Below are 57,411 nucleotides of genomic sequence, written 5' to 3'. Positions count from 1 at the left end.
TCCCCAGGCGCTGCCTAAAACCGCGCCATTCCGGAAACTGCGCTACACGAGAACTGAGGACCCGAGATGATCAGCCAAACCGATCTGCCGGCACTGGAACTGCTTCCTGCAGTGGACGTCGTGAACGGCCAGGCTGTGCGCCTGGTCCAGGGCGAGGCCGGCAGCGAGACAAGCTACGGCACGCCGCTGGAAGCCGCCCTCAACTGGCAGCAGCAGGGCGCCGAATGGGTGCATCTCGTGGACTTGGACGCAGCGTTCGGCCGCGGGTCCAACGCCGAACTCCTGCGCGAAGTGGTGGGCCGGCTGGATATCAAGGTGGAACTCTCCGGCGGCCTGCGCGACGACGAGTCGCTGGAAAAGGCCCTGGACCTGGGAGTGGCCCGGGTTAACCTCGGTACCGCAGCGCTGGAGAATCCCGACTGGACCGCGCGGGCCATCGGGCGCTTCGGCGACCGGATCGCCGTCGGGCTCGACGTCCGGGGGACTACGCTTGCCGGCCGCGGCTGGACTAAGGAAGGCGGGGACCTCTGGGACGTGCTGGGCCGTCTAGAGGAAGCCGGCTGTGCCCGTTACGTCGTCACCGACGTGACCAAGGACGGCACCCTGCAGGGCCCCAACGTTGAGCTGCTGCGGCAGATGGTGGAGAAGACGGGCAAGCCCGTGGTGGCTTCCGGCGGTATCTCCAGCCTGGATGACCTGAAGGTCCTGCGCTCTCTGGTGCCGCTGGGCGTCGAGGGCGCAATCGTCGGCAAGGCCCTCTACGCAGGGGCCTTCACCCTGCCGGAGGCCCTCGACGTCGCCGGCCGGCGCTAGGCTGCCGCCATGGCCGGGCACGGGCTGACTTCCGGAGGTATGGGCGGATCGGGGGCGGACCAGCCGCAGCCCCGCCGGCTTCCGGGACACATCGAAGCTGCGCTTGCAGGCGCCGGCGGTGCCACCGATTCGGCCGGCCAGCCCTGGGCCGGGCGGAGCCTCGCCGGCGAAAACGCCGCCATCCACAACTTTGAGGACGACGACGGCTCGCCGGACAGTGGCTATCTCGCCGCAGTTGATCAGCTCCTCAGCGGTGAAGGCGACGAAGCAGCCGTTGTTGCATCGCTGGCGACCGCACGCGTTTTCGTTCCGGTCGTGGCCCAGCTGGCCGAAGAGGCCGAAGGCGCGGGCGGGCTGCACGCCGACAAACAGGCGGACATGGCACTCGTGACGCTGAAGGCGCCGGACGGGCGGCTGGCCATGCCGGTATTCAGCTCGTCGGCAGCGCTGGCCGCATGGCACCCCGAGGCGAGGCCCGTCGCGGTCTACGCAGCGAGGGCAGCGCTGTCGGCCGTGGCCGAGGGCGCGGAGCTGCTGGTCGTGGACCCGGGCTCGGAAGTGACGTTCGTGGTGAGGCGCCCCGCGGTCTGGTCCCTGGCCCGGCAACAGAAGTGGATTCCCGCGTACCGCGATGCTGAACTGGCGGACATGCTGGGTTCTGCGGCGGCAGACTTGCCGGCTGTCCGCCGCCTGGAGGTTCTTCCCGGGGGCGGCGTGGCAACGTCGACTGCCTCCGGCCGCCCCGTTTCGGGCGGCGGTCCGGGGCCCGAGCTGCGCGTGGTGCTTTACCTGGCGGGCGGACTGGATGCGGCCGGCGTCCAGTCGCTCGTTGCAGGGCTCCAGAATGAGTGGAGCCGGAATGTATTGTTTGGTGAGCGTGTTGACTCAATCGAAGTCAAGCTAAGGCGCGCCGCGGAGTAAACGGCGGTCCATCGGTGGTCCGTCCCTATGCTGCCCGGCGGCGGAACGAAGGACCCACCCGTGAATTTCACCCTGTACCGGGAGCTGCTGGCCATCAGGCCCATTCGCCGGCTCCTGGTGGTCGGCATGATTGCCCGCATACCCCATTCGGCCGCAGGCGTGCTGCTGACCCTGCACATCGTGCTGACCCTGGGACAGGGGTATGCAGCTGCGGGCACAGCAGCAGCCGTCATGACCATCGGCATTGCGGTGGGCGCCCCGTGGCGCGGCCGCCGGGTGGACACCGCGGGACTCCGGACAGCCCTCATCCCGTCGGTGGTTTCCGAGACCGTCATCTGGTCCGTCGTGCCGCACGTGTCCTATCAGTGGCTGCTGCCGCTGGTCTTTGTGGGAGGGCTGTTGACTCTGCCCATCTTCAGCGTGGTGCGCCAATCGCTGGGCGTGCTTGCCGACGGCGACCAGCGCAGGACCGCCTTCGCCCTCGACGCCATCACCACCGAGGTGGTCTTCATGATCGGGCCCGCTGCCGGAGCGATTGTGGCCACGAGCGGCCATTCGGTCCTCGGCCTGACGATCGTCGGTGTCTCCACCTCGCTGGCCGGGCTGTTTCTCATGTGGTTCAACCCGCCCACCCGCAGCGCAGCCCGCGATGAGGCATGCGAGGCGGAGCAGCAGGAGGCTGCCGAGGTGGCGGTGGTGGCCGCCGCCCCTGCCCACGTCCACGAGGCGGCCGCGGAGCTCGGCCCGGCAGCTGCAGGCAACAGACGGCGTGCCGGCCTCAGGCACAAGGTCGCCCACAATTTCAGGTGGTTCACCGTGGCTGTTGCGGCGGTGTTTACCGTCGCAGCCGGGGCGGGAATGGTGCTCAGCGGCACCGATGTGGGGATCGTGGCGGCTTTGGAGACCGGCGGGCACCAGGGCGAAATCGGGATCGTTTTCCTCTTCTGGTGCGCGGCGTCGGTCGTGGGCGGCGTCATCTATGGCGCCATGCACCGCCCGGTTTCGCCGTTCCTTCTGCTGCTGGGCATGGCGGCGCTGACCATTCCGATGGGGTTCGCCACCGACACGCTGACCCTGAGCCTGCTGTCGCTGCTGCCTGGTCTGTTGTGCGCCCCGGTACTGTCGGCGGCGTCGGAGAAGGTGGCGGACCTCGTGGACGAGGCCCGGCGGGGCGAGGCGATGGGCTGGTACGGCTCGGCGCTGACCGCCGGCGTGGCACTCGGTGCGCCCCTGGCCGGGGTGTTTATCGACGGCGTCGGCCCGTCCGGGGGTTTCGTCTCCGTGGGCGTGGCCGGCGTCGTGCTCTGCGCAGCCGGCATCGCCCTGCAGCAGCGCCGACGCCGGCGGGCTGCGAGGGCGTAGGACCTACGACTTAAGACAAAACGACGGCGGGCCGACCTTCAAAGGTCGGCCCGCCGTCGTCGTTACTTTCCTGTGGGCCGCGACATGTCCGCGCAGCCACGCGGCGGCTAAAGCTGGATGCCGGGCGTCAGTTCACCGCGCCGGTGTACTTTTCGCCAGGACCCTTGCCCGGGGGATCGGGAATGATCGACTCTTCCCGGAAGGCAAGCTGCAGTGAACGCAGTCCGTCGCGCAACGGCCCGGCGTGCTGGGAGCCGATCTCCGGTGCGGCCGCCGTCACGAGTCCGGCGAGGGCAGTGATGAGCTTCCGGGCCTCGTCCAGGTCCTTGAGCTCTTCGGCGTTTTCTTCGGCTGCCAGGCCGAGCTTCACGGCTGCGGCACTCATAAGGTGCACGGCGGCTGTGGTGATGACCTCGATGGCGGGAACCTCAGAGATGTCCCGGATCTGCTGTGAGACATCAGCCTGCTCGCCGGGGGCCTGGTAAACGTGTGAATTACTGTCTGGAGTGCTCATACTGGTAAGCTTGTCACAGACCGACTGGATGTCGTTATTTTGCTGTGGATGAGACCCACTTCCGCAATGTGCGGGGAGCGGGTAGTTTTCTGTAGAATTGATATTCAGTTTGCAAGCGGAGTTCTCTCCCACCCGCGTCGGCCGTTTTTCCTCGGATTCCAGAGGTAAGCAAGGTTGCCGGGTAATGGTCGGGCGCTTCCGGCGGGCACAGTCCTGTCGAAGCGTGCGCAGCCCACGGGCCTGCGCATCCGATCCTCGAGGCCTCTGATTGCTCCGGCAATTGGGGGCCTTCTCTATTTGCCGGTGGAATACTCACCACAAACACAGGAGCTTTAACATTAGCGAGCCAAGAATCAATGAGCGTATCCGCGTCCCTGAGGTGCGGCTGGTCGGCCCTGCCGGCGAACAGGTGGGAATCGTCCGTATTGAGGATGCTCTTCGCCTGGCTGCCGAGTCCGATCTTGATCTCGTTGAAGTTGCACCTCAGGCCAAGCCTCCGGTGTGCAAGCTGATGGACTTCGGCAAGTACAAGTACGAGGCCGCCGTCAAGGCCCGTGAGGCCCGCAAGAACCAGACCAATACGGTTCTTAAGGAAATCCGGTTCCGCCTGAAGATCGACACCCATGACTACGAGACCAAGCGCGGCCACGCCCTGCGCTTCCTCGGAGCCGGGGACAAGGTCAAGGCCATGATCCAGTTCCGCGGCCGCGAACAGCAGCGCCCTGAAATGGGCCTGCGCCTGCTCCAGCGTTTCGCCGAAGACGTCAACGAAGTTGGTGTGGTGGAGTCGAGCCCGCGCATCGATGGCCGCAACATGGTCATGGTGATCGGCCCGCTGAAGAACAAGGCTGAGGCCAAGGCCGAAGCCCGCCGCGCCACCCAGCGCGCCGAAGCCAAGGCCCAGAATGAAGCCAAGGCATCCGGCCGTATCGACGTCTCGGGCGATGACCAGGTACCACTGACGCAGTCACTCGCGGACCTGCTCCCGGAAGGCTTCCAGGTCAACACTGAAGCTGCACCGGAAGCCCCGGCAGCAGCCGCTGCTCCGGAAGCCGCCGTCGAAGCGCCGACCACACAGACTCCGGCTGCCGAAGCGCCTGCCGCGGAAGCTCCCAAGCAGGAAGCTCCGAAGCAGGAAGCGCCCAAGGCTGCCGAGCCGAAGCGCGAGGCACCCAAGGTCGAAGCTCCCAAGGCTGCCGAGCCGAAGCGCGAGGCACCCAAGGCCGAAGCGCCCAAGGCTGCACCGGCGAAGGCGCCGGCACCGAAGGCTGCGGCACCCGCCGCGGCGAAGGTTTCCGAGGCCGCGGCCCCGGCCGCGCCCAAGCCTGCGGCTGTTCCTGCTCCACCGAAGCCGGTGGCCAGGCCTGCTGCGCCGAAGCCCGCTGCGCGACCTGCAGCACCCCGGGCCACGCCGAAGCCGGCAGGCAAGAAGACCACCTAGTTCACAGCTGCGGAAGGTACCGCCTTCAGGCAGTCAGCAACCAGCATGCCGCCCGCAGGGGCGGCTGCACGAAAGACTGCAGACATCTAGTCTGCGGATACGTTAGGAGATCGGTTCCCATGCCGAAGATGAAGACCCACAGTGGTGCTAAGAAGCGCTTCAAGCTGACCGGCAGCGGCAAGCTGCGCCGCCAGCAGGCCAACCGCCGCCACTACCTCGAGCACAAGTCCTCCAGGCTGACCCGTCGCCTCGCCGGCGACAAGATCGTCTTCAAGGGCGACGCCAAGGTCATCCGGAAGATGCTCGGCATCTAATTTCCAAGCTCTCTGGCTGATTGCCACCTGGCACCAGTCAACTAAATAAGCCTTCTCAGGCCGGCCGGGTTACCGGCAGTAGACGCTTGGGATAAGAATTCTGAAGGAGTACGCACGTGGCACGTGTGAAGAGGGCGGTAAACGCCCACAAGAAGCGCCGGGTTATCCTCGAACGCGCAAAGGGCTACCGTGGACAGCGTTCACGCCTGTACCGCAAGGCCAAAGAGCAGCTGCTGCACTCGTTTGTGTACAGCTACGGCGACCGCAAGAAGAAGAAGGGCGACTTCCGCCGTCTTTGGATCCAGCGCATCAACGCTGCATCCCGCGCCAACGGCCTGACCTACAACCGTCTGATCCAGGGCCTGAAGGCCGCTGAGGTCGAGGTCGACCGCCGCATGCTGGCCGAGCTTGCCGTTTCCGACGCCAACGCCTTCGCTGCGCTGGTCCAGGTCGCCAAGGACTCGCTGCCTGCCGACACCTCCGCTCCCGCCGTCTCGGCTGAAGCCGCACCGGCTCCGAAGGCCAAGGCCACCAGGAAGCCCGCCGCCAAGAAGCCTGCTGCAGAGAAGCCGGCCGCCGAGTAGTTCCCCCGTTCTGGTAGTTCGAGAACCTGCTGCGACAGCAACTAAGGTTCTTATATGAACGAAACCGGGCGCCCGCAAGACTTTCCACTCTCCAACCCCCGAGCTGATCGGGTCAGGGATGTGGCAAAGCTTGCAGGGCGCCCGGCCCGTTTAAAGCGCCGGCAGTTCCTGGCAGAGGGACCCCAGGCTGTCCGTGAGGCGCTGGTCCTGCACCGCAAGAGGACGGACGCGGGGGAGCCGGGCATCGTGAGCGAAGTATTCGCCAGCGAGGCATGCCTGGACCGTTACCCGGAGTTCGAGGAACTGGCTGCCGGAACCAGCGCCCGGCTGGCAACGGACGACGTTCTTGCCGCCATGGCAGATACCGTGAGCCCGCAGGGAATCATCGCTGTCTGCGATTTCGTCGACGTTCCGCTCGCAGATGCGCTGGACGCCCGGCCGAGGCTGATAGCCGTGCTGTGCCAGGTGCGGGACCCCGGCAACGCCGGCACCGTTCTGCGCGCTGCCGATGCCGCGGGCGCGGATGCTGTGGTGCTGACAGGCTCCAGCGTGGACATTTACAACCCGAAGGCCGTGCGCTCGACGGCAGGATCGCTGTTCCACCTGCCGGTGGTCCTCGGCGCCGACGTCGAAGACCTGGCGGCCCAGTGCAGGGCCCGGGGCATCGGGGTGCTGGCGGCCGATGGCTACGGCAAGCTTAATCTGGACCGTCTCCAGGACGAGAGTGCGGCGCGGCGGCTCGGTGGATCTACCGCCGGGTCGGCTTATGCCCTTGAAAGTCCCACTGCCTGGCTGTTCGGAAACGAGGCGCAGGGACTGTCTGAGAAGGAGCTGGCCCTGGCGGACCACCGGGTGGCAGTTCCCGTGTACGGCGCCGCCGAGAGCCTGAACCTGGGCACGGCCGCCACCGTCTGTCTCTACGCCAGTGCGAGGGCGCAGCAACCGGCCTAGGAGCTCGTAAAAGTCGGCATGAAAAAAGCGGGGGCCCACCAGATGGTGGGTCCCCGCATTTAGTTTTTCAGCAGGTCCGCGTCGAGGCGGGCCTTTTAAGGGGCTCGCGTGGTCCGGTTGCTGCGTCCGGTGATTGCCCCGTAGACGCCGGCGACGACCAGGCCGCCGATAATGGCGAGGATCCAGGTGCCGAGGTCGAAGAAAGCCAGGTCACCCTTGCCGAACAGAAGGCTGCCGATCCAGCCGCCAACGATGGCGCCAACGACGCCCAGAACCAGGCTGGTGACCCAGCCACCGCCGACCCTACCGGGCATGACGGCTTTCACAATTGCGCCTACGATCAGGCCGAGAATAATCCAAGCAAGAAAACCCATTGTCTCCTCCTTCATATTCGTCGGGATCGATTCTTATCAGTCCCGATATGGCTTCAAGCTAACACAGCCCGCGTTTATTTGTCAGCACGCTTAGTTTCGGGGTTTCCGTGGCGTGAACCCGCCACGGCTGGTGCACCGCCGTGGACCGTGCAGGTACGGTATTTACTAGACGGCCGCGGTTCGCGGCTGTATCCAATTCGTTGTAATTCCCACTTGAAGAGGTGAAGCTCCCTTGGCTGCAAATGGCGGTACCAAGGCGATCGTCGCGGCTCTGGCCGCAAACCTGACCATCGCTGTAATGAAGTTCGTCGCCTTCCTGCTGACGATGTCTTCCTCGATGCTTGCCGAAGCCATCCACTCGGTGGCTGACTCCGGCAACCAGCTGCTCCTGCTGGTAGGCGGAAAGCGCGCACAGAAGGAGGCAAGCCCGGAGCACCCGTTCGGCTATGGCCGCGAACGCTACATTTACGCCTTTATCGTCTCAATTGTGCTGTTCAGCGTGGGCGGTTTGTTCGCGCTGTTTGAGGCCTGGGAAAAGATCCAGGACCCGCACGCCATTGAGGGTGACTTCTGGTGGGTACCGCTGGCCGTACTGGTAGGTGCCATTGTCGCGGAGTCCTTTAGCTTCAGGACCGCCATCATCGAGTCGAACCACGTTCGGGGCCAGCAGAGCTGGGCAAAGTTCATCCGGAACGCCAAGCAGCCGGAACTTCCGGTCATCCTCCTGGAGGACTTCGGGGCCCTGCTGGGGCTCGTGTTCGCACTGCTCGGTGTGGGACTCACCTTGCTGACAGGAGACGGCATCTGGGACGCGCTGGGAACAGGGATGATCGGCCTGCTGCTCGTGGCGATCGCCGTCGTCCTCGCCGTGGAGACCAAATCGCTGCTCCTGGGGGAATCGGCCACCAAGGCAGATGTTGCCAAGATCAGGGACGCCATTGAGTCGGACGGTACCGGAATCATCCATCTGAAGACCATGCACCTTGGGCCGGAAGAGCTCCTGGTGGCTGCCAAGATCACCATCGGCGCGGCCGATTCCGGACTGGAAATTGCCCGGCTTATCGACGCCGCGGAGGACAGGATCCGCACCGCAGTGCCGATTGCCCGGGTCATCTATCTCGAACCTGACGTGCACCGTGCTGACGTACCCAGCGGGCAGGCGTTCGCGGGGGAGCAGGGGGCCTGACCGGCCCCGGACAGCCGGGGCCGCTGGCGCTGTGACCTGAGGGTTCGCCGTGACTTGAGGGTTACGGTGCCAGCGGTCTCTTGCGTTCCAGCATGCCGCTGAGGACGGCGACGCCCAGGCCCAGAACCGCCAGTACCGCACCCACCAGGGCGGGGGCCACGTAGCCCCAGCCCCAGGCGATGACCAGTCCACCGAGGAAGGCGCCCAGGGCGTTGGCCACGTTCAGTGCCGCGTGGTTGAGCGAGGAGGCCAGCGACGGCGCATCCGGAGATGCGTCCAGCAAACGCGTCTGCAGCGCCGGAACCAGCATTGAACCGGCCGCCCCGACGACGAAGACCATGACGAACGCGGACCAGGACCAGTGAACGGCGATGGCGTACACCACCAGCGCAACGGCGATGGCGGGCAGGACGCGGTAAATGGTTCCCATTACGGACTTGTCCGCGATCCTGCCGCCCACGATGTTGCCGGCAACCATCCCAAGCCCATAAAGGGCCACCACCAGGGGAAGCCATGCAGATGGGATGCCGGCGACCGACGTCATGGTGTGAGCGATGTAGGTGTACGTTGCGAAGAAGCCGCCGAACCCAACGATTCCAATCATGATCGCAAGCCAGACCTGTGCGCGCTTTAGTGCGCCGAGTTCACGCCGGATGCTCGCGTCGGCGTGCGCCTTCTGGAACGGGACGAACCTCCAGATGAGGGCCAGGGTCACCAGACCGAGCGCGCCGACCAAGACAAAGAGCAGCCGCCAGCCGAAAGTCTGGCCGAGCCACGTGGCGAAGGGTACGCCGATGACATTGGAAACCGTCAGGCCGGCCATGACCATGGAAATGGCCCACCCCCGCTTCGTCGGCGCCACGAGGGAGGCTGCGATGACCGCTGCCACTCCGAAGAAAGCCCCGTGCGGCAGTCCGGCGGCGAACCGCGAAACCAGCATGCTCCCGTAGTCGGGTGCGACGTAAGAGGTCAGATTGGCGATGCTGAAGAACAGCATGAGGCCGAGGGCAAGGTACTTGCGTGGCAGCTTCGCTCCGACGGCGGCCAGCACCGGAGCGCCGATGACAACGCCAAGAGCATAGGCGGAGATCAGGTGGCCCGCCTCGGGGGTGCTGATGTTGAGTCCAAGCTCCACCTCTTTGAGGAGCCCCATCATGGCAAATTCGGTGACGCCGATACCGAAGCCGCCCATGGCCAGGGCCAGGATCGCGAGTCCGAGGTGGGTGCTGGCGGCTTTGGAAGTGCCGGGGGCTTGAACAGTAGAAGTCATGGGCCTGCTTTTCGGAGCGGAAGGGTGGAGACGGCCTCTGGGGCTGATGGACACCAGGGCCAGTTAAATCTGATTTATAGAACGCCGCGGGGCTGAAGGGTATTCCTTGCAGATACACGGGATCGGGTTTCCCGCGCTGGGGGGCCCTACCCATTCTGCCCCATAGACTGGGGCGGTGACTGAACTGATCAACACTGAACTGATCAACACTGAGCTGATCAACGTTGTGGGCGGCGCCGTGCTCGATTCGCTGGCTGAGCCCGCGCGGCTGCTCGTGGCCCGGCGCACGGCACCGCCGCAGTTCGCCGGCATGTGGGAATTCCCCGGCGGCAAGGTGGAGGCGGGCGAGGCCCCTGAAGACGCCCTGCACCGGGAGTTGCGGGAGGAACTCGGGATCGCAGTCATCCTCGGCGCCGAATTGGAAGCACCGGAGAGCTCAGGCTGGCCCCTCAATGAACGCGCGTCGATGCGCGTATGGTTCGCCGAGGTAGCCGACGGCGACCCCCGGCCCCTCGAGGACCACGATGAACTCCGGTGGGTCAGCATTCAGGACCGTGACGAAGCTCTCGACCTTCCCTGGATCCCCGCCGACCTTCCGATTGTCAGGGCACTGCTGACCGCGCTGGGCGCGCCGCTGCCTGCGGGGGCCGCCCCCCGCGCGTAAGAGTCACGCCGGGTAGGAAGGTGCCAAATCAGTCTGCTCTGTCAGAGGGCGTTCAGAAAAGTGTCGGCTGTGGTGCGGCCGCCGCTCCGCTGGGGTGGCCGGCACGCGCCGCGGGCAGGCTGCCCTCCGGGTACGCCGCTTCCTCCCCGCGGGGGTCATCGACGTCGCGGTGGCTGAACCCCTGTGAGCCCGAAAAACCGTGCCGCGCCTTGAAGAAGCGAATTCTGCCGGTGAGCCAGGTCCGGTATTCCTTGGAAGCGTACGAGCCCGTGCCGTAAAGCCTGCGGTACCGTCCGGCAAGTTCCGGGTGCCGGGCGGCGATCCATTGCATGAACCATTCGCGGGTGCCGGGCTTGAGGTAAAGCGCCCCGGCAGTGACTCCGGTGGCTCCGGCAGCGGCCAGCGAGCTGAAAAGTGAGTCCAGCGCTTCGTCGCTGTCCGACAGCCAGGGCAGGATGGGCATGGCCATGACTCCGCAGGGGAGCCCGGCTTCGCGCAGCCTTGAAATGAGCTTGAGCCGCGCCCGCGGACCGGGCGTTCCGGGCTCAACGGCCTCGGAAAGCTGTTCATCCGTCATGGCGAGCGAGATCCCGATCCCCACGGGGACCTGCGTGGCGGCATGTTTCAGCAGGGGGATGTCCCTGGCAAGTAGGGTCCCTTTGGTGAGGATGGACAGGGGTGTGCCCGAGTCCGCCAGCGCGCTGATGATTCCGGGCATCAGCCGGTAACGGCCTTCGGCACGCTGGTAGGGATCGGTATTGGTGCCGAGCGCAACCTGCTGGCGCCCCCAGGACGGCTTGGCCAACTCCTTGCGCAGGACGTCGGCGGCGTTAATTTTCACCACCACCTGGCTGTCGAAGTCGAGCCCGGCATCGAAGTCAAGATAGGTGTGGCTCTTGCGGGCGAAGCAGTAGACGCACGCGTGGCTGCAGCCGCGGTAGGGATTGACGGTCCACTCAAAGGGCATCCGTGAACCGGCAGCCACCTTGTTGAGCACCGATTTGGCGGTGACCTCGTGGAAGGTGACCCCGGCAAATTCAGGGGTGGAGACGGAACGCACAAGCCCGGCCAGGGGCAGCAGCGGCACTGCGGCTGGGGCGGCCGCGGTTACGCTGTTTGCGCCTTGCTCTCCAGGTGCCGGATTAAGTGCTTGTGCGTCCCATCTCATGATCTCCATTCGAAGGTATGTTCTAATCAATGTCAAGGCCCGGCGTCGGTGTTTCGCCCGGCCGCTAGGCTTGCTTCATGATCCTCCTCTCCGGATTTGAACCGTTTGGCGGCCAGTCTTCCAACCCGTCATGGGCAGCAGCCCTCCACGCGCGGGAACTGCTCCGCAGCGAAGGCCTGGCCGTCAGGGCGGTTGAACTGCCCTGCATCTTCGGTGCAGCCGGCGCCGTTCTCCGCGATGCCCTGAACGAACTGGAGCCGGAACTCGTGGTGTGCATCGGTCAGGCGGGAGGCCGTGACCGCGTGTCGCTGGAGCGAGTCGCCATCAACTGCGATGACGCCCCGATTCCCGACAATGCCGGGAACCAGCCGCTGGACAGCGAAGTGGTGCAGGGCGGGCCGGCCGCGTACTTCAGCTCACTGCCGGTGAAGGCAGCCCTCCGTGCCGTGACTCTGGCCGGCATCCCCGCAGAGATCTCGCAGACGGCAGGGACATATGTCTGCAACCACATCTTCTACACCCTGATGCACGAGCTCGCGTCCCGGGCGGATGTGCGGGGCGGGTTCGTCCATGTCCCGTTCGAGCCCGGGCAGCTGCCGGAGGGGAGCGCAGCCCCCTCTCTGCCCGTGACGTTGATGGCCGAGGCGATCGCCGCCGTCGTCCGCACTGCACTGGCGACCACGGCGCACCTCAAACTGTCCGCTGGTACCGTCCACTAGCCGGGACCGTCCACTAGCCGGTTGCGCGGAGTTCCCAGACGACGCCTACGGTCGCGGAGACGCTCGACTGGCCGGCTTCGATCCCCACGGCATCAGCGGATACGGCCCGCTGCATTTTCGCTACCGGAATGGGCACGGCGGCGCCGGGCTGCTGGGTAACCGAGGCCACCGGGCCCAGTTCGGTGCCGGCCAGTGCAGCGAACTGCGTGGCCGTGGCGAGGGCATCCTGCCAGGCGGCCTCCCGAGCCCGTGCCATCACGGCGGCGGGATCGGCAAAACCGAGATCCAGTCCGTTCAGCCTGACATCGTTTCCGCCTGCAGCCACCGCCCCGGCGATGACTTCCGAAGAGCCTGCGACGTCCCGCAGCCGGACGGCGAGGACGCTGGACGCCACATAGCCCGTGACTATCTGGCCCTGACCTTCCTTCCAGACAACATCGGCGCGGACGTTCAGGCCTGAAGTGCTCATGTCCTGTTCACCCACACCGTGTTCCCGCAGCACGGCGGAGATACCGGCGGCAGCCCGCACCGCCGCGGCATAGGCGGCCCCCACGTCCTCCCGGCGGCACTCCACGCCAAGGGAAACGGTCAGCAGGTCCGGCACGGCTTCCGCGGTTCCGGCCCCGGTCACCGAGATGGTCCTCGGAATTTCCGTCATGTCACGCCTCGATTCCGTTCGGGGGAAGCTTTGCCCGTTCCGCGTTTTCCGGTCTCCGCATATCCGCCTGCTTCCAGGCCCGCCAGGCGTTCAAAGACGTTGGCGGACCCCGGGTTGCCTGTCCGCAGCCGGGACCACCCCGCGGCGATGAAGTACAGCGGCAGGAACGGCAGGCCCAGGCAGGCGTATTGGCTGCTGTGCCGTTCCTCGTGTCCCAGCAGCACGGGATTGGCCAGGGCTTCCTCCGCTCCGGCCCGGAAGATGACCACGTTGCCGACCGTGAAGGCCTGCGCGAAGGGAAGACGCCAGCGGTAGCCGGTGGCAATCACCAGACCGCGGGGGCCGCCAACCGTTTCGGTGCCTGCCAGTCTGGCCAGCAGGAGTCCCAGGGTTGTGGAGGCGTTGAGCACGTTGGCAAGCTGGCGCAACCGCTCTGCGGGGGTCATCCTGCCATGGTAGCGGCAGCCATATCCGCTGCACACTGCGTCCACGTGCGCCCTGCCGTTCGGGCACCCGGGCCCCGTCAATTAGACTGGGAACAGTGCCTGCCGGCCAACCTCCGGCGAGCCTGCCCTTGTCTTTGGATGATGTCATTGGATGACTCCATCCAATGACATGCCAGTGACGGACGCGCTGCCGGGGAACCGGCACAGCAGCACCGGCCATTGGCATCACCCGACTCGTAGCTAAGAACAGTAGATGACTGAAACTTTGCCGGGCGCTGCCGCCCCGAACCCTCTGGATGAAGCCGCCATCACCGCCGCCGTCGACCAGGCAATCGCCGCGATTGCCGGTGCCTCCACGCTCGATGAACTCAAGGCTGTCCGTTTGGCCCACACCGGCGAGAAATCGCAGCTGAGCCTGGCCAACCGTGAGATCGGGCGCCTTCCCAAAGACCAGAAGGCTGTCGCCGGCAAGCTCATGGGCTCTTCCCGCGGACGCGTCAACAAGGCGCTCGCCGACCGCACCGTCGAGCTCGAAGCCGAGAACGACGCCCGCATCCTGGTTGAGGAAACCGTGGATGTCACCGCTGCTCCGCGACGCCGCCGTGCCGGGGCGCGCCACCCGCTCTCCACGCTGCAGGACCGCGTGGCAGACATCTTCGTGGGCATGGGCTGGGAAATCGCCGAAGGCCCGGAAGTCGAATCCGAATGGTTCAACTTCGACGCACTGAACTTCAAGCCGGACCACCCGGCCCGCGAAATGCAGGACACCTTCTTCGTGGAACCCCCGGAAGCCCACCTCCTCATGCGCACCCACACCTCCCCGGTGCAGGTCCGCTCCATGCTGGAACGCGAGGTTCCCATCTACGTGCTGTGCCCCGGCAAGGTGTTCCGCACCGACGAACTGGACGCCACGCACACGCCGGTGTTCCACCAGTTCGAAGGCCTGGCCATCGACAAGAAGCTCAGCATGGCGGACCTTCGCGGAACGCTGGAGCACTTCGCCCGGCAGATGTTCGGTGACGAGGCCCAAATCCGGCTGCGCCCCAACTACTTCCCGTTCACCGAGCCGTCCGCCGAGCTGGACATCTGGCACCCGGGCGCCAAGGGCGGTCCGCGCTGGATCGAATGGGGCGGCTGCGGCATGGTCAACCCCCATGTTCTCCGGGCTGCCGGCATCGACCCCGACACCTATTCAGGATTTGCCTTCGGCATGGGCATCGAGCGCACCCTCATGTTCCGCAACGAGGTCGGCGACATGCGCGACATGATCGAAGGCGATGTACGTTTCAGCGAGCACTTCGGGATGGAGATCTAACAGTGCGTATCCCACTTTCCTGGCTGCGTGAATTCGCGCAGGTACCGGCCGGAGCAACGGCCGAAGACGTCATGGCCGAGCTCGTCAAGGTCGGCTTTGAAGAAGAAGCGGTCTACCGTCCCACGGACGGCCTTAAGGGCCCCGTCGTGGTGGGCCAGGTCCTGAGCCTGGTCAAGGAACCGCAGACCAACGGCAAGACCATCAACTGGTGCCAGGTCCGCGTGGTCCCCGAAGGCCAGGAGCAGACCCTCACCGGCAAGGGCATCGATCCCTCCGGCGTCCAGGGCATCATCTGCGGAGCCCACAACTTCGTCGAAGGGGACAAGGTGGTAGTCACCCTCCCCGGTGCCGTGCTGCCCGGCGACTTCCACATCTCCGCACGGAAAACCTACGGCCACCTCTCCGCGGGCATGATCGCCTCCGTACGCGAACTGGGCATCGGCGAAGACCACGACGGCATCCTGGTGCTGTCGAGGATCGGCCTGGACCCGGAAATCGGTACCGACGCCATGGAGCTCCTGGGGCTCTACGACGAAGCCGCCGAGATCAACGTCACCCCTGACCGTGGCTACGCGTTCTCCATCCGCGGCGTGGCCCGCGAATACGCCCACGCCACCGGAACGTCCTTCACGGACCCCGCGTCCAAGGTGACGGCCCCGGCGGAACTGGCCGGCGGCCACGGCGTCAAGCTCAACGACGACGCGCCCATCTACGGCAAGCCCGGCTGTGACCGCTTCGTGGCCCGGACCGTCCGCGGAGTCGACGCCACAAAACCGACACCCCAGTGGATGGTTTCACGGCTGCGCCTTGCCGGCATCCGCTCCATCTCCCTTCCCGTGGACATCTCGAACTACGTCATGCTGGAGCTCGGCCAGCCCACGCACTGCTACGACCTGGACAAGCTGTCCGGCGACATCGTGGTCCGCCGTGCCGTGGCGGGGGAGAAGATCACCACCCTGGATGACAAGGAACGGACGCTCGACGTCGAGGATCTCCTCATCACGGACGGCTCCGGGGCGATCGGCATCGCCGGCGTCATGGGCGGCGCGGCCACTGAGGTGTCCGACTCCACCACCAACGTGCTGGTCGAGGCGGCCCACTTCGACGAGGTTTCCATCGCACGCTCCCGCCGCCGGCACAAGCTGCCGTCCGAAGCGTCAAAGCGATTTGAACGCGGCGTGGACTGGCAGGTAGCGAACATTGCCGCCCAGCGCGTTGTGGACCTTATGGTGGAACTCGCCGGGGGCGTCGCTGACGAGGCGGGCACCGACGTCGGGACGGCACCGGACGCCGTGACCATCGCCCTGCCGGCGGGCTTCGCCGCCGCACGGATCGGCATCGACTTCACCGAAGAGCAGATTGTCACCTCCCTCGAGGATCTCGGCGCCGTGGTGGAAAAGGCCGACGGCGGCTGGACAGTTTCGGCGCCCAGCTGGCGGAACGACCTCGAAACCAAGGAAGACCTGTCCGAGGAAATCGCCCGCCTGGTGGGATACGACCAGATCCCGGCCACCCTTCCGGTCGCTCCTCCCGGCCGCGGGCTGACCCGCGTGCAGCAGCAGCGGCGGCGCCTGATCCAGGCCCTCGCCGACGCCGGGCTCACCGAGGTCCTGGCCTACCCCTTCGTGTCGAAGGCTGCCAACGACACCTTCGGCGTGGCCGAAGCCGGCGCGGTCCGCACGGCCGTCAAGCTGGCCAACCCCATCAGCGAGGAACACAGCTACCTGCGGACCTCGGTCCTGCCCGGGCTCATCGACGTAGCCAAGCGCAACCACTCGCGCGGCTTCCGCGACCTGGCGCTCTTCGAGGCAGGCCTCGTCTTCCTGCCCGGCGACACCGTGGGAACGTCCTCCATCCCGCCGCTGGGCGTCAAGCCCTCCGATGAGGTGCTGGATGCCCTGTACGACGGCGTGCCGGACCAGCCGCTGCACCTCGCCGCGGTCCTGACCGGCCACGACTCACCCGCTGCTGCGGGTCACTCGCCCAGGGCCTGGGACTGGGCTGACGCGCTGGACATCGCCCGCTTGGCTGGCGACATTCTGGGTGTTGAGCTCGTTGTGGGCCAGGGCAATCACCAGGCGTTCCATCCGGGCCGGGCCGGCCAGCTTTCGCTGCGCACCGGCGAGGTTGTGGGCTACGCGGGGGAGCTGCACCCGAAGCTCCTTGCCGCCCACGACATGCCGGCCCGTTCCGCGGCACTTGAGATCAATGCCGACGCCCTGTTCGAGGCGGCTGCCGATGTCATCGTGGCACGCCACATCTCCACCTTCCCCGTGGCCACCCAGGACGTGGCACTTGTTGTGCCGCAGGAAATTCCTGCAGATGACGTCCTGGCCGCGCTGCGGGAAGGAGCGGGCGAACTCCTGGAGGACGTCGCGCTGTTCGACGTGTACGCCGGCAAGGGGATCGAGGAAGGCAAGAAGTCGCTGGCCTTCGGTCTCCGCTTCCGCGCCAATGACCGGACGCTGACCGCCGATGAAGCCTCAGCCGCACGCGAGAGTGCGGTCGCGGTTGCCGCCGCGCGGTTTGGCGCTGTGCAGCGCTAGCCGGGGGACGAGTCGTCTGGGCACCAGTTTGGGAACAACGCGAAAGACCACGCCCTCCGGCGTGGTCTTTCGCGCTTCCCCGGACGGTCCCGCCGACGAATCGCTGCTTGATCCTCCCGAGCTGGAACGCGCAGCCGCCATGCAGCCCGGCCTGCGCCGGGCTTTTGTGTCCGGTCGGCTGGCTCAGCGGGAGTTGGCCGCGCATTTGCTGGGGATCCCCGCCCGCGACCTGACCTGCGACTACAGCTGTCCGAGGTGCGGCAGCGGCCCGGGCCTATCGCACGGCCGGCCGGGATATTCGCGGGCGGGCGTTGGGCTTCCGTTGCTCCTCAGCCTGTCCAGGGCGGCGGGCTGGACGCTGGTGGGTGCCGTCCTGGAGCCGCAGCCCGGAACCAGGCTGGGCATCGACATTGAGGATCCCCGCGGCACCGATTTTTCGGGTTTCGAAGCGGTAGCGCTGACGGAGTCGGAGCGCGCGGCCGTAACGGGGCTGCGGGACACTGAACTGCTTCAGGCCCGCGCCCGGCTCTGGGCGCGGAAAGAGGCGTGGCTCAAGATGACCGGCGAGGGGCTGACCGTGCAGCCAGGAACGGTAGAAGCACTGAGGCATCCGGAGATCTCCGATGTCGACGCCGCGGCGGCCGGCCTGCCGGCCTGGCTCGTGGCCGCTGTCGCACTGGGCTGACCGGGCACCGGGCAGCCTGGCCCGTTAGGCGCCCGGCAACGCCGGAAGTGCCTCCTCGAACAGCCACGGGTGCAGCAGGGACTCCGAGTCCAGGCCCGTCACCCGGTCCGCAGCCAGTATGAACTCGGCTGTGGATACTGAGGCATGGACTCTGCTCCGGGTCCAGTCCTGCAGCAGCGCGAAGAATGCCAGATCACCGCACCGCCGGCGGAGAGCGTGCAGGGCCAGCGCGCCGCGCTTGTACACCCTGTCGTCGAACATCAGTTCGGGACCAGGGTCTCCTACGAGGATGTCCTGGATGCCGGAGTCGAGTTTTCGCCACGCTGCCGCGGCCCTCTCCTGCACGGGCATGATGCCCGCCTCCTCGGACCAGATCCATTCCGCGTAGCAGGCGAAGCCCTCATGCAGCCAGATATCGCTCCAGCTGCTGAGGGTCAGGGAATTGCCGAACCACTGGTGCGAAAGTTCGTGCGCAATGAGCCGCTGCGACTCCCAATCCGCGGCCAGGTGGTTGCGGCCCAGGATCGAAAGCGACTGGGCCTCAAGGGGAATCTCGAGGTCGTCGTCGGTCACCACCACGGTGTACTCCCGGAAGGGATACGGTCCAAAGCAGCCGATGAACGCGCGCATCATGTCCGGCTGGCGGGTCAGTGCGGCCCTCGCGGAACCGGCAAATGAGGCGGGCACGGCGATGTGCTGCGCCACTCCGCCTTCGTCGGGCAGCGTCAACAGTTCATACCGGCCGATCTGCACAGTGGCCAGGTAGGTCGCCATCGGCTCCGCCTGTTCATAGACCCAGGTCTGCCTGCTCGACCGGCTGGTATGTCCCACCAACAGGCCGTTGCACACGGCACGGTAACCGGCGTCGGTGGTGACGGAAATACGGTAGCTTGCCTTATTCCGCGGATGGTCGTTGCACGGAAACCAGGACGGTGCCCCGTTGGGCTGGCCCGCGACGAGCACTCCGTCCGTGAGCTCCTCCCACCCCACTTCGCCCCAGAGGCCCTTGCGCGGCTCCGGATTACCGGTATAGCGGATGTCCAGGGTGAATTCCGCTCCAGGGTCCAGGGGCTGCTCGCAGTGAACCACCAACTGCTCCGCCCGCTGGGTGAATCTCCTGACACGGGACCCGTCCAACTGGATCTTCAAGGCACGGAGGCCGGTCATGTCCAGCACCACTGCTGAGATGCGGCGTGCGGCAACCGCCCGCAGCACCGCCCGGCCGTTGAGCCTGTTGCTGGCCAGTTTGTAGTCCAGCTCCAGTTCATAGCGCAGGACCCCATAAGCATCGGTTCCGTGCCCGGGAACGTAGGGATCGGCGGTGCCGGCCGGACCCGGCACCGGCAGCACAGCAGCGGGGCCGGGGGAATCTGGAGAACTCATCAGGCGTGTGCCTCAATCAGGTTTGTCGGGCGGATCGGTTGGTCTTCTGCGGGCAGTTACTTCAGGCGGGGAGCCGGAACTCCCGGGCCCGTCCAGGGGCTGACCGGGTTGCCCATCCAGTAAGTTGCGGCCGGTACCGTCTCGCCGCGCATTACCAGGGATGCCGGGCCCACGGTCCCACCCTTGCCGATCCGCGCCTGCGGCAGGATGACGCCGTGCGGTCCCATGGTGGCCCCGTCTTCGAGCGTAACAGTGTCGATGCTCATGATGCGGTCGTGGAAGAGGTGCGTCTGGACCACACAGCCGCGGTTAACTGTTGAGCTGTCACCCAGGGTGACGAGGTCAGCTTCAGGCAGCCAATAGCTCTCGCACCAGGCGCCGCGGCCGATTTTTGCGCCCAGGCCGCGGAGCCACCACACCAGTGCAGGTGTTCCCGTGGCTGCCCGGGCGAACCACGGCGCGGTGACCATCTCGATGAAGGTGTCCACCACCTCGTTGCGCCAAATGAACGAGCTCCATAAGGGATGTTCGCCCGGTTTGATTCTTCCGACCAGGAGCCATTTGGCAGCCACGGCGCTGCCTGCGGCTATCCCACCGGCAGCCAAAAGCACCAGCCCGCCGAGCGCGGCGGCCGCCGCGTAACCCCAGAGGGCCGCGAGCCAATCGAACGTCACCATGACCCCCAGGGCCAGGGCGACGGTCAGCATCACGGGCACGAAGCGGCACAGCTCCCACAGCGTCCGGGCCACCTTCAGCCTTGCGGGCGGCTGGAACGTCCGGGTGCTGTCCGACGCCACCGCTGTCCGCCGAAGCCTGACCGGAGGGCTGCCGAGCCAGGACGTACCGGACTTCGCCTTGTTGGGCGTTGCCGACAGGACTGCCACCAGGGAGTTCTTCGGCACGTTGCGCCCGGCCGCCGTCATTCCCGAGTTGCCAAGGAAGGAGCGTTTGCCGATTTTGGCAGGGGCGATCCGGATCCAGCCACCGCCCAGCTCATAGGAGGCCACCATGGTGTCGTCCGCAAGGAAGGCGCCCTCGCCCACGGTCGTCATTTTGGGCAGCAGGAGGACAGTGGAAGCCTCAACGTTCTTGCCGACCTTGGCGCCCAGCAGTCTCAGCCAGACAGGCGTGAAGAGGCTCGCATAGATCGGGAAGAGGAGGTCACGGGCCATGTCCAGGACCCGCTCCGTGGCCCAGACCTGCCAGCCGATGCGGCTGCGAACGCGGTAGTAGCCTTCCGCAAGGCCCGTGCCCAGCAGCCTCGTGGCTGCCAGGATCAGGAGCAGGTTCGTCAGGAACCAGGTGAGGGCAGCCAGCGGTAGCGCGGCCAGAAGCTGGGGCCAGGCACCGATCAGGGTGTTGCTTCCCCTGATGAACAGGAACACCACCAGCGCTGCGCATGCAGCTGAAGCGTACGGAATCATGGCCAGGAGTGCCGAGGCCGCGGCGAAGGCGGCAAACCACAGCCTGCCGATCAGGGAGCTGGCAGGCTGTGCAGCGGGCCAGCCCTGTTTGGCCTTGCCGCGGCGCTCAGCGGGCGATCCCGCCACGACCTGGCCCGCTTTGACCTTTCCCAGAACGGCCGAGCCCGGTTCCACCTGGCCTCCGGCACCGATACTGGTCCCGGGCATGAGGGTGCTGCGGGCACCGACGGAAGCCTCTGCTCCCACGTGGACCCGGCCGATGTGCACGACGTCACCGTCGATCCACCACCCGGACAAGTCCACCTCGGGCTCGATGTTGCTGCCGTTGCCCAGTGAGAGGAAGCCGGTCACCGGGGGCAGGGAGTGCAGGTGGACGTTGGTCCCTATCTTCGCCCCCAGCGCCCGTGCGTAATAGGGCACCCACGGAGCGCTGGCCAGGCTGATGGCGCTGGAGAGATCCTGGATCTGCTCGGCCAGCCAAAGCCGCAGGTGAACCCGTCCGGAGCGCGGATAGGTTCCGGGTGTCACGTTCCGCAGCAGGAGACGCGCAGCGGCAACCGCGATGGCCATCCGCCCCGCAGGACTGACAAAGACCAGCCACGACGCCGCAACCCACCACCAGGAAAGGACCGGGGCGGCCGAGAAGCCGGCGAAGGCCGACAGCAGGTTGTTCGCGGCCATCAGGTATGTCAGCCAGCGCATGCCCACGAGAATGTGCAGCGGGATGCCCATGAGGGTCTGGAACACCTGTGACTTGAGGGCGGTGGGCCGCACCGGCCGCTCCGGGGCGGGCCCGGCGGCCATGCCGTCCGGCAGCGACTGGCGTGCGGTGTCAATCAGGGCGCCGACGCGCGGGGTGGCATAGATGTCCGCCACAGTGATAGTGGGGTAGCGGACACGGAGCGCCGAGACGAGCTGGGCTGCGGCCAACGATCCGCCGCCGTGGGCGAAGAAGTCCGCGTCAAGGCTCGCCACCCTGCTTCCCAGGACTGCCGCCCATTGCTCCACAATCCACTGTGCGTCGTCCGGGAGGTTCAGCGGGGCGGCAGCGTCGTCCGCGCCGCCGGCCCCCGGCAAGGGCCACGGAAGCGCATGCCGGTCCACCTTCCCGCTGGTTTTGGTCGGGAGGCTGCCGACGACGGTCAGCAGCGGGATCAGCGGCGCGGGGAGAACCGCAAGCAGCAGCTCCCGGGCCGCCGCGAGGTCAAGGACGGCATCTCCGGAGGGGGCGAGATAACCCACCAGGACTTGGTTGCCAGCCGCCGTCGTGCGTACCGCGGCAGCGGCGCCCGCCACGTCCGGAAGCGACTGGAGCGCAGCATCGATCTCGCCGAGCTCGATCCTGCGGCCGCCGAGCTTGACCTGCTCATCGGCCCGTCCGATAAAGATCAGGCCCGCACGTTCGTAGCGGACCAGGTCGCCTGAGCGGTAGGCGCGGTCCCACCCCAGTGCCGGCATGGGTGCGTATTTTTCCGCGTCCTTCAGAGGATCGAGGTAGCGGGCCAGGCCCACGCCCCCGATGATGAGTTCACCGATTTCCCCTTCGGCGACGGGAACGTCGTCGGAAGCGACCACGGCGAGGTCCCAGCCGTCGAGAGGCAACCCGATCCTGACCGGACCGGTGCCGCCAAGGGGAGCAGCGCAGGCAACCACCGTCGCTTCGGTCGGCCCGTAGGTGTTCCACACCTCGCGGCCTTCCACTGCCAGGCGTTCAGCCAGTTCAGGCGGGCACGCCTCCCCGCCGAAGATCAGCAGCCGGACATTCTCGAGTGCCTCCACAGGCCACAACGCCGCGAGCGTGGGAACGGTGGAGACAACAGTGATGCCGTGGCTGATCAGCCACGGCCCGAGGTCCATGCCCGTGCGGACAAGTGCCCGGGGAGCCGGCACCAGGCAGGCTCCGTGGCGCCAGGCCAGCCACATCTCTTCGCACGAGGCGTCGAAGGCCACCGACAGCCCCGCGAGGACACGGTCCTGCGGCCCCACAGGCTCATCGCGCAGGAATATCCTCGACTCCGCGTCGACGAAGGCCGCCGACGACCGGTGGCGGACGGCCACGCCCTTCGGCGTCCCCGTGGAACCTGACGTGAAGATGACCCAGGCGTCGTCGTCGGGAGTTGCTGTCCGGGGCTGGGGAAAAGGCCGGGGACGTTTCTGGTCGGTGACAATATCGCCGTTGGCCCGCACGATCCCGGCCACCCGGGCCTCGCCAAAGACCAGTTTGGCGCGCTCGTCCGGATCATCGGCGTCGACCGGAACGTAGGCCGCCCCGATGAGCATGACCGCAAGGATGGAAATGTAGAGCTCGTTCGTGCCGGACGGGATCCGGACGCCGATCCTGTCACCTGCGCCCAGGCCGGCCGAATGTAGCCGGCGGGCGGTTGCCCGGACGGATGTCATCAGCTGCGCGTAACTGAGTGACTGCCGGCCATCATCCAGGGCTGACGCGTCCGGGAACGTTGCCGCGGTGTCCTGCAGGATGTCCATCAGGGTCCGCTCCGGCGGCGCAGCGTGGGCACCGGGAAGCTGGGCTGCGTGCACCGTGGCAGGCGCAGCACCGCCCGCAGGGATGCCTAGGGTGCGGGTGGTCTGCGGAGGCTGCTCATTCACAGGTGGATTCTCTCCCGGCAAAGTGAACGGAAGGTGTCGCGGTTTACCGGGCGTTCACTTGCCAGTGGATCCGGGTGGCCGTTTAGGGAACAAGAAGTACTTTGCCTGTGGTGCGCCTGCCTTCGAGGTCCTCATGGGCCCGCCGGGCCTCGGCCAGGGGATAAGTGGCGCCGATCCGCACGCTAAGGCTGCCATCGGCCACGGCGCCAAAAATTTCGGTGGAGCGCCAGAGGCGTTCCTGCGGGTTGCCCAGGAAGTGGGCGAGCGAGGGCCGCGTGAGCGTCAGCGAGCCACCCGCGTTGAGCCGCTGCGGATCCACCGGCGGGACCGCACCTGAGGCTGCGCCGAACAAAACGAGCGAGCCGCGGGTGCGCAGGCTGGACAGTGAGCCGTCGAACGTGTCTTTCCCCACGCCGTCGTACACCACGTTCACCCCGTCGCCGTTGGTCAGCTCACGGACAGTGGCCGCGAACCCGTCATAGCGGAGCACCTCGTCGGCGCCGGCTTCCCGAGCCAGGACTTCCTTCTCATCGGTGGAGACCGTGGTGATGACGCGGGCGCCGCGGGCCTTCAGGAGCTGGATCAGGAGCAGGCCGACGCCGCCGGCGCCCGCGTGCACCAGCACGCTGTGGCCCGGTTCAACCCGGAACGATGAATTGATCAGGTAGTGGGCGGTCATGCCCTGCAGGGGGAGTGCCGCAGCCGTGAGGTCGTCCACACCGTCGGGCACGGGAAGGGCCTTGGCCGCGTCAAGCACCGTGTATCCCGCATAGCACTTTGAGCCCTCGGCCGTGGCTACCCGGCTGCCCACCGCGAAGTCCTCGACTCCCTCGCCGACTTCCTCGACCGTGCCGGCAGCCTCCGAGCCCGGAGTGAAGGGAAAGGGCACCTTGTACATGCCGCCGCGCTGGTAGGTGTCAATGAAGTTGACGCCGGCAGCCGCCACCTTGATAAGCAGCTGGCCCGGACCGGGAACGGGGCGGTCGATCTCCGCGAAGTCCAGGACCTCGGGTCCGCCCGGCTGCTGGGCGACGATGGCGTGCGTCATGGAAGCTCTCCTTCCCGGGCCGGGACTTCCGGCGGCCGGATCCTCAGTCCATCCTAGGGACGTCAGGCGCCGCAGGCGAAGTCGGGCTTCATCCGGGGGTCCGGGCCGCGCCAACCTGGCGCTGGGGGCGGTCAGCGTTGCTGTGCCGGACTCGGCGACATTTCGGCGGCCTGGCGCAGTGCCTCGATCATGCTGCCCACCTCAACGATGCCCTTGCCGGCGATGTCGAAGGCGGTCCCGTGGTCCACCGAGGTGCGGATGACGGGCAGCCCGACCGTGATGTTGACGCCGGCCTCGATGCCGAGGACCTTGACGGGACCGTGGCCCTGATCGTGGTACATCGCGACGATGAGGTCGTAGTCGCCGCGGCCGGCGAGGAAGAAGGCGGTGTCGGCCGGCAGGGGGCCGCGGGCGTCGATGCCGTCGGCCTGGAGCTTTTCGATGGCGGGGGTGATCTTCTCCGCTTCTTCGCCGTAGCCGAACAGCCCGTTCTCGCCGGCGTGCGGGTTGATGGCGCAGACGCCGATCTTCGGGTTGGCGATGCCGGCGCGCTGCATGGCACCGTGGCCCCGGCGCACCGTCCGTTCCACCAGCCCGGGCTCAATCCTGTTGATGGCGTCGAGGAGACCGATGTGTGTGGTGACGTGGATGACCTTCACCTTCGGGGTGGAAAGCATCATCGACACTTCCTCGATGCCCATGAAGTGCGCCAACAGTTCCGTGTGCCCGGGGTAGATGTGCCCGGCCTTGTGCAGGGCGGCCTTGTTCAGCGGCGCGGTGCAGATGCCCTGCACCTGGCCGCTCATGCCCAGCTCGCAGGCGATCCTGATGTAGTGGTAGGCGGCGTTGCCCGCCTCGGCGGACTCCTGGCCCCAGGGCAGGTCCCTGGACAGTAGCTTGGGGTCGATCACGTTGATGCGGCCGGCCTCAAAGACGGCTTCGCCCACGCTCGCGATCTCCACAATGTCGGCCTTGACGCCAAGCGCCTTGGCACCGAGCTGCAAACGGTAGGTGTCTCCGATGACCACCGGCCGGCAGTCGCGGTAGGCGTTCTCAGCAATGAGCGCGCCCACTGTCACTTCGGGGCCGACGCCGGCGCCGTCCCCCATGGTCACGGCGATGAACGGCCGGGTGTCCTGCTCAGTAATGTTCGCTACTGCGGATGTCATGTCTGCTCCAGATTGGTGGGAGGGATTGTGGGGGTGTTCTCCGGCCGGACCTGCGGGAAGGGACGCGGCGCGGAGGTCTTTCATGGACTGGTACAGCTCGACGAGCGCCTGGTCGTCCCCGAAGCTGCCCGGTTTGGTGCCGACGAGCCTCCCGTCATCGGACAGGCTGACCACGGCCCCGTGCTGCGCGGACGCCAGCGGCGTCAACTGGCGGATGCCAAGGTCATCGAGCACCTCGCGGGCGGTTTCGCCGCCGGTGAGGATGAGGTCGGCGGTGCCGGCGGCATCTGCCGCCAGGCGACCTAGGCTGCGGACGATCGCGCCGGATTCCTGCGGATTCACGACGTCGGCGCTGACAGTCAGGGCGGTCGGCGTGCCGGCAGCCAGGAGCTGCTTGGCCGAAAGGAGCCGCTGCGCCCAGGCTTCAGGATCCCGGAGTTCGGCGGGAGCTATCCGCAGTGCGCTGAACCCGGCGCTTTCCAGCCGCAGCAGCTGCGCAGCCGCCGCCGCGGAGGCGGAGCCGACGGCGGCAAGCACTTTTAGGGTGGAACGCGCCGTTGCCTGATCTTGTCGTCGGGAAAGCTGGATCTGCGTGTTCCGCGCAGATTCGTTGCCCAGTTTCGTGCCCAGTTTCGCACCCAGTTTCGCGGCCAGGAGGGCGGCGATGCCGCCTGTTCCGGCCAGCACGATCCGGCGGCCGGCGGCGGTGAACTCCAGGTCCAGCAGGGCGTCCGTGACGGCTTCCAGATCCGCCTCGGTCTCGCCGTCGGCAATCACCGTGGCCGGGCCCCCGGCTGGCAGGGCTTCAGCTATGAAGGCCGCCAGGCCGCCGGACCTCACAATGTCGAGGCCGGCCATGGTGAGGGAGGAGCCCTCAGGCCGGTTCAATACCTGTTCTACTGACGATGGCGGCGCGGCGTCCTCCGCCTTCCAGAGAGGCGTGAGGTCGAGGCGGATGTCGTCGGCAAACGGCTGGCCGCCCACCACGGTCCGGCGCAGCTGGGGGAGTGCACCCGCCACCACGACGTGGTAGCCCAGGCCCGTCAGTGCGGCCAGTTCCGGGCCCACGTTGCCGCGCCACAGCGAATCCATCTTCTTGAACAGGGCCTGTGCACCGGCTGCCGCGGCGCCGTCAAAGACTCCGGAAACGGCCGCTTCGGCTGCTTCCGGAGAAAGGGCCCGGGTATGCGTGTCAACCACGAGGACGTCCGGAGCGTCATTGTCGGCAACGCCTGAGTCCGCGGTGCCGGCCAGGAGGAGGCGCGTTCGAAGGCCCTGGGTGGCAAAGCACTGTCCCACCTCGGCTGCGCCGGAAAAGTCATCCGCCTGAATAAGGACTGCGGTCACGTCGTCCTCCTTTCTTCTGTAGATCCGCTCTTGTGAAGATCCACCGACTGCGAACCGGCCGGGATGGGTTCCAGGCCGCGTCGTCGGTAGCACCATCATGGCACGATTGCGCGAAATGCGCCATAGTGCTTGCGCATTTCGCGCATGAGTGGCAGAGTGATCCATGTAACACGGCGCAGGCCAACCGGCCGCCAGCCGTCCCGTTCAACCGGGAGGTCAACGATGACCGTTCTTCCTCAAGGAAGTGAGATCTCACGGCGCCGCCTCCTGCAGTTCGGCGCAGCCGCCGGATTTCTCCTGGGCACAGGCTCCATCGCCGGGTGTGCCGGCCCCACGGGCCTGCCGGGTCCCAGCACCCTGACCCTGGCGCTCAACAGGTCCCTTGTCAGCCTGGACAACAAACTTAACCAGTTCGATGCCGCCGTCACCGTCCAGCGGGCTGTCCGGCAGGGACTCACGGCCATCGGGCCGGAAACCAAGCCGGTCCTCGTTCTCGCGGAGAGCTTCAAGATGACCAAGCCCACGCAGTGGACCGTCAGGCTCCGCGAGGGGGTCCGCTACTCCGACGGCACGCCGGTGGTCATCGAGGACATCGCCACGGCCCTGAAGATGTACCAGCAGGTGCAGGGATCCTTCGTCGCCGGGTTCTTCCCGGAGTTTCCCACCGTGGTGCCCGTTGACGAGCGGACCTTCCTGATGGAGTCCAAGAACCCCATCCCCATCCTGGATTCGCTCATGAGCATGATCCTGATCAGCCCGGCTGCGAAGAACAAGCCCGAAGAGCTCCAGGAGGGCGTTGGTTCCGGCCCCTACATGGTCACCAAGTTCAACCGCGGCGCCGGCACCTACAGCCTCAAGCGCAATGAGAACTACTGGGGCCCGGCGCCCAAGGTGGACAACGTCGAGGTCCGGTTCCTCCCTGAGGAATCCAGCCGCGTGATCGCCCTGCGCAGCGGTGAGGTGGACGTCATCGACTCCATCACGCCGGACTCGCGCGAACAGCTGGCCGGGCTTCCCGGCGTCGTCCTTGCCGAAGCGTCGAGCCTTCGGCTGAACCAGATCTTCTACAACTTCCGCAAGCCCGCCGGCCACCCGCTGGCCGACGTCCGGGTCCGCGAGGCCCTCAGCTGGGCCGTCGACGGCGAGGCTCTGGTCAAGGACGTGCTGGTCGATTCGGTCAGCGCGGCCGAAGGCGTGGTGCCGTCGAGCCTCACCGGCTACTCGAAGACCGGCGCCTACGCCTACGATCCGGAGAAGGCCAAGGCAACGCTGAAGAGCCTGGGCGCCACCGACCTGAACCTGAAGATCATCTGGGAAACCGGCGAGTTCGCGTCAGATACCTCCGTGATGGAGGCCCTTGTGGAAATGTTCGGCGCCGTGGGCGTGAAAACGCAGCTCCAGCAGTTCGAGCCCGGCGGCAACATCCTGGCCTGGCGCCAGGGCAAGCAGGGCGACTGGGACCTGCTGGGCAACGGCTTCAGCAGCCCCACCGGCCTGGCCATCACCATGATGCAGGGCATGTACGCCGGCACTGCCGAGAAGGAAAAGACCCGCGACACCTACCAGGGCTACGTGGTCCCGGAGGTGCAGGCCAAGATCCAGGCGGCGTCGTCCGAAGTGGATCCGGTGCGCCGGCAGCAGCTGCTCGCCACGGCGCAGAAGGCCATCTGGGATACCTGGCCGTGCGCCTGGGCGTTCGTGCCCAAGTCCGTGCTGGCACACCAGAAGCGCGTGGACGGCCTTTCACTGGCGCCCACCAACTCCTACCCACTTGTTGACGTCCGGCTGGAGGCCTGAGTCATGACGAACTACATCCTCAAACGGCTGGGCCAAGGCCTGCTGACCGTGTTCCTCACGGTCTCCACCGTCTTCATCCTGATCCGTCTGGCCCCCGGCGACCCTGCGGTCTCCTACGCCGGACCGCTGGCCACCACCGAGCAGCTGGCCAAGGTCCGCGAGCAGTTCGGACTGGACCGCCCCGTGCTGGAGCAGTACTGGATCTTCCTGCAGCAGCTGTTCACCGGCAACCTCGGCACCTCGTACTCCTTCCAGGCCCCGGCCCTCCAGGTGGTGGCCGAGCGGATGCCCTACACGCTGACGCTCGCGACGGCGTCGATCCTCCTCACCGCCGTGGTGGCCATTCCGCTGGGCGTGTGGATGTCCCGGCGGCCGGACACCAAAAGCGAGTTCGGCGTGAACGTCCTGACCATCGCAGGGCAGTCCATGCCCGACTTCTGGACCGGCATCATGCTCCTCACCGGATTCGCCGTCCTCATTCCGATCTTCCCGGCCTCCGGGTTCGCCACCTGGGGCGGGCTGATCCTGCCCACCGTCACCATCGCCATCCTGCAGATCGCCCTGATCTCCCGGATGGTACGGCGGGAAATGACCACCAACTTCGCGGCCCCCTACCTCACCGTGGCCCGGTCCCGGGGAATCCGGAACTCGATCCTCACCTGGCGCTACGCCATGGGCAACTCAGCTATTCCGGTCTTCACCGCACTCGGTACCCGCTTCGCCGCCATGCTCAACGGCGTGGTGGTGGTGGAAGTGGTGTTCGCCTGGCCAGGCGTCGGTTCCTTGATCGTCCGTGCCCTCGAAACCCGCGACTACCCCCTGATCCAGGCAACAGTCCTCCTCACTGCCCTGCTGGCCGTAGGCGTCCAGCTGGTCATCGACCTCGCCTACCCGCTTCTTGATCCCCGCGTTCGTCTTGGAAAGGCGGCAGCAGCATGAGCCTCGACACCGCAGCACCGACCGCCGGCCTGCCTGACGGCACCCCGGAGCGCAAACCGTCCCCCAGCGCCGTCACCAAGGCGCTGATCGCGAAGGCCGGCGCCACCCGCCGTCGTAATTCCGCCAAATGGAAGATGCGGATCGGCGCCCTCTGCACGCTCCTGGTCATCATCCCCATCCTGCTGGCCCAGGTCCTGCCCCTGCCGGATGCCAACCACCAGGACCTCTCGGCCCGCCGGCTCCCGCCCCTGATGGACGGGCACCTGTTCGGCACCGACCAACTGGGGCGCGACCTGCTCTCCCGCGTCCTGCACGGCGGCCAGGTGTCACTGACCATCGGCGTCCTGGCCGTGGTGGTGTCCGGCGCGATCGGCATCATCCTTGGCGCGGCCGCCGGCTACTTCGGCGGCTGGGTGGACACCGTGGTGTCCCGCGTCCTCGAAGCCCAGATGTCCCTTCCGCTGCTGATGATGCTGCTGCTCGTGGTGGCCCTCTTCGGGCCGTCAATTCCTGTCATCACTGGCGTCATCGCCATCGCCCAATGGCCCGAAGTGGCCCGCCTAACCCGGTCCATGGTCCTCGTGGAACGCGAAAAACCGTACGTTTCGGCAGCCCGGATCCTGGGCCTGCACAGGATCCAGATCCTGATCCAGCACATCATCCCAAACGTCATCAAGCAGGCAACCCTTGTGGTGCTCCTGCTCTTGGCCCAGGCCGTGCTGCTCGAGAGCGCGCTCAGCTTCCTCGGCGCCGGCCCGCAGCGGCCGTTCGCCACCTGGGGCCGCATCATCTCCGACGGCCAGGACTACATCACCACCTCGTGGTGGATGGTCACCCTGCCGGGCCTGGTGATTGTGCTCATGGTGGTAGGCGTGAACCTGCTGGGTGACGGCCTCCGCGACCGTCCCCGCCGCAAGAAGAAGGGTGCCTGACATGAACGCACACACAGACGCAGGCCACACTGACTCCGGCCACAAGGAGCAGGCCCTGCTGGAGGTCCGTGACTTCCAGGTGGAGCTGATCACCGACGCCGGCATCATCCGTGCCGTGGACTCCGTGAGCTTCAGCATCCACCGGGGCGAGACCGTCACCATCATCGGTGAGTCCGGCTCCGGGAAATCGACGACGGCGATGGGCATCCTGCGGCTGCTGCCGGAGGACCTCGCTGTGCTCTCCGGATCGGTCAAGATCGACGGAGTGGACGTGATCGCAGAGCCCAAGGCCATCGAGAAGGTCCGCGGCAGGACGCTCGCGCTGATTCCCCAGGACCCCATGACCGCCCTGAGCCCGGTGCACTCGATCGGCAGCCAGCTCTCCGAAGCCATCAGGATCGCCGGTGCCGCCTCCACGGACAAGGGCGCCGTCCAGGCCCGGGCCATCCGCCTTCTGGAACAGGTCCACATCCCGACGCCGGAAAAGCAGCTCAAGAAGTACCCCCACCAACTCTCCGGCGGCATGCTCCAGCGCGTGCTGATCGCCATCGCCCTGGCCAGCGAACCGCAGCTCCTCGTGGCCGACGAGCCCACCTCCGCCTTGGACGTTACCGTGCAGGGCGGCATCCTGGACCTCCTGCTGGAGCTCCAGGAACAGCGCGGCATCGGCATCCTGATGATCACGCACGACCTCGGCGTGGCCCGGCTCATCTCGGACCGGATCCATGTGATGAAGGACGGTTCCTTCGTGGAATCCGGAGATGTCCAGCAGATCGTGGATCATCCCGCCACGGAGTACACCCGCGGCCTGCTGGCCGCCGTGCCGGTCCTGGGTCCCTGGGACGAAACCCCAGGGCTTCCTGCCACCACCACAACGCCCGACGCCGCCCTGACCAACACTGGAGCCCGCCATGAGTAAGCCGTTCCTCTCCGTCGAAAACCTCGTGGTGGACTACCACGTGCCGGGCGGAACCTTTCGGGCGGTGGACGACGTCTCCTTCTCGGTGGAGAAGGGCAAGACGATCGCCGTCGTCGGTGAATCAGGCTGCGGCAAGTCGACCATCGCGAAGGCACTGATGCGGCTGGTGACGCCGGCCAGCGGCCGGATCGAGCTGGACGGAACGGACCTCGCCGCGCTCAGCGAGGCGAAGCTGCGCCCGCTCCGCTCCAGATTCCAGATGGTGTTCCAGGATCCCTACGGCTCCCTGGACCCGCACCTCACCGCGCAGGAAATCGTGGCCGAGCCGCTGAAGCTGCAGGGCGTCCGGTCCAAGGCCGAGCGGAACAAGGCCGCGGCGAAGCTCATCGACCAGGTGGGCCTGCCGGCAAATTCCCTGGACAAGCACCCGGCGGAATTCTCGGGCGGCCAGCGGCAGCGGATCGGCATCGCCCGCGCGCTGGCGTCCAAGCCCGAACTGCTGGTCTGTGACGAGGCTACCAGCGCGCTCGACGTCTCCGTCCAGGCCCAGGTACTCCGGCTGCTGAAGTCCATCCAGGACGAAACCGGCATCACCTACGTCTTCATCTCGCACAACCTTGGCGTGGTGCAGGAGATCAGCGATAGCGTCATGGTGATGCAGCGCGGCAAGCTCGTGGAAGCGGGAACCACGGCCTCGGTGCTCACCTCGCCGAAGGAGGACTACACCCGCCGGCTCCGCCGCGCGGCACTGGACCCGTCCACCATGCGCGGGCTCAAGCCGCGCCACCTTGTCTCGTCGCTGGCGCTGAAAACCAGCGCCTGAACTGAACTGAACCCGACCAAACCGATACTGCAACCATGAGGAACCAACACATGAGCAAGCAGCCAGCAGGCACCCCGGTGGACGGCCTGAAGCTACCCATCTCCCGGCTCGTCCTGGGCACCATGACCTTTGGTGATACCGCCGACGAGGCCACCGCAGGCCGCATGGTGGACGAGGCCCTCGACGCCGGCATCACCACGATCGACACCGCCAACGCCTATGTGGGCGGGGCCACCGAGGAAATGCTGGCCCGGCTCCTTAAGGACCGCCGGGAGAACATCATCCTCGCCTCCAAGGCGGGCATGCCCCACCCGGACCATGGCCAGCACTCGCCGCTGTCACCCGAGGGGCTGCGCAACAGCGTCGAGGGCAGCCTCCGGCGCCTCGGCGCGGACAGCATTGACCTGTTCTACCTGCACCAGCCGGACCGTGCCACGCCGTTGCACGACACACTGCGCACTGTGGCCGAGCTCGCCGCCGAAGGCAAGATCGGCGCCCTGGGCGTCTCCAACTTCGCGGCCTGGCAGATCGCCGACGTCATCCATGTGGCCCGAGAGGTCGGCGCACCGCGGCCGGTGGTGGCGCAGCAGCTCTACAACCTCGTCGCCCGCCGTGTGGAGGAGGAATACCTCGAATTCGCCGCCACGCACGACGTCCACACCATGGTCTACAACCCCCTGGGCGGCGGCCTGCTCACCGGAAAGCACAGCTTCGAGTCCAAGCCCTCCGAGGGCCGTTTCGGCGACTCCAAGCTCGCTGCCATGTACACGCAGCGCTACTGGGACAAGCAGCTGTTCGAAGCTGTCAACGCGCTGGCAGGCATTGCGGAGAACGCCGGAGTCACGCTGGCGGAACTCTCGCTGCGCTGGCTCGCGTACCGGGACGGAGTGGGCTCCATGCTGCTCGGTGGATCCAAGGTGGAACAGCTCCGCGCCAATATCGCGGCCGTGGCCAAGGGCCCGCTGCCAGCCGACGTGTCCGATGCCTGCGACGCCGTGGGCGCCGGGCTCCGCGGCCCCATGCCCGCCTACAACCGCTGACCGGGCCCGTATATATCCGGCCCGTAAACATCCGGCACCGCTCCACACACATGACTGAAGGTAGAAAAAGATGACATCGGAACTGGCCCTCGAATTCGCCCGTAAGATCCGCGCCCGTGAACAGGCGGTCGGCTACTGGGCCGTGCTGGATGCACCCGTGGCCACGGAGCGCATCAGCCGTCTGGGCTACGACTATGTGGCACTCGACGCGCAGCACGGCCTGCTCGGCTACTCGGGCGTGCTCAGCGGCCTCATGGCCATCGACGCCGGGCACACCGCCGTCGGGATGGTGCGCGTTGAGGACAACAACCTCACCGCCATCGGCAAAGCCCTGGACGCGGGCGCCGTCGGCGTCATCGTGCCGCTGGTCAACACGGCGGAGGATGCCGCGGCGGCCGTTGCCGCGGCAAAGTACCCGCCCATGGGCGGCCGCTCGTATGGGCCCATGCGGTCCGCCCTGCGGATCGGCCCGGTTCCCGCGGACGCCAACGCCGCCACCCTGGTGTTCGCGATGATCGAGACGCCGGACGGCCTGAAAAACGTCAAGGAGATCTGCGCGACGCCCGGGCTCGACGGCATTTACGTGGGCCCGTCTGACCTGGCGATCGCCGTCGGCGGTGCGTTCCCGGGCGATCCCGCCATCGAAGCCGAGTTCAACGCGGCCCTCGAGACCGTCGCCGAAGCGGCAGCCTCCGCCGGAGTGGCTGCCGGCATCCACACGGCGTCCGGCGACATCGCCGCGCTCCGGCTCCGCCAGGGTTACACGTTCACCACGGTGGCTTCGGACCTGACCCACCTGGAACTGGCCGCAAAGGCCCACCTGGCCGCCGCGACGGCAAAGGACTGAACCGTGTCCACAAGCCCCACGACGCCCGCCCCCACGACTCACGGCACCGGGTACAGCTCCATCACCCCGGACGGCAGCGTCAAGCACGCCGACGGCGCGGACTTCGCCTACCTGCCCGCGCCCACCGTGCAGAGCCACGCCGCGAACCTCCTGACCCTGCCGGACGGGCGCCTGGGCTGCGTCTGGTTCGGCGGAACCCAGGAGGGCGTGCCGGACATCTCCATCTGGTTCTCCACGCTCGAACCGGGGAACACGCAATGGTCCCCGGCGGAGCAGCTCTCCGACGACGGCACCCGGTCCGAGCAAAACCCCATCCTGTTCACCGCACCGGACGGCTCGCTGTGGCTGCTCTACACCGCGCAGAAAGCGGGCAACCAGGACACCGCCGAGGTCCGCCGTCGGACTTCCACGGACAGCGGCCGGACGTGGGGTCCGGTGGAGACGCTGTTCCCGGCCAACGAAACCGGCGGCGTGTTCGTCCGGCAGTTGCCGGTGGTCCTGCCGTCGGGCCGGCTGATCATCCCGATCTTCCGCTGCATCACCACCCCGGGTGAAAAGTGGGTGGGCAACAGTGACGACAGCGCCGTCATGATTTCCGACGACGCCGGCGCCGGCTGGAGCGAGCACGTCCTGCCGGGGAGCCTGGGCTGCGTCCACATGAACATCCAGCCGGTGGCCGACGGTTCGCTGCTGGCCCTGTTCCGCAGCCGCTGGGCGGACTCGATCTACGAGTCCCGCTCCACCGATGACGGCACCACCTGGAGTGAACCGGTCCCCACCGAGCTGCCCAACAACAACTCCTCCATCCAGTTCACGGCACTGGCTGACGGCCGGCTGGCGCTGGTCTACAACCACGCCAGGGCGGAGGAGAACACCGAACGGCGGCTCTCGCTCTACGACGAGATCGACGACGACGGGCTGGCCGACGAACAGGGGCAACTCGCTGACGCACAGGTGGGACCGGCCGTGCCGGCCGGCGGTTCGGTTCCCGCCGATGCCGGGGAGCGGACGGCCTTCTGGGGCACGCCGCGCTCGCCGATGACGCTGGCGATTTCGGAGGACTCCGGCCGCAGCTGGCCCATCCGGCGGAACCTGGATGTGGGCGACGGCTACTGCCTGTCCAACAACTCCCGGGACGGCCTGAACCGTGAGTACTCCTACCCGTCCATCCATCAGGGCCCGGACGGCGCGCTGAACATCGCCTACACGTACTTCCGCCAGGCCATCAAGTACGTGCGCGTGGACCCGCAGTGGGCCTACGAAGGGACCGCGACCCCCGGCGGGGACTCGTGAGCAGTCCGCAGGCTGAGCGGCACGCGGTCGTCACCGGCTGCAGTTCGGGCATCGGCAAGGCCATCGCCGAGCGACTGCTGGCCGACGGCTGGACGGTCACCGGGCTGAGCCGCAGCGAGACTTCGCTGGGACGAGGGTTCCGGTGGCTGCGGGCGGACCTCTCGGACCCGGCGTCGCTGGCTGAAACCGTCGCCGGAGTCAGCCCTGCCGACGCCCTGGTGCATGCGGCCGGGTTCCAGCGGACCGCCGTCCTGGGCGACCTGGATCCGGAGGCGCTCGCCGGCATGTTCACGGTGCACGTGGCCGCCGCCAGCGCTCTGGCCAACATCGTCGTGCCGCGGATGCCGGCCGGCGGCCGCGTCCTGCTGATTGGCAGCAGAACGTCTACGGGTTCGCCCGGCAAGAGCCAGTACGCAGCCACCAAGGCGGCGCTGCTGGGCATGGGCCGCACCTGGGCGCAGGAGCTGGCCCCGCGAGGCATCACCGTCAATGTCCTTTCTCCCGGCCCGACGGACACCCCCATGCTCGACGATCCCGGCAGGTCGGCCACGCCGCCGAAACTACCGGCCCTGGGCCGGCTGGTGGATCCGGAAGACGTTGCGGCACTGGCCGGTTTCCTGCTCGGACCGCACGGCAAGTCCATTACCGGGCAGAACTATGTGATCTGCGGCGGCGCGTCTCTGTAGCAGGCCGGGGAGGCCTGCCCGTGGCATGATGACAGCGCGCCCTTCCCGAAGGAGAACGGAACATGACCACCGCCAAAGCCAGGCGAGAAGAGATCTACCACCTCGCCGTCACCACAGGGCTGGCCTCTGTGGAGGAGCTGTCGCGTCACTTCAACGTGACCGCCTCGACCATCCGCCGGGACCTGGCGCGGCTGAACGAACAGGGGAAGCTCGCCCGGACCTACGGAGGGGCTGTTGCGCTGGGCGCGCATCCGGAACCATCGCTGCGTCAGCGTACCGGCGAGGCCTTCGAACAAAAGCAGGCAATTGCGGCCTGGGCCGCCGCGGAGGTTAGGGACGGCGAAAGCATACTGCTCGACGGCGGTTCTACTGTCGGCGCCCTCGCGCACGCCCTCCGGGAGCGGGACAACCTGACGGTCACTACACCCGGCATCAACACGCTGCTGGAACTCGCTGACTCGCCGGGCGTGCAGGTGGATTGCCTCGGCGGCAGACTCCGCGGCGTCAGCCAGACGTTCGTCGGTCCTCTCGCCGAAGCCGCGCTCGAACGCATGAGCTTCGACAGGGTCTTCCTGAGCGCAGATGCCGTGACGGCCGAGGACGGACTGTGCGAGGCAGACCACGCCCAGACCAGGCTCAAAGAACTCATGGCACGGCGCGGTGACACTGTGTATGTCCTTGCCGACTCCACCAAGCTGGGCAAGAGGCCCTTCCACGCCTGGGCGCGGATTCCCCTTCCCTGGACGCTGGTGACTGACAGCCACGCCGATGCATTCCAGATCGAGCTGTTCCGCAAAGCGGGCGCCACCGTTCAGCTTGTGGACGTCGGCGACAACGGAGCCGCTGGCCCCGCCCCCGCGAAACGTGTCAGTTAGGGTCGCAGGCGCAGACGCGCACCACGGCCGCATGAACCATCCACCGCAGAATCCGAGGTCCCTGAATGTGCATTCCCGATGAAATCACCACGCCGGAAGTGATGATCGATGTGGACGTGCTGGACCGCAACATCGCACGGATGGCCGCCTCCACCCGTGCCCGCGGAGTGAAGCTTCGCCCGCACGCCAAGACCCACAAAATCCTGGAGATAGCGGCCAGGCAACTCGCGGCAGGAGCAGTGGGGCTCACCGTGGCCACGATCGGCGAAGCGGAAGTCTTTGCCAACGGCGGGGTGAAGGACATCTTCATCGCCTACCCGCTGTGGGTAACCCAGGGTCAGGCAGAACGGCTGCGCCGCCTTTCGGCCCAAGCCCGCATCACTGTGGGTGTGGACTCTGCGGAGAGCGCGGCGTTCATGGGACAAAACCTCGGAACGGATGCCGGCAACATTGCCGTTCGGGTGGAGATCGACAGCGGACACCACCGAAGCGGAGTCCATCCTGACGAAGCCGCAGGCGTTGCCCGCGCGGCCGCGGACGCCGGGCTGGAGGTTGTCGGCGTCTTCACGTTTCCCGGCCACAGCTATGCGCCTGGCATGCCTGCGGCAGCGGCCCGGCAGGAGGACGAAGCGCTGATCCGGGCGGCCACGTGCATGGCGGCGGAGGGGTTCAACGTGCCAGAAATTAGCGGCGGCTCCACTCCGACCGCCTTGGTGGGAGGAGACACAGTGGCTACCGAACTGCGGCCGGGTGTCTACGTTTTCGGTGATGCCCAGCAGTTGGAGCTTGAGCGGTGCACGCCAGAGAGCATCGCGCTGACGGTTGCGAGTACGGTGGTCAGCCATCACAGGACGGGACCAGGCGAGCCTGGGCGGTTCATCATGGATGCCGGCAGCAAGATCCTGGGGAGTGACCGCGCGGCGTGGGCCAGCGGCTACGGCCGTCTGCTCGACCATCCCGATGCCAGGATCACGTCGCTGTCCGAACACCACGCCACGGTGGAGTGGCCCGACGGCACTCCAATGCCGGCGCTCGGACGGCGGCTCAGGGTGGTCCCCAACCATGTATGCCTGACCATCAACCTGGTGGACGAGGCGAGCCTGGTCAGCGGCGGGGTGTTCACTGGCCGGTGGACCGTTGCGGCCCGCGGCAAGAACACCTGAGGATGGCCGTGCCTCGGGGTGCGGTTCCTAGTAGCGCCGCGTGACCGTGGCCATGGGGCACTCAAAGCGGCGGCCGGCTGCGAGGCCCACGTCGTTGAGGTAGCGCACGATGATGCCGTAGGAAGCCGTCAGCGTGGTCTCGGTGAAGGGAATGCCGTGGGTGTCACAGTACTGGCGCACGATCGCCGTCGCCTTGTGCAGCTGGGGCCGGGCCATGTCGGGGAAGAGGTGGTGCTCCACCTGGCGGTTCAGGCCGCCGAGAAGGATGTCCATGAAACGGCCGCCGGAAATGTTCCGGGACGTGAGGACCTGGCGGCTCAGGAAGTCCACCCGGCTGTCCGCCGGAAGAACCGGCATGCCCTTGTGGTTTGGCGCAAAGGAGGCACCCATGTAAAAGCCGAAGACGGCGAGCTGCACGCCGACGAAGGCGAAGGCCATGCCGAGCGGGAGGAAGGAAAACGCGAGCACGGGAAGGATGCTGAGCCTGACCAGCAGGATGGGCAGTTCCACCCAGCGGTGGGTGACCTTGGCGCGCCGGAAGATGAAGCGGACCGAATCGATCTGCAGGCCCAGGCCCACCAGGAACAGCAGCGGGAAGAAGAACCAGCCCTGTTTGCGGGTGAGGAACGAAAGCGGTCCCTGGCGGCCGGCGGCGGCTTCGGTGTGGAATGCGATGGCACCGGTGGCGATGTCGGGGTCCTTGGAGATGACATTCGGGTGGTTGTGGTGGGCCCCGTGCTTCTGCTCCCACCACGAGTAGCTGATTCCGGCCACAGACGTGGCAATCAGCCTGGCGGACCAGTCGTTGGCGCGCCGGGAGGCGAAAATCTGGCGGTGGCCTGCCTCATGGGCGAGGAAGCTCAGCTGTGTGCAGATGATGCCGAGAGCGGCAGCGATCAGGAGCTGGAACCAGCTCTGCCCGATCAGCGCGAAGCCGAACCAGGTGGCGGTCATGAGGACCACCAGGCTGGAGAAAACCGTGATGTAGAAGCCCTGGCGCCGTTCCAGCAGGCCGGCTGCGCGCACGGACTTAAGCAGGTCCGAGTAGCTTTGGGTCACCGGATTGGCTTGGCGGACCCGCGACTTCGGGCGCTCGGAAGTGATGGTGGGCGTCATGGACGGATTGCCTCGTAACTGATTACGGGCAACGCTGCAGCCGACACTCGGCTGCGCGGTCAGGATCACCCTCTGTCCACCATACGCTGTTGCGGCGCGCGCCGAGATCATGCATAAATATCAGGACCCATGCATACTCTTGCTGTATAGTCGTTCCCATGACTATTTCTGTTGCCGTCTCCGGCGCGAGCGGCTATGCCGGCGGCGAGGTGCTGCGCCTACTGTCCGGGCATCCCGACGTCACCATCGGTGCCATCACGGCGCACAGCAACGCCGGTTCCAGACTAGGCGAACTGCAGCCACATCTCCATGGCCTGGCGAGCAGGATTCTTGAGGACACCACCGTGGAGAACCTGTCCGGGCACGACGTCGTGTTCCTGGCGCTCCCGCACGGGGCGTCGGCGGAAATCGCTGCCCAGTTGCCTGAGGGCACCGTGGTGATCGACGCCGGAGCGGACCACCGCCTGGAGGACGCCGCCGCATGGGAGAAGTTCTACGGCTCGGCGCACGCCGGCACTTGGCCTTACGGACTTCCGGAACTGCCCGGCCAGCGCGAGAAGCTCAAGGGAGCCCGGCGGATCGCCGTTCCCGGCTGCTACCCGACGTCGGCCCTGCTGGCACTCACCCCGGGCTTCGCCGCCGGGCTGCTGCAGGGCGAGGACGTGGTCATCGTCGCCGCCTCGGGCACATCGGGGGCAGGCAAGGCCGCCAAGGTAAACCTGATCGGCGCCGAGGTCATGGGGTCCATGAGCCCTTACGGCGTGGGCGGCGGGCACCGCCACACCCCGGAAATCGAACAGGGACTGTCGAACGCCGGGGGAGAGTCCGTGACGGTGTCCTTCACGCCCACGCTGGCGCCGATGAGCCGGGGCATCCTGGCCACGGCCACGGCCAGGGTCAAGCCCGGCATCGGGGCCGAGGAGCTGCGCCGCGCCTGGGCCGAGGCCTACGACGACGAACCGTTCGTCCACCTGCTCCCGGAGGGCCAGTGGCCCTCCACCAAGTCCGTGCAGGGGTCCAACCACGCCGCCATGCAGCTGGCCTTCGATGAACACACCGGCCGCGTCATCGTCACCTGTGCCATCGACAATCTGACCAAGGGAACCGCAGGCGGAGCCGTGCAGTCCATGAATATTGCCCTCGGACTGGCGGAAACCGCCGGCCTCAACCTGCAGGGAGTTGCCCCGTGACCGTTACCGCACCCCAAGGATTCCGCGCCGCAGGCGTTAAAGCCGGCCTCAAGGCCTCCGGGAATCCGGACCTCGCGCTCGTGGTCAATGACGGCCCTTCCAAGGCAGCCGCGGCGGTGTTCACGTCGAACCGCGTGGCGGCCGCTCCCGTCCACTGGTCGCGCCAGGTGGTCTCCGACGGGCGGGTGGACGCCGTTGTCCTGAACTCGGGCGGCGCCAACGCCTGCACCGGGCCGCAGGGCTTTCAGAACACGCACACCACCGCGGAGAAAACGGCTGAAGTCCTCGGCATTTCGGCCACGGACGTGTTCGTCTGTTCCACCGGCCTGATCGGCGAGCAGCTGCCCATGGACAAGATCGTTCCGGGAATCGACGCCGCGGCGGCCGCCCTGAGCGCGGACGGCGGTGCGGACGCCGCAACGGCCATCATGACCACGGACACGGTTCCCAAGCAGGCAATCTTCACCGGCGTTGACGCCGAGGGAAACGAATTCACCATCGGCGGCATCGCCAAGGGCGCCGGTATGCTCGCGCCCGGGCTGGCCACCATGCTGGTGGTGCTCACCACTGACGCGGATGTCCAAGCTGAAATGCTCGACGTCGTCCTCCGAGACGCCACGCGCGTCACCTTCGACCGTGCTGACTCCGACGGCTGCATGTCCACCAACGACACCGTGGTGCTGCTGGCTTCCGGCGCCTCCGGCGCCGTGCCGTCCGCGGAGACCTTCGGCGACGGCCTGACTCAGGTGTGCGCGGAGCTGGCGCGCAAGCTGATCGGCGACGCAGAAGGTGCAAGCCACGACATCGCCATCCGGACCTTCAATGCCGCCAGCGAACGCGACGCCGAAACCGTCAGCCGCGCGGTGGGCAGGTCCAACCTCTTCAAGGCCGCCATCTTCGGCAAGGACCCGAACTGGGGCCGTGTCCTGTCCGCCGTCGGAACCACCGACGCCGCCTTCGAGCCGGACGAGCTCAACGTCTCCATGAACGGCATCCAGATCTGCCAGAACGGCGGCATCGGCCAGGACCGCAAGCTCGTGGACCTCGAACCGCGCGAGGTGCTCGTGGAGATCGACCTGCAGGCAGGCGGCGCGGAAGCCACCATCTGGACCAACGACCTCACGCACGACTACGTCCACGAAAACAGTGCGTACTCAAGCTAGATCCACCAGCCACCCCTGGAGAACAGCAGCATGAACACCCAGACCCGCGAGACCACGTCCATGAGTGACGCCCAGGACAAAGCCGGCACACTGATCGAGGCCCTGCCGTGGATCCAGCGCTTTGCCGGAACCACCATGGTGATCAAATACGGCGGCAACGCCATGGTCAACGACGAACTGCGCCGGGCCTTCGCCGAAGACGTCGTGTTCCTGCACCATGTGGGCATCCACCCCGTGGTGGTGCACGGCGGCGGCCCACAGATCAACGCGATGCTCAGCCGCCTGGGCATCGAGTCCGAGTTCAAGGGCGGCCTGCGTGTCACCACCCCCGAAGCCATGGACGTGGTCCGCATGGTCCTCACCGGCCAGGTGGGACGCGAACTCGTGGGACTGATCAATTCCCACGGCCCGTACGCTGTGGGCATGTCCGGAGAGGACGGCGGTCTGCTGCGCGCCGTCCGCACCGGAACGGTCGTGGACGGCGAGGAAGTGGACCTGGGCCTCGTCGGCGAAGTCGTTGGTGTCAACCCGGAGGGAATCGTCGATATCCTCGCGGCAGGCCGGATCCCGGTGATTTCCACTGTCGCTCCGGAAATCATTGACGAGGACAGCAATGACGAAGGAGCTCGGCGGTTCCAGACCACCGGACAGGTGCTCAACGTCAATGCGGACACTGCGGCCGCTGCCGTCGCGTCGGCCCTTGGCGCCTCCAAGCTGGTGATCCTGACCGACGTCGAAGGCCTCTATGCCAACTGGCCGGACAGGTCATCGCTTATTTCGTCGCTGACGGCCTCGGAGCTGCGGGAGATGCTGCCGCGGCTGGAGTCCGGAATGATCCCCAAAATGGCCGCCTGCCTGAAGGCCGTCGATGAGGGTGTGGAGCGCGCGCACATTGTGGACGGGCGCCTCCCGCACTCCATGTTGCTGGAAACCTTCACCACCGCGGGCATTGGCACGCAGGTGGTACCGGACGAGGAAGTGAATGCATGAGCCAGATTGAAAAGTCGCCGGTGGTCGACCTGGTCGAGACCCGCGGCCACACGACCGGGGCCGAGTGGCTGAGCCGCTACTCGTCCTCGCTCATGGGAGTGTTCGGCACCCCTCAGCGTGTCCTGGTCCGCGGCGCCGGGTGCCTGGTCTGGGATGCCGACGGCAAGGAGTACCTGGACCTGCTCGGCGGCATCGCCGTGAATGCCATGGGCCACGCGCACCCGTTCGTGACGTCGGTGATCTCCAGCCAGCTTGCCACCCTGGGCCACGTCTCCAACTTCTTCACCAGCCCCACGCAGATCGCACTGGCCGAGAAACTGCTCGAACTGAGCAAGGCGCCGGCCGGTTCCAAGGTCTTTTTCGCGAACTCCGGAACGGAGGCCGTCGAGGCCGCGTTCAAGCTGGCCCGGCGGAACAACGGCTCCGGTACGGCCAGGAACGGAACGCCCCGGACCAAGATCATCGCGCTGGAGGGCGCCTTCCACGGCCGGACCATGGGCGCCCTCGCCCTGACCGCCAAGGAAGCGTACCGGGCGCCGTTCGAACCGTTGCCCGGCGGCGTGGTCCACATTCCGTTCGGCGACGTCGACGCCCTCGTGGAGGCGATCGATGAAACCACGGCGGCTGTCTTCCTCGAACCGATCCAAGGCGAGGCCGGCGTCCGCCCCCTGCCCGCCGGCTACCTGCGGGCCGCACGCGAGGCCACCACCAAGGCAGGCGCACTGCTGATCCTCGACGAAGTCCAGACCGGCATCGGACGCACGGGCAAATGGCTGGCCAGTGCAGACGCCGGCTTCGTGCCGGACGCCGTCACCCTCGCCAAGGGCCTGGGCGGCGGGTTCCCCATCGGAGCGCTGGTCACGTTCGGCCCTGAAACGTCCGCGCTCCTGACGGCCGGGCAGCACGGCACCACGTTCGGCGGGAACCCGGTGGCTACGGCGGCCGCCCTGGCCACCCTGCACGCCATCGAAAACCAGCACGTCCTGGACAACGTCCGCAGCGTGGGGGAGCACCTCCGCTCGAGGCTGGCCGGAGTCGACGGCGTCACGGAAGTCCGCGGCGAAGGCCTCCTCATCGGCTTCGACCTGGACGCTGACGTTGCCCCCGCCGTCGTGACAGCCGGCCTGGATGCCGGGTTTATCATCAACAGCCCCGGTCCACGGACCATCAGGCTGGCCCCGCCCCTGATCCTCACGGAAGAGCAGGCGGACCGTTTCCTGGCCGCCCTTCCTGACATCCTGCACACTGCAAAGGAAGCACAGTGACTTCACCAGCGACATCATCCGTCAAGACCCGCCACTTCCTGAAGGACACCGACCTGACTCCTGCCGAGCAGGCCGAGGTGCTGGACCTCGCCATGCGACTGAAGGCCGCGCCGTACAGCGCGCAGCCCTTCGCGGCAGAGGGCAGCGGCCGCCAGACGGTCGCCGTGATCTTCGACAAGACCTCCACCCGGACCCGGGTTTCCTTCGCCACCGGTGTGGCGGACATGGGTGGAAACGCCCTCATCATCAACCCCGGTGAGGCCCAGATCGGCCACAAGGAATCAGTGGCGGACACCGCCAAGGTGCTTGAGCGCATGGTCTCCACCATCGTGTGGCGCACGGGCGCCCACTCGGGCCTCGTCGCCATGGCGGAAAACTCCCGGGTGCCGGTCATCAATGCCCTCTGCGACGACTACCACCCGTGCCAGCTCCTGGCGGACCTGCTGGCCGTGAAGGAGCACAAGGGCGAGCTCAAGGGGCTCACCATGGCCTACCTTGGCGACGCCGCCAACAACATGGCCAATTCCTACCTGCTGGCCGGTGTCACCGCCGGAATGCACGTCCGCATCGCCGGGCCGGAAGGCTACCTGCCAGCCGCGGGCATCGTGTCGGCGGCCCAGGAGCGCGCGGCGGAAACCGGCGGCTCCGTCCTCGTCACGACGGACGCCGGGGAAGCCCTCAAGGGAGCGGACGTCATCGCGACGGACACCTGGGTCTCCATGGGCCAGGAAGCCGAAAAGGAAGCCCGGCTGCAGCTTTTCCGCGAGTACTCCGTCGATGAGGCGGCTATGGCACAGGCGGCGGAAGACGCCGTCGTGCTTCACTGCCTTCCCGCGTACCGCGGCTACGAGATCTCGGCGGCCGTCATCGACGGCCCGCAGTCGATCGTCTGGGACGAGGCCGAAAACCGGCTCCACGCGCAGAAGGCGCTGATGGCCTGGCTCATGCACCGGTCGGGTCTGGCCGTTGTTGAGGGACTGCCGCCGGTGGCAGGGCAGGCCTAATTGTCAGTCCAGCCTCCGTCGCCGGGCGCGAGCCCGGCCACCAAGACAGCCCGCCAGGCGCGGATCACCGCGATCCTCACCGGCGAGTCCGTGCGCTCCCAGGCGGAGCTGGCGGCGCTGCTCGCGGACGACGGGGTGCAGGTCACGCAGGCAACCCTGTCGCGGGATCTCGTGGAGCTGGGCGCCGTCCGGGTCCGCGGTAAAGAAGGCGTCCTGGTCTACGCCGTGCCCGGCGAGGGCGGGGAGCGGGGGGCCAAGAGCGGAGTCAGCCAGGAAATCCTTGACGCACGGCTGGCGAGGCTGTGCGGCGAACTCCTGGTCACGGCCGAGGCGTCTGCCAACATTGCCGTGCTGCGCACGCCGCCCGGGGCCGCGAACTTCCTGGCCCTCGCGATCGACCATTCCGTGATGCCGTCCGTCCTGGGCACCATCGCGGGGGACGACACCGTGCTGCTGGTCGCCCGGGATCCGCAGGGCGGACCGGACCTTGCCGCCCGGTTTCTGCAGCTCGCGGAGGAAGCCGGCACCAGCCCGTAGCCGCCGGCCCGCAGCAGCAGCGACGTACAAAAATTGGGCCCGGCACAAGGGTGTGACAGGCTTTCATCAGACGAACAAATTCAACCAAACAACTAAGGAGCATGTGAAGTGACTGAGCGTATTGTTCTGGCCTACTCCGGTGGCCTGGATACTTCTGTAGCCATCGGCTGGATCGGTGAAGCCACCGGCGCCGAGGTCATCGCCGTGGCGGTCGACGTCGGACAGGGCGGCGAATCGCTGGAGACCATCCGCCAGCGCGCGCTGGGCTGCGGTGCCGTCGAAGCGTATGTGGCGGACGCGAGCGACGAGTTCGCCAACGAATACTGTGTGCCCACGCTGAAGGCCAACGCCCTCTACCAGGGCCACTACCCGCTGGTCTCCGCCATCTCCCGCCCGGTGATCGTCAAGCACCTGGTCAAGGCTGCCCGTGAATTCGGCGCCACCACCGTGGCCCACGGCTGCACCGGCAAGGGCAACGACCAGGTCCGCTTCGAAGTGGGCATCCAGACCCTCGGCCCGGACCTGAAGTGCATCGCGCCGGTCCGTGACCTTGCCCTGACCCGGGACAAGGCCATCGCCTTCGCCGAGGAAAAGGGACTGCCGATCGAGACCACCAAGAAGAACCCGTACTCGATCGACCAGAACGTCTGGGGACGCGCCGTCGAGACCGGCTACCTTGAGGACATCTGGAACGCCCCCACGAAGGACATCTACGACTACACCGCCACGCCGGAATTCCCGCCGGCCCCGGATGAGGTCACCATCTCCTTCGAAGCCGGCGTGCCGGTAGCGATCGACGGCGTCAAGGTCACCCCGCTGCAGGCCATCAAGGAACTCAACCGCCGCGCCGGTGCCCAGGGCGTGGGCCGGATCGACGTCGTCGAGGACCGCCTCGTCGGTATCAAGTCCCGCGAAATCTACGAAGCACCGGGAGCAATGGCGCTGATCACCGCGCACAAGCACCTCGAGGACATCACCGTCGAGCGCGAACAGGCACGCTTCAAGGCCACGGTCGGCCAGCGCTGGGCCGAACTGGTGTACGACGGCCAGTGGTTCTCCCCGCTCAAGCGCTCCCTGGACGCCTTCATCGAAGACACCCAGAAGTATGTCTCCGGCGACATCCGCATGACCCTGCACGGCGGCCAGGCGATCGTCAACGGCCGCCGCTCCGAGACCTCGCTTTACGACTTCGACCTCGCCACGTACGACACCGGCGACACCTTCGACCAGTCGATGGCCCGCGGCTTCATCGAACTGTGGGGCATGTCCGCCAAGGTTGCCTCCGGCCGCGACCTCCGCGTCGCCGGAAAGTAGCCCCTGTGGCTGAGCAGGAAACCACCAAATCGGAAGCAACGAACACTGGAGCTCTATGGGGCGGCCGCTTTGCCGGCGGCCCCGCAGACGCCCTGGCGGCGCTGAGCAAGTCAACGCATTTTGACTGGCGCCTGGCCCGTTACGACATTGCCGGCTCGGTGGCGCACGCACGCGTGCTGCACAAGGCAGGCCTCCTGGACGATGCCGAGCTGGAGGGCATGCTCGCGGCCCTCAAGCAGCTGGACGAGGACGTCGCGTCCGGCGCCTACACGGCCGCGGAGTCCGACGAGGACGTGCACGGCTCGCTGGAACGGGGCCTGATCGAGCGCGCCGGCACCCAGCTGGGCGGCAAGCTCCGCGCCGGCCGGTCACGCAACGACCAGGTGGCCACCCTCGGCCGCATGTTCCTGCGCGACCACGCCCGGATCATTGCCCGAGGAGTCCTGGCCACCATCGATGCTCTCGTGGAGCAGGCCAAGGCGCACCAGGGCGTGGCCATGCCTGGCCGCACGCACCTCCAGCACGCGCAGCCGGTCCTGCTCAGCCACCATCTGCTGGCCCACGCCTGGGCGCTGCTGCGCGATGTCCAGCGGCTGCAGGACTGGGACAAACGCGCCGGCGTTTCGCCCTACGGCTCCGGCGCCCTTGCGGGCTCCTCGCTGGGCCTGGACCCGGAAGCTGTTGCTGCGGCCCTAGGCTTCTTTTCGGCAACGCACAACTCGATCGACGGCACCGCCTCCCGCGACGTCTTCGCCGAGTTCGCCTGGGTGACCGCCATGATCGGCGTGGACCTCTCGCGTGTCTCGGAGGAAGTGATCCTGTGGGCCACGAAGGAGTTTTCCTTCGTCACGCTGCATGATTCCTACTCCACGGGCTCCTCGATCATGCCGCAGAAGAAGAACCCGGACGTGGCTGAACTGGCGCGAGGCAAGGCCGGCCGGCTGATCGGCAACCTGACCGGGCTGCTGGCCACGCTCAAGGGCCTGCCGCTCGCGTACAACCGCGACCTCCAGGAGGACAAGGAGCCGGTGTTCGACGCCGCCGACACGCTGGAGCTCCTGCTCCCGGCAGTCTCCGGCATGATCGCGACGCTGAAGTTCAACACTGAACGGATGGAGTCGCTGGCACCGCAGGGCTTCGCACTGGCCACCGACATCGCCGAATGGCTGGTCCGACAGGGCGTCCCGTTCCGCGAGGCGCATGAGCTCTCCGGTGCCGCGGTGAAGCAGGCCGAAAGCCGCGGCGTCGAGCTCTGGGACCTTACGGATGAGGAATACGCCGCCATCTCGGAACACCTGACGCCGGAGGTCCGCACGGTCCTCAGCACCGAGGGTTCGCTCAACAGCCGCAACTCGCAGGGCGGCACGGCACCGGCCGCCGTCGAACGCCAGCTTGGTGCGCTGGAAGCCGAGCTCGCCGGCGTGCGGGAGTACGCCGGCTAACAGCCGCACGCTCTCTCACTTCCTGCAGTTTTTTGGCCAACGCTCTCTCACTTTCCTCAAGAAAGGGAGAGAGCGTTGCCGATTTTCCTGCGAAAAGTGAGAGAGCGTTGCGCGTTAACGAGCGAAAACTCCCCGCTATCATGGCGCCATGAGCGAATCCTTCCGCCGGCAATTGCGTGCCCTGCCGGATTTCCCCGAGAACCTTCCGGACTTTGATGCGGCTACTGCCCCCGCGGACCCGGCCGAGCTGTTCCGGAAGTGGCTGGCGGATGCCCTGGATGCCGGGGAGCGGCAGCCGCACGCGTGCAGCCTGGCCACGGTGGATTCCGACGGCCAGCCGTCGTCCCGGATGCTGATCCTGAAAGACATCGACGACGACGGCTGGCACATCGCAACGTCCCGTACCTCACGCAAGGGGAGGGAACTATCGGCGAACCCCAAGGCCGCGCTGAACTTCTACTGGCCGCTGCAGGGCAGGCAGGTCCGTGTGGTTGGCCACGCGGTGGAGCTGTCCGCGGAGGCATCGGCGGCGGACTGGGACGCCCGGCCAGCGGCGGACGGCAGCCACAATCCGGACTGGCAGCTTTACGCCATCCAGCCTCTGGAGATCGAGTTCTGGCAGGCCCGGCACGACCGCAGGCACATCAGGCACTTCTACCGGCCGGCGGGGAACGCCGAGCTGCGTTAAGGCCGATTAACCGTCCGCTACGATTGCCGTATGACCGCAATCACACCTGAGACAGTACTCACGGAAATGCACAAAGCGGCCGACGCCGTTGCCTCCCAGGCGGCAAAACTCACCGCTGATGACGTCCCGGCGTCGTCGAAACTTCCGGGCTGGACGCGGGGACATGTTCTGGCCCACATCACCGGGATCTCGAACGCCATGGCCCGACAGCTGGAGTTCGCCGCTCGCGGCGCTTCCGTGGAGTTGTACGACGGCGGCTACGAGGGCCGCACGAAGGCGATCGGGATGGCCGCGGGGCACAGCATCGATGAACACCGCGCCGACCTGGACGCCGCGCTGGAACGGGCGCTCCGGGCCTTCGACGCGCTGGATGCCGCCGGTTGGCAGGTCCCCATCGCCTACCGCGGGGGAGTGGTCTTCGACGGCGGCCGCGCCCTCTGGCGCGAACTCGTGATCCATGCCTCGGACCTCGGCACGGGTCCTGGCCCTGAAGCGTGGAGCAGGCTTTTCTGTGAGCATCTGTTCGACTTCCTGACGGCACGGGTTCCGGAGGGGCAGAAGTTTGTGCTCCAGCCGCTGGGCCTGCCGCCCGTGGCCATCGGAGTCGGCGGGCGTTCCACGGTGATCAGCGGGATGGTCACGGATATCGCTGCCTGGCTGGCCGGGCGCGAACCTTCGCTGGGCAGCCTGCGTGCATCGGCAGCCGCCGACGGAGTGGACCTGCCGGAGCTGCTTCCTTGGCCCTCGGGAGTGCGGCACTAGCACCGCCTAAGACCTAGGTCCGGGTGAGGGCCTCTTTTTCACGGGCCAGCAGGCTTTCCTTGATCCGCAGCCCCCACCGGAAACCGCCCAACGTGCCGTCGGTGCGGACCACACGGTGGCACGGCACGAAAAGGGCCGCAGCGTTGAAGGCGCACGCGCTGGCCGCGGCGCGGACCGCTTTGGCGTTGCCGGACAGCACCGCGTATTCGGTGTAGGTCACCGGCGCACCGGGGCTAACGGTGCGCAGCACATCCCAGGCATGGGCGCGGAACGGGCCTGATTTCTGCAGCACCGGCACGCTCATGGCCGGAACAGGATCCCCGGCGTAGAAGGCTTCCACCGCGGAGGAGATGGGGCCGAGGTCGTCCACGCTGTCGTACGCCACGGGCTGCAGCACCGGATGGATCTGCCCGGTGAGTTCGCCCGAATCGGCGGTCCAGCCCGAAGCCAGCACAACGCCGTCGCGGGCGATGATCGTGAATGGGCCGTCCGGCGTGGTCATGGTGAGCAGCTGCGCATTCATGTCTGCGCCGTTGTGCTGAGATGTCATTTCGAAGCCTTCTTAGTGGTGGTTTTCGGCGCGGCCGCTGCGGCGCGCCAGAGGTGCATGGTGGCGTACGACCGCCACGGGCTGACTTCGCTGAAATCTGAGGACAGCGTGGAATCAGGCGAGGCGCCTTGAGTGGCGGACACCTGCCCGAGTGCCCGGATTCCATTGCGTACCGCGGCGTCGTTGGCCAGGAAGATATCCGGTGCGCCGATCACTCGCATCGCAACGTATCCCACTGTCCAGGGGCCCACGCCCGCCAAGGGAAGGAGATTCGCGCGAAGACCGGGCAGATCGTCCCCGTAGCCCAGGTCCAGGTCCCCGGAAGCCAGCGCCGCGGCGGTTGCCACAAGGGAGTCTATTCTCCGCCGCGGCCCGCGCAGCAGTCCTTGGCCGGCCAGTGCGATCTGCTCCGGCGTCGGGAACATCCTGTCCAAGCCTTCGCCGGGAGCGGTGCTCGGGCTGCCCGCGGCGGCCAGCTGGGTGAGGGCCGTCCTGGCCGCGGCCACCGTGATCTGCTGCCCGACCATGGCGCGGACCAGGAGCTCGTGCGGATCCAGGGCGCCGGGCATGCGGATGCCGGGAGTTTCGGCAACAGCCTCTGACAGCCGGGGATCTGTGCCGAGTGCTCCGTCAATGGCGAGGGGGTCGGCGTCGAGGTCGAAGAGCCGGCGGACCCTGCTCAGCAGGGCAGGGAGGTCGCGCAGGTCCACCGCGCCGATGGTGAGCACCAGGGGCCGCCCAGGGGCGCCGGCGTCGTACTCCACCCTGAAGCGCGCGTCACCGTGCGGCAGCCGCAGCGAACGGGCATAGGACGACGGCGTGCCCGCCTCGATACCGGGAATGGCGCGGACCGCAAGGAAGCCGAAGATGCCCGGGTCGAAGGGTTCACGGTAGGGAAGGTTCAGCGTGAGCGCGGTACTGGCAGCCGGCGACGGATGATGCCGCGCGGTGGCGCGCAGGGCGGTGGGGGTCATGTCGAACACCTCGCCCACGGTCTCGTTGAACTGGCGAACGCTGCTGAACCCGGCCGCGAAAGCGATGTCCGCGAGTTTCATGGGCGTCGACACCAGCAGTGTTCGGGCGGTCTGTGCCCTGCTGGCCCGGGCGAGGGAGAGCGGCCCGGCGCCGAGCTCGTGGCTGAGGATTCTGTTCAGCTGCCGGGACGAATATCCCAGGCGTGCGGCCAGTCCTTCCACGCCGTCGCGGTTGATCACGCCGTCGTTGATGAGCCGCATGGCACGGCCCGCGATGTCCGAGCGCACGTTCCACGCAGGCGTTCCCGGCACTGCTTCCGGAAGGCAGCGCTTGCACGCGCGGTAGCCGGCGTCGTGGGCCGCAGCCGAGGTTTCGTAGAAGGTGACGTTCTCGGCTTTCGGCGTCCTGGCCGGGCACGAGGGCCTGCAATAGATTCCCGTGGTCCGCACCGCCGTATAGAACTGCCCGTCGAAACGGGTGTCCCGTGCGTCGATTGCACGGTAGCGCTGCAAGAAGTCCATGACTCCATCCTGCCAGCCGAAGGAGGACGCAGCTAGCGGAAATCGGACATGGCCGTGCGACAGTTTGCGCCCTCCCATCGGTGGCGAGGTACGGGTGGGTAAAGTCGGAGCATGACCGTCAGCAGCAGCCACCCCGCATCGGACGACGAGGATCACGTGCGGGAGGAGGATCACCTGCCGGAGGATAAGGGGCCGGGGGATCACGTCCGGGAATTCCTCACTGGCGATGCCCGCGAGGTAGCGCCCCTGCTCCTGGGCGCCGTCCTCACCCACCACAGCCCGGATGGTCCTGTGTCCGTACGGATCACGGAACTCGAGGCCTACATGGGGCCCGGCGATTCGCTGCATCCCGATCCCGGGTCCCACACATTCCGAGGCCCCACGCGCCGGAACGCGCCGATGTTCGGCCCGGCCGGGCATCTTTATGTGTACTTCACATACGGCATGCACTATTGCGCCAACATCGTCTGCGGGCCGTCCGGCCACGCCTCCGCCGTGCTCCTGCGTGCGGGAGAGATTGTGGACGGGCTGCCGGTTGCCTTGGCGAGGCGGCCGACGTCGAAATCGGCCAAGGACCTGGCCAGCGGACCTGCCCGCCTGGCCACCGCCCTCGGACTGACGACGGCGGACAGCGGCCGGGACGCGCTCACGCACCCGTTCAGCCTCGAACTTCCCCCGGCGCCGGTGGCCGGCGTCAGCGCCGGACCCAGAGTGGGCGTCGCCGGGGACGGCGGATCGCACGACTATCCCTGGCGTTTCTGGCTGACGGGGGACCCCACGGTTTCCCGCTATAAGGCGGCGAAGGTGCGTTCGGCCTAGTCCGTGACCGGCGGGGTTCAGTAACGCGGCGGCTCGGCAACACGTCGTAGGCTTGACGGGTGAACCAGAGCGAGCAGACCCCGGCCCCCAAATCCGTTCCCGTGGACCAGCTGATCACCCGGCTTTGTGCCACCGTGCCGGACTATCCGAAGCCGGGAATCGTGTTCAAGGACCTGACTCCCGTGTTCGCCGACGGCCGTGCGCTGCGGGCCGTCGTGGACTCCCTGGTGGAACCGTTCAAGGGCCAGTTCGATGCCGTGGCAGGCGTCGAGGCCCGCGGCTTCCTGCTTGCCGCCGCCGCAGCCTACGCCACGGGAACAGGGGTCATCACCGTGCGGAAAGCGGGCAAACTGCCCCGTGACGTCTACGCCGAGGATTACGCCCTGGAGTACGGAACCTCCACGCTTGAACTCCACAAGACGGACCTGCCCGCCGGCAGCCGGGTGCTGATCCTGGACGACGTCCTGGCCACCGGCGGAACACTCAGTGCAGCGGTGCGGCTCTTCGAACGCTGCGGTGTCCACGTGTCCGGCGTGGGAGTGGTCATGGAGCTGGGGGAGCTGCGCGGCCGCGCAGCCCTTGCCGGGCACCGCGTCCGCTCGCTGCTCCGCCTCTAGCAGCTCGTGTGAGCAGCCAGCGCTGGCGGCAGTTCTCTGAGGCGCCGGAAATACATGGCACCATGGGCGCGCTGACAAAAATGGTTGTAGAATGGACGGTCTGTCTTTTGCGATAGGGGAACGTTTAGATGCTCGACGCCGATTTGGCCCACGAACGGGACTATGTTGCCGGTCTGTACGCACGGCTTGATGAATTGCGCGAGGAAAAGCGCACCCAGCTGGCGCACGTGCGCCGTGCCGGCGCTGTGGGCACCATGCAGAACGTTTCAGAACGCGACGCCTTTGCTGCACTGTACGAAGACCGCCTGGCGCAACTCGACGCCGTCGACGACCGCCTCGTGTTCGGCCGGCTGGACCTCGACTCGGGCGAGGCGCAGTACATCGGCCGCATCGGCCTGACCACCGAGGACCTGCAGCGCCTCATGGTGGACTGGCGTGCGCCCGAAGCCGGGCACTTTTACCAGGCCACGGCCTTCGACCGCCAGGGTGTTCGCCGTCGCCGGCACCTGATCCTGCAGGGCCGCGAGGTCAAGGCCATCGAAGACGACGTCCTCGACGCGGACATGCTGGCAGACAACGACTCCCTGCAGGGTGAAGGTGCCCTGCTCGCTGCCCTGAACTCGAAGCGGACCGGCCGGATGTCGGACATCGTCGGCACCATCCAGTCCGAACAGGACCGCATCATCCGGTCCTCCATCTCCGGAGCCCTTGTCGTCCAGGGTGGTCCGGGAACGGGCAAAACCGCCGTTGCGCTCCACCGCGCCGCCTACCTGCTGTACACGCACAGGGACAGGCTCAAGACCGCCGGCGTGCTGCTGGTGGGACCGTCGTCGTCGTTCATGAAGTACATCGAACGCGTCCTGCCCTCGCTCGGCGAGACCGGTGTGGTGATGGCGAGCGTTGGCCGGCTGATGCCGGGCATCAATGCCGTGCCCGAGCCGGAGGCGGACGTCGCTGCAATCAAGGGGCGGCTGGACATGGCCGACGTCGTCGCCAACGCCGTGGCAAACCGCCAGCGCATCCCCGCCGAAAACCGCGTTCTGGAAGTGGACGGACGCAAGCTGGTTCTCACGCCGCGGCAGGTCCGGCGCGCCCGGGAGCGCGCCCGCTCCACCGGCAAGCCGCACAACGAGGCACGCGTTACCTTCGTCAAGATTTTGCTCCGGGAACTGACGGAGCAGATGACGGAACTGGTGGAAGCCGGCAACATCGGCAACAATGCCGACCGGTCCTACCTCGCCGAGGATGTGCGCTCCGCACGGGATGTCCGCGTCGCCCTGAACCTCTGCTGGATGCCGATGACGCCCGAAAAGCTTGTCAGTGAACTGCTGAGCAAACCCGCGATTTTGGAAGCCTGCACGCCCAAGCTGACCGCCAAGGAGCGCGAACTCCTGCTCCGGGCACCTGACGCCCGGTGGACCGAGGCCGACGTTCCCCTGCTCGACGAGGCAGCCGAACTCCTCGGCGAGCTCGATCCCGCCGCGGGCCGCGGACTGGCACAGCAGGAGCACGACCGCGCCCGCGATCTGGCAAACGCCCGGCAGACGCTCGTCAACATGGAGACGGCCGGCGTCGATGTCCTGGTCTCTGCCGAGGAACTGGTTGAGCAGAACGAGGAGCGCGAGGCACGGCTGACCGCCGCCGAGCGTGCCACCAGCGACCGCACCTGGGCATTCGGCCATATCGTGGTCGACGAGGCCCAGGAACTTTCCCCCATGCAGTGGCGCCTCCTCGTCCGGCGCTGTCCGCTGAAGTCCTTCACCATCGTGGGCGACATCGCCCAGACCAGCTCCGTGGCCGGCGCGAATTCGTGGCAGGGTGCACTTGCCCCAATGTTCGGTGACCGCTGGCAGCTCGAAGAGCTCACGGTCAACTACCGGACACCGTCGCAGATCGCCGAGGCCGCAGCCCGGATGGCAAACGCCGCCGGGCTCGTGGTGTCCGCACCCAAGGCTGTCCGTGAGGGCCGTTGGTCGCCCGTCATCGACCGCGTGGAGCCGGGCGGCCTGGTGAGCCGGTTGGTGGAGGTGCTCCCGGAGGAGCTGGACGCGATCGACGGCGGCCTGCTGGCGGTGATTGCCGACGGCGATCTCCTGGCGGAAGCGACGTCAGCGCTGCGCGCGGCCTACGGCCGCCGCATCGGAACGGGCGCCGGCAGCTACGAACAGGACGTTGTGGTGATCAGTCCCAGGGAAGCCAAGGGCCTCGAGTTCGACGGCGTGGTGGTCCTTGAACCGTCCGTGATGCTGAATCATGAACACGGACGCGTGGGAGACCTCTATGTGGCGATGACCCGGCCCACCCAACGGCTCCGGCTCATCGCTGCTGACGGCATTCCGGCGGGCATCGAACGCTAGAAGTTGCAGAGAACGGCCCGGGCGCCTGACATCCGAACCTTCATCGGGGGCCAGGCGCCGCCGATCCTGCTAACTTAGAAGTCGTGTCACACCTAAACGACCTCGAATCCCAGCAGAACGACCCCAGCTTTGCCAACGTCTGGCAGGAGCTCAAATGGCGCGGCCTTGTCCACGTCTCCACTGACGAGGTGGAGCTGGAGAAACTCCTCGCAGGGGATGCGGTCACGTATTACTGCGGGTTCGACCCCACGGCGCCGAGCCTGCACCTGGGAAACCTGGTCCAGCTCCTCCTTATGAGGAGGCTGCAGCTGGCCGGCCACAAGCCCCTGGGTCTCGTGGGCGGCTCCACCGGCCTGATCGGGGATCCGCGGCCGACGGCGGAACGCACCCTGAACACGAAAGACACCGTCACTGAGTGGGTGGGCTACCTGCAGGCCCAGGTCCGCAGGTTCCTCAGCTTCGAGGGCGGCAACGCTGCCCGCATGGTCAACAACCTCGACTGGACCGCGCCGCTGAGCGCGATCGACTTCCTGCGCGAGATCGGAAAGCACTTCCGTGTAGGCACCATGCTGCGCAAAGACGCTGTGGCGTCACGCCTCAGCTCGGACGAAGGCATCAGCTACACGGAGTTCAGCTACCAGATCCTGCAGGGCATGGACTACCTCCAGCTCCACCGCGACTACGGCTGTGTTCTGCAGACCGGCGGATCGGACCAGTGGGGCAACCTCACCAGCGGTACGGAACTCATCCGCAAGGTGGAGGGCAAGACCGTCCACGCGCTCGGCACCCCGCTCATCACCAACTCCGACGGCACCAAGTTCGGCAAGAGCGAGGGCAACGCCATCTGGCTGGACGCGGCCATGTGCAGCCCGTACACGTTCTACCAGTTCTGGCTGAACACGGCGGATGCCGATGTTGTGGACCGCCTTAAGGTCTTCACGTTCCTAGGCAGGGCAGAGATTGAGGCACTGGCGGAATCCATTGCTGAGCGTCCCTTCGCCCGGGAGGGCCAGCGGAAGCTTGCCTACGAAGTGACTTCGCTGGTTCACGGCGTCGACGCCACAGAAAAGGTCATCGCTGCGTCGGCCGCCGTGTTCGGCAACGGCGACCTCTCGTTGCTCGACGAGCAGACCCTCGCGGCCGCGACCGCCGAACTGCCTTCCGCGTCAGTGGACGGGGCGGGCCTGGGCATCATCGATCTCCTGGTTGCCTCCGGACTGTCGGAGAGCAAATCCGCTGCCCGCAGGACCGTCGGTGAGGGCGGCGCTTACGTCAACAATGCCAAGGTGTCGGATCCGGATGCTGTGATTCCTGCATCCGAGCTGCTTCACGGAAAGTACTTGCTGCTGCGCCGGGGAAAGAAGAACCTGGCCACCGTTCAGGTGTTAGGCGTCTAGCACTTCTGGCGCCGCAAAAACCCAATTGCACGCTCCTTCGCAGCCGATTTGCACGGCCGCGGGGGAGCGTGTAATGTTTTCTGAGTCGCCGCCGCTGAGTGGTGACAAACCCCCTTCACTTGAGAAGCGATTCTTCATGTGCAACGCACGAAATGAAGAAAAGCTTCCATTTGCTATGGGCGGATTCGTACCACCAAGTGAATATCGGGAAAACAACCCGGATTTGCAAAGTGAATATGAATGAAATAAGCTATAAACATCGCAGCGAAGAAATGCGAAACAAATGAATTTGCGAATGGACTTGCAAATTGTTTCGAGAAGTATTCGAATGTGTCTGTTGTTTGAGAACTCAATAGTGTGCCAAGTTTGTTGATACCGGTTTATTTTATATGAATTGGTTGAATTGACCGGACTGTGCCGCCCCTGTGGTGTGGTCTGGTTTTTACAGCTGGTTTCAAATTTTGTGCAGCCTGGTTCC

The 57,411-nt window shown here is 66.8% G+C and carries 52 protein-coding genes; 39 read left to right on the top strand and 13 right to left on the bottom strand.

The window, feature by feature from the left end; genetic code table 11:
* The first annotated feature begins 66 nt into the window (after positions 1–66).
* The 3 genes from priA to AC1DDG_RS02450 are packed head-to-tail and all read left to right on the top strand — an operon-like array spanning position 67 to position 3,096.
* Positions 67–813, top strand: coding sequence for a bifunctional 1-(5-phosphoribosyl)-5-((5-phosphoribosylamino)methylideneamino)imidazole-4-carboxamide isomerase/phosphoribosylanthranilate isomerase PriA (priA, locus tag AC1DDG_RS02460; RefSeq protein ID WP_476874819.1), 747 nt, complete (start codon positions 67–69; stop codon positions 811–813).
* Positions 814–852: 39 nt separating this feature from the next.
* On the top strand, positions 853–1,734 hold the full coding sequence (locus AC1DDG_RS02455; protein ID WP_476875009.1) for an SseB family protein: 882 nt from the start codon (positions 853–855) through the stop codon (positions 1,732–1,734).
* 60 nt (positions 1,735–1,794) lie between these two features.
* Positions 1,795–3,096 (top strand): MFS transporter, encoded by a 1,302-nt coding sequence (locus tag AC1DDG_RS02450; protein ID WP_476874818.1) that lies wholly within the window; start codon positions 1,795–1,797, stop codon positions 3,094–3,096.
* 127 nt (positions 3,097–3,223) lie between these two features.
* On the opposite strand, the gene AC1DDG_RS02445 is transcribed toward AC1DDG_RS02450, so the two are convergent.
* Positions 3,224–3,610, bottom strand: coding sequence for a DUF1844 domain-containing protein (locus AC1DDG_RS02445; protein ID WP_230117594.1), 387 nt, complete (start codon positions 3,608–3,610; stop codon positions 3,224–3,226).
* Positions 3,611–3,989: 379 nt separating this feature from the next.
* On the opposite strand from AC1DDG_RS02445, the gene infC reads away from it, so the two are divergent.
* The 4 genes from infC to AC1DDG_RS02425 all read left to right on the top strand — a co-directional run bounded on the left by infC (position 3,990) and on the right by AC1DDG_RS02425 (position 6,900).
* Positions 3,990–5,051, top strand: coding sequence for a translation initiation factor IF-3 (gene infC / locus AC1DDG_RS02440; RefSeq protein ID WP_476874817.1), 1,062 nt, complete (start codon positions 3,990–3,992; stop codon positions 5,049–5,051).
* Between the two features lie 119 nt (positions 5,052–5,170).
* Positions 5,171–5,365, top strand: a complete 195-nt coding sequence (rpmI, locus tag AC1DDG_RS02435) for a 50S ribosomal protein L35 (protein WP_009358635.1) — start codon at positions 5,171–5,173, stop codon at positions 5,363–5,365.
* A 116-nt stretch (positions 5,366–5,481) separates the two neighbouring features.
* Positions 5,482–5,949, top strand: coding sequence for a 50S ribosomal protein L20 (rplT, locus tag AC1DDG_RS02430; protein WP_476874816.1), 468 nt, complete (start codon positions 5,482–5,484; stop codon positions 5,947–5,949).
* Positions 5,950–6,003: 54 nt separating this feature from the next.
* Positions 6,004–6,900, top strand: a complete 897-nt coding sequence (locus AC1DDG_RS02425; RefSeq protein WP_230117597.1) for a TrmH family RNA methyltransferase — start codon at positions 6,004–6,006, stop codon at positions 6,898–6,900.
* Between the two features lie 95 nt (positions 6,901–6,995).
* On the opposite strand, the gene AC1DDG_RS02420 is transcribed toward AC1DDG_RS02425, so the two are convergent.
* Positions 6,996–7,274 carry a GlsB/YeaQ/YmgE family stress response membrane protein gene (locus tag AC1DDG_RS02420; protein ID WP_230117598.1) on the bottom strand — a complete coding sequence of 93 codons (279 nt, stop codon included), beginning with the start codon at positions 7,272–7,274 and terminating at the stop codon, positions 6,996–6,998.
* Between the two features lie 232 nt (positions 7,275–7,506).
* Between AC1DDG_RS02420 and AC1DDG_RS02415 the strand changes: the two genes are divergently transcribed.
* On the top strand, positions 7,507–8,460 hold the full coding sequence (locus tag AC1DDG_RS02415; RefSeq protein ID WP_230117599.1) for a cation diffusion facilitator family transporter: 954 nt from the start codon (positions 7,507–7,509) through the stop codon (positions 8,458–8,460).
* A gap of 61 nt (positions 8,461–8,521) precedes the next feature.
* Here AC1DDG_RS02415 and AC1DDG_RS02410 read toward each other — a convergent pair whose 3' ends face one another.
* A complete protein-coding gene (locus AC1DDG_RS02410) occupies positions 8,522–9,730 on the bottom strand; it encodes an MFS transporter (RefSeq protein WP_476874815.1) in 1,209 nt (402 codons plus the stop codon).
* Between the two features lie 184 nt (positions 9,731–9,914).
* On the opposite strand from AC1DDG_RS02410, the gene AC1DDG_RS02405 reads away from it, so the two are divergent.
* Complete coding sequence (locus AC1DDG_RS02405) at positions 9,915–10,394, top strand: (deoxy)nucleoside triphosphate pyrophosphohydrolase (protein ID WP_476875008.1); 480 nt, start codon at positions 9,915–9,917, stop codon at positions 10,392–10,394.
* A 52-nt stretch (positions 10,395–10,446) separates the two neighbouring features.
* Here the strand turns inward: AC1DDG_RS02405 and AC1DDG_RS02400 are convergent, their stop codons facing one another.
* Positions 10,447–11,562, bottom strand: a complete 1,116-nt coding sequence (locus AC1DDG_RS02400) for an Rv2578c family radical SAM protein (RefSeq protein ID WP_476875007.1) — start codon at positions 11,560–11,562, stop codon at positions 10,447–10,449.
* A gap of 77 nt (positions 11,563–11,639) precedes the next feature.
* Between AC1DDG_RS02400 and pcp the strand changes: the two genes are divergently transcribed.
* The gene (pcp, locus tag AC1DDG_RS02395) at positions 11,640–12,281 is read left to right on the top strand and encodes a pyroglutamyl-peptidase I (protein WP_476874814.1); all 642 of its coding nucleotides are present in this window, start codon (positions 11,640–11,642) and stop codon (positions 12,279–12,281) included.
* Between the two features lie 13 nt (positions 12,282–12,294).
* Here the strand turns inward: pcp and AC1DDG_RS02390 are convergent, their stop codons facing one another.
* Both AC1DDG_RS02390 and AC1DDG_RS02385 read right to left on the bottom strand, forming a co-directional pair.
* Positions 12,295–12,939: an SIMPL domain-containing protein gene (locus AC1DDG_RS02390; RefSeq protein WP_476874813.1), complete on the bottom strand. Its 645-nt coding sequence runs from the start codon at positions 12,937–12,939 to the stop codon at positions 12,295–12,297.
* Entirely contained in the window at positions 12,936–13,385 is a 450-nt protein-coding gene (locus AC1DDG_RS02385; protein ID WP_476874812.1) for an eCIS core domain-containing protein, read from the bottom strand. The genes AC1DDG_RS02390 and AC1DDG_RS02385 overlap by 4 nt, the downstream gene beginning before the upstream one ends.
* A 253-nt stretch (positions 13,386–13,638) precedes the next feature.
* Here AC1DDG_RS02385 and pheS point away from each other — a divergent pair, with 253 nt between their 5' ends.
* Genes pheS through AC1DDG_RS02370 form a run of 3 tightly spaced genes read left to right on the top strand, consistent with a single transcriptional unit; the run spans position 13,639 to position 17,931 of the window.
* The gene (pheS, locus tag AC1DDG_RS02380) at positions 13,639–14,700 is read left to right on the top strand and encodes a phenylalanine--tRNA ligase subunit alpha (protein ID WP_230117604.1); all 1,062 of its coding nucleotides are present in this window, start codon (positions 13,639–13,641) and stop codon (positions 14,698–14,700) included.
* Between the two features lie 2 nt (positions 14,701–14,702).
* Positions 14,703–17,246, top strand: coding sequence for a phenylalanine--tRNA ligase subunit beta (gene pheT, locus AC1DDG_RS02375; RefSeq protein WP_476874811.1), 2,544 nt, complete (start codon positions 14,703–14,705; stop codon positions 17,244–17,246).
* Positions 17,247–17,274: 28 nt separating this feature from the next.
* Positions 17,275–17,931: a 4'-phosphopantetheinyl transferase family protein gene (locus AC1DDG_RS02370; protein ID WP_476874810.1), complete on the top strand. Its 657-nt coding sequence runs from the start codon at positions 17,275–17,277 to the stop codon at positions 17,929–17,931.
* A 24-nt stretch (positions 17,932–17,955) separates the two neighbouring features.
* Here the strand turns inward: AC1DDG_RS02370 and AC1DDG_RS02365 are convergent, their stop codons facing one another.
* The 4 genes from AC1DDG_RS02365 to pdxA form a co-directional block, all read right to left on the bottom strand.
* Positions 17,956–19,314, bottom strand: coding sequence for a M1 family metallopeptidase (locus AC1DDG_RS02365; protein WP_476874809.1), 1,359 nt, complete (start codon positions 19,312–19,314; stop codon positions 17,956–17,958).
* Between the two features lie 56 nt (positions 19,315–19,370).
* Positions 19,371–23,225 carry a Pls/PosA family non-ribosomal peptide synthetase gene (locus AC1DDG_RS02360; protein ID WP_476875006.1) on the bottom strand — a complete coding sequence of 1,285 codons (3,855 nt, stop codon included), beginning with the start codon at positions 23,223–23,225 and terminating at the stop codon, positions 19,371–19,373.
* Between the two features lie 205 nt (positions 23,226–23,430).
* Positions 23,431–24,396 carry a quinone oxidoreductase family protein gene (locus AC1DDG_RS02355; protein WP_476874808.1) on the bottom strand — a complete coding sequence of 322 codons (966 nt, stop codon included), beginning with the start codon at positions 24,394–24,396 and terminating at the stop codon, positions 23,431–23,433.
* Between the two features lie 131 nt (positions 24,397–24,527).
* Positions 24,528–26,912, bottom strand: coding sequence for a 4-hydroxythreonine-4-phosphate dehydrogenase PdxA (gene pdxA / locus AC1DDG_RS02350; RefSeq protein WP_476874807.1), 2,385 nt, complete (start codon positions 26,910–26,912; stop codon positions 24,528–24,530).
* Between the two features lie 222 nt (positions 26,913–27,134).
* Here pdxA and AC1DDG_RS02345 point away from each other — a divergent pair, with 222 nt between their 5' ends.
* From AC1DDG_RS02345 to AC1DDG_RS02295, 11 genes are all read left to right on the top strand, one after another.
* Positions 27,135–28,709: an ABC transporter substrate-binding protein gene (locus AC1DDG_RS02345; RefSeq protein ID WP_476874806.1), complete on the top strand. Its 1,575-nt coding sequence runs from the start codon at positions 27,135–27,137 to the stop codon at positions 28,707–28,709.
* 3 nt (positions 28,710–28,712) lie between these two features.
* Positions 28,713–29,648 (top strand): ABC transporter permease, encoded by a 936-nt coding sequence (locus tag AC1DDG_RS02340; protein WP_476874805.1) that lies wholly within the window; start codon positions 28,713–28,715, stop codon positions 29,646–29,648.
* Positions 29,645–30,580: an ABC transporter permease gene (locus AC1DDG_RS02335; RefSeq protein ID WP_230117613.1), complete on the top strand. Its 936-nt coding sequence runs from the start codon at positions 29,645–29,647 to the stop codon at positions 30,578–30,580. The genes AC1DDG_RS02340 and AC1DDG_RS02335 overlap by 4 nt, the downstream gene beginning before the upstream one ends.
* Before the next feature lies 1 nt (position 30,581).
* Positions 30,582–31,499: an ABC transporter ATP-binding protein gene (locus tag AC1DDG_RS02330; protein WP_476874804.1), complete on the top strand. Its 918-nt coding sequence runs from the start codon at positions 30,582–30,584 to the stop codon at positions 31,497–31,499.
* Positions 31,492–32,322 carry an ATP-binding cassette domain-containing protein gene (locus tag AC1DDG_RS02325; protein ID WP_476874803.1) on the top strand — a complete coding sequence of 277 codons (831 nt, stop codon included), beginning with the start codon at positions 31,492–31,494 and terminating at the stop codon, positions 32,320–32,322. The genes AC1DDG_RS02330 and AC1DDG_RS02325 overlap by 8 nt, the downstream gene beginning before the upstream one ends.
* Positions 32,323–32,372: 50 nt before the next feature.
* The gene (locus AC1DDG_RS02320; protein ID WP_476874802.1) at positions 32,373–33,362 is read left to right on the top strand and encodes an aldo/keto reductase; all 990 of its coding nucleotides are present in this window, start codon (positions 32,373–32,375) and stop codon (positions 33,360–33,362) included.
* Between the two features lie 70 nt (positions 33,363–33,432).
* A complete protein-coding gene (locus tag AC1DDG_RS02315; RefSeq protein WP_476874801.1) occupies positions 33,433–34,209 on the top strand; it encodes an HpcH/HpaI aldolase family protein in 777 nt (258 codons plus the stop codon).
* 3 nt (positions 34,210–34,212) lie between these two features.
* The gene (locus AC1DDG_RS02310; RefSeq protein ID WP_476874800.1) at positions 34,213–35,502 is read left to right on the top strand and encodes a sialidase family protein; all 1,290 of its coding nucleotides are present in this window, start codon (positions 34,213–34,215) and stop codon (positions 35,500–35,502) included.
* Entirely contained in the window at positions 35,499–36,188 is a 690-nt protein-coding gene (locus AC1DDG_RS02305; protein WP_476874799.1) for an SDR family NAD(P)-dependent oxidoreductase, read from the top strand. The genes AC1DDG_RS02310 and AC1DDG_RS02305 overlap by 4 nt, the downstream gene beginning before the upstream one ends.
* Positions 36,189–36,250: 62 nt before the next feature.
* Complete coding sequence (locus tag AC1DDG_RS02300; protein WP_476874798.1) at positions 36,251–37,063, top strand: DeoR/GlpR family DNA-binding transcription regulator; 813 nt, start codon at positions 36,251–36,253, stop codon at positions 37,061–37,063.
* Between the two features lie 65 nt (positions 37,064–37,128).
* Entirely contained in the window at positions 37,129–38,226 is a 1,098-nt protein-coding gene (locus AC1DDG_RS02295) for a D-TA family PLP-dependent enzyme (RefSeq protein ID WP_476874797.1), read from the top strand.
* A gap of 27 nt (positions 38,227–38,253) precedes the next feature.
* Here AC1DDG_RS02295 and AC1DDG_RS02290 read toward each other — a convergent pair whose 3' ends face one another.
* Positions 38,254–39,342, bottom strand: a complete 1,089-nt coding sequence (locus tag AC1DDG_RS02290) for a fatty acid desaturase family protein (RefSeq protein ID WP_230117622.1) — start codon at positions 39,340–39,342, stop codon at positions 38,254–38,256.
* A gap of 158 nt (positions 39,343–39,500) precedes the next feature.
* On the opposite strand from AC1DDG_RS02290, the gene argC reads away from it, so the two are divergent.
* From argC to AC1DDG_RS02240, 10 genes are all read left to right on the top strand, one after another.
* Positions 39,501–40,532: an N-acetyl-gamma-glutamyl-phosphate reductase gene (gene argC / locus AC1DDG_RS02285; RefSeq protein WP_230117623.1), complete on the top strand. Its 1,032-nt coding sequence runs from the start codon at positions 39,501–39,503 to the stop codon at positions 40,530–40,532.
* A complete protein-coding gene (gene argJ / locus AC1DDG_RS02280; protein WP_476874796.1) occupies positions 40,529–41,695 on the top strand; it encodes a bifunctional glutamate N-acetyltransferase/amino-acid acetyltransferase ArgJ in 1,167 nt (388 codons plus the stop codon). The genes argC and argJ overlap by 4 nt, the downstream gene beginning before the upstream one ends.
* A 30-nt stretch (positions 41,696–41,725) precedes the next feature.
* Positions 41,726–42,685 carry an acetylglutamate kinase gene (gene argB / locus AC1DDG_RS02275; RefSeq protein WP_230117625.1) on the top strand — a complete coding sequence of 320 codons (960 nt, stop codon included), beginning with the start codon at positions 41,726–41,728 and terminating at the stop codon, positions 42,683–42,685.
* On the top strand, positions 42,682–43,950 hold the full coding sequence (locus AC1DDG_RS02270; protein WP_476874795.1) for an acetylornithine transaminase: 1,269 nt from the start codon (positions 42,682–42,684) through the stop codon (positions 43,948–43,950). The genes argB and AC1DDG_RS02270 overlap by 4 nt, the downstream gene beginning before the upstream one ends.
* Positions 43,947–44,954: an ornithine carbamoyltransferase gene (argF, locus tag AC1DDG_RS02265; protein ID WP_476874794.1), complete on the top strand. Its 1,008-nt coding sequence runs from the start codon at positions 43,947–43,949 to the stop codon at positions 44,952–44,954. The genes AC1DDG_RS02270 and argF overlap by 4 nt, the downstream gene beginning before the upstream one ends.
* Complete coding sequence (locus AC1DDG_RS02260; RefSeq protein ID WP_230117628.1) at positions 44,955–45,491, top strand: arginine repressor; 537 nt, start codon at positions 44,955–44,957, stop codon at positions 45,489–45,491.
* 108 nt (positions 45,492–45,599) lie between these two features.
* The gene (locus AC1DDG_RS02255) at positions 45,600–46,805 is read left to right on the top strand and encodes an argininosuccinate synthase (RefSeq protein WP_476874793.1); all 1,206 of its coding nucleotides are present in this window, start codon (positions 45,600–45,602) and stop codon (positions 46,803–46,805) included.
* Positions 46,806–46,810: 5 nt separating this feature from the next.
* Positions 46,811–48,247, top strand: coding sequence for an argininosuccinate lyase (argH, locus tag AC1DDG_RS02250; protein WP_476874792.1), 1,437 nt, complete (start codon positions 46,811–46,813; stop codon positions 48,245–48,247).
* 148 nt (positions 48,248–48,395) lie between these two features.
* Positions 48,396–48,935 carry a pyridoxine/pyridoxamine 5'-phosphate oxidase gene (locus AC1DDG_RS02245; protein WP_476874791.1) on the top strand — a complete coding sequence of 180 codons (540 nt, stop codon included), beginning with the start codon at positions 48,396–48,398 and terminating at the stop codon, positions 48,933–48,935.
* A 30-nt stretch (positions 48,936–48,965) separates the two neighbouring features.
* The gene (locus tag AC1DDG_RS02240; protein ID WP_476874790.1) at positions 48,966–49,697 is read left to right on the top strand and encodes a maleylpyruvate isomerase family mycothiol-dependent enzyme; all 732 of its coding nucleotides are present in this window, start codon (positions 48,966–48,968) and stop codon (positions 49,695–49,697) included.
* Positions 49,698–49,710: 13 nt separating this feature from the next.
* On the opposite strand, the gene AC1DDG_RS02235 is transcribed toward AC1DDG_RS02240, so the two are convergent.
* Together AC1DDG_RS02235 and AC1DDG_RS02230 are read right to left on the bottom strand one after the other, a co-directional pair.
* Positions 49,711–50,220: a methylated-DNA--[protein]-cysteine S-methyltransferase gene (locus tag AC1DDG_RS02235; protein ID WP_476875005.1), complete on the bottom strand. Its 510-nt coding sequence runs from the start codon at positions 50,218–50,220 to the stop codon at positions 49,711–49,713.
* A 23-nt stretch (positions 50,221–50,243) separates the two neighbouring features.
* Positions 50,244–51,743: a DNA-3-methyladenine glycosylase 2 family protein gene (locus tag AC1DDG_RS02230; protein ID WP_476874789.1), complete on the bottom strand. Its 1,500-nt coding sequence runs from the start codon at positions 51,741–51,743 to the stop codon at positions 50,244–50,246.
* Positions 51,744–51,854: 111 nt separating this feature from the next.
* On the opposite strand from AC1DDG_RS02230, the gene AC1DDG_RS02225 reads away from it, so the two are divergent.
* The 5 genes from AC1DDG_RS02225 (at position 51,855) to AC1DDG_RS02205 (ending at position 57,177) form a co-directional block, all read left to right on the top strand.
* Positions 51,855–52,562 carry a DNA-3-methyladenine glycosylase gene (locus AC1DDG_RS02225; RefSeq protein ID WP_476874788.1) on the top strand — a complete coding sequence of 236 codons (708 nt, stop codon included), beginning with the start codon at positions 51,855–51,857 and terminating at the stop codon, positions 52,560–52,562.
* Positions 52,563–52,621: 59 nt separating this feature from the next.
* Positions 52,622–53,179, top strand: coding sequence for an adenine phosphoribosyltransferase (locus tag AC1DDG_RS02220; RefSeq protein WP_230117635.1), 558 nt, complete (start codon positions 52,622–52,624; stop codon positions 53,177–53,179).
* Between the two features lie 128 nt (positions 53,180–53,307).
* Positions 53,308–55,536, top strand: coding sequence for a HelD family protein (locus AC1DDG_RS02215; protein ID WP_476874787.1), 2,229 nt, complete (start codon positions 53,308–53,310; stop codon positions 55,534–55,536).
* Between the two features lie 83 nt (positions 55,537–55,619).
* A complete protein-coding gene (gene tyrS / locus AC1DDG_RS02210) occupies positions 55,620–56,933 on the top strand; it encodes a tyrosine--tRNA ligase (RefSeq protein WP_476874786.1) in 1,314 nt (437 codons plus the stop codon).
* Between the two features lie 73 nt (positions 56,934–57,006).
* Complete coding sequence (locus tag AC1DDG_RS02205) at positions 57,007–57,177, top strand: hypothetical protein (protein ID WP_230117638.1); 171 nt, start codon at positions 57,007–57,009, stop codon at positions 57,175–57,177.
* The last annotated feature ends 234 nt before the right edge of the window (positions 57,178–57,411 follow it).

Source organism: Arthrobacter sp. 10L430, assembly GCF_056395245.1.
The sequence above is the reverse complement of the archived record's forward strand: the minus strand, read 5'-3'. Positions and strand labels throughout refer to the sequence as shown.

Bases quoted from the DNA above. Each gene is read 5' to 3' on its own strand.
- priA (WP_476874819.1), top strand. From the start codon at position 67: ATGATCAGCCAAACCGATCTGCCGGCACTGGAACTGCTTCCTGCAGTG.
- AC1DDG_RS02455 (WP_476875009.1), top strand. From the start codon at position 853: ATGGGCGGATCGGGGGCGGACCAGCCGCAGCCCCGCCGGCTTCCGGGA.
- AC1DDG_RS02445 (WP_230117594.1), bottom strand. From the start codon at position 3,610: ATGAGCACTCCAGACAGTAATTCACACGTTTACCAGGCCCCCGGCGAG.
- rpmI (WP_009358635.1), top strand. From the start codon at position 5,171: ATGCCGAAGATGAAGACCCACAGTGGTGCTAAGAAGCGCTTCAAGCTG.
- AC1DDG_RS02425 (WP_230117597.1), top strand. From the start codon at position 6,004: ATGAACGAAACCGGGCGCCCGCAAGACTTTCCACTCTCCAACCCCCGA.
- AC1DDG_RS02420 (WP_230117598.1), bottom strand. From the start codon at position 7,274: ATGGGTTTTCTTGCTTGGATTATTCTCGGCCTGATCGTAGGCGCAATT.
- AC1DDG_RS02410 (WP_476874815.1), bottom strand. From the start codon at position 9,730: ATGACTTCTACTGTTCAAGCCCCCGGCACTTCCAAAGCCGCCAGCACC.
- AC1DDG_RS02400 (WP_476875007.1), bottom strand. From the start codon at position 11,562: ATGAGATGGGACGCACAAGCACTTAATCCGGCACCTGGAGAGCAAGGC.
- pcp (WP_476874814.1), top strand. From the start codon at position 11,640: ATGATCCTCCTCTCCGGATTTGAACCGTTTGGCGGCCAGTCTTCCAAC.
- AC1DDG_RS02390 (WP_476874813.1), bottom strand. From the start codon at position 12,939: ATGACGGAAATTCCGAGGACCATCTCGGTGACCGGGGCCGGAACCGCG.
- AC1DDG_RS02385 (WP_476874812.1), bottom strand. From the start codon at position 13,385: ATGACCCCCGCAGAGCGGTTGCGCCAGCTTGCCAACGTGCTCAACGCC.
- pheS (WP_230117604.1), top strand. From the start codon at position 13,639: ATGACTGAAACTTTGCCGGGCGCTGCCGCCCCGAACCCTCTGGATGAA.
- AC1DDG_RS02365 (WP_476874809.1), bottom strand. From the start codon at position 19,314: ATGAGTTCTCCAGATTCCCCCGGCCCCGCTGCTGTGCTGCCGGTGCCG.
- AC1DDG_RS02360 (WP_476875006.1), bottom strand. From the start codon at position 23,225: ATGGACATCCTGCAGGACACCGCGGCAACGTTCCCGGACGCGTCAGCC.
- AC1DDG_RS02355 (WP_476874808.1), bottom strand. From the start codon at position 24,396: ATGACGCACGCCATCGTCGCCCAGCAGCCGGGCGGACCCGAGGTCCTG.
- AC1DDG_RS02345 (WP_476874806.1), top strand. From the start codon at position 27,135: ATGACCGTTCTTCCTCAAGGAAGTGAGATCTCACGGCGCCGCCTCCTG.
- AC1DDG_RS02340 (WP_476874805.1), top strand. From the start codon at position 28,713: ATGACGAACTACATCCTCAAACGGCTGGGCCAAGGCCTGCTGACCGTG.
- AC1DDG_RS02335 (WP_230117613.1), top strand. From the start codon at position 29,645: ATGAGCCTCGACACCGCAGCACCGACCGCCGGCCTGCCTGACGGCACC.
- AC1DDG_RS02330 (WP_476874804.1), top strand. From the start codon at position 30,582: ATGAACGCACACACAGACGCAGGCCACACTGACTCCGGCCACAAGGAG.
- AC1DDG_RS02325 (WP_476874803.1), top strand. From the start codon at position 31,492: ATGAGTAAGCCGTTCCTCTCCGTCGAAAACCTCGTGGTGGACTACCAC.
- AC1DDG_RS02320 (WP_476874802.1), top strand. From the start codon at position 32,373: ATGAGCAAGCAGCCAGCAGGCACCCCGGTGGACGGCCTGAAGCTACCC.
- AC1DDG_RS02315 (WP_476874801.1), top strand. From the start codon at position 33,433: ATGACATCGGAACTGGCCCTCGAATTCGCCCGTAAGATCCGCGCCCGT.
- AC1DDG_RS02300 (WP_476874798.1), top strand. From the start codon at position 36,251: ATGACCACCGCCAAAGCCAGGCGAGAAGAGATCTACCACCTCGCCGTC.
- AC1DDG_RS02295 (WP_476874797.1), top strand. From the start codon at position 37,129: ATGTGCATTCCCGATGAAATCACCACGCCGGAAGTGATGATCGATGTG.
- AC1DDG_RS02290 (WP_230117622.1), bottom strand. From the start codon at position 39,342: ATGACGCCCACCATCACTTCCGAGCGCCCGAAGTCGCGGGTCCGCCAA.
- argC (WP_230117623.1), top strand. From the start codon at position 39,501: ATGACTATTTCTGTTGCCGTCTCCGGCGCGAGCGGCTATGCCGGCGGC.
- argB (WP_230117625.1), top strand. From the start codon at position 41,726: ATGAACACCCAGACCCGCGAGACCACGTCCATGAGTGACGCCCAGGAC.
- AC1DDG_RS02270 (WP_476874795.1), top strand. From the start codon at position 42,682: ATGAGCCAGATTGAAAAGTCGCCGGTGGTCGACCTGGTCGAGACCCGC.
- AC1DDG_RS02245 (WP_476874791.1), top strand. From the start codon at position 48,396: ATGAGCGAATCCTTCCGCCGGCAATTGCGTGCCCTGCCGGATTTCCCC.
- AC1DDG_RS02240 (WP_476874790.1), top strand. From the start codon at position 48,966: ATGACCGCAATCACACCTGAGACAGTACTCACGGAAATGCACAAAGCG.
- AC1DDG_RS02235 (WP_476875005.1), bottom strand. From the start codon at position 50,220: ATGAATGCGCAGCTGCTCACCATGACCACGCCGGACGGCCCATTCACG.
- AC1DDG_RS02230 (WP_476874789.1), bottom strand. From the start codon at position 51,743: ATGGACTTCTTGCAGCGCTACCGTGCAATCGACGCACGGGACACCCGT.
- AC1DDG_RS02225 (WP_476874788.1), top strand. From the start codon at position 51,855: ATGACCGTCAGCAGCAGCCACCCCGCATCGGACGACGAGGATCACGTG.
- AC1DDG_RS02215 (WP_476874787.1), top strand. From the start codon at position 53,308: ATGCTCGACGCCGATTTGGCCCACGAACGGGACTATGTTGCCGGTCTG.
- AC1DDG_RS02205 (WP_230117638.1), top strand. From the start codon at position 57,007: ATGTTTTCTGAGTCGCCGCCGCTGAGTGGTGACAAACCCCCTTCACTT.